Raw genomic sequence first — 46,021 nt, forward strand, 5'->3', positions numbered from 1 at the left:
GAAGCCGATACGCTGCGGCCAGGGCGGCATGTCGCTGACGCCCTGGCGGACGCTGCCGACAGCGGCTTCGCTCACGAACCGCTCCCGGCGGCCGGCGATCCGGCGGCCGGCGATCCGGCGGCCGGCGATCCGGCGGCCGGCGATCCGGCGGCCGGCGTCCCGGCGGCCGGTGTCCCGGTGGCCGGCGTCCCGGCAGACGCGGCCAGTTCACCGCCGTCGTCCGGGTCCAGCTCGCGGGTATCGACCTCGGGGACCACCGACAGCCCCGAGCGCAGCCGGCCCAGGGCATCGTCGGGGCCGGTGACGCGGATCTTCACCGGCACCCGCTGGACGATCTTGTTGAAGTTGCCGGTGGCGTTGTCCTGCGGCAGCAGGCTGAACTCGGTGCCGGTGGCCGGCGACAGGCTGTCGATCACGCCGGTGAAGGTGATGTCCGGATAAGCGTCGACGTGGATCTCCACCGGCTGGCCGACGCGCATCCGCGCGAGCTGGGTCTCCTTGTAGTTGGCGACCACGTAGGCGGATTCGATGGGCACCAGTTGCAGCAGCGTCAGCGAGGGCTGGGCGAGCGTGCCCGCCTCGGCGGTGAGATTGCCGACCACGCCGTCGCGCGGGGCGACGATACGCGTCTTCTCCAGCTGATGGCGGGCCCGGGCCAGATCGGCCTCGGCGGCGTCGCGATTGGCCCGGGCACTGTCGACGTCGGATTCGGCGACCGCCAGTTGACGCCTGGCCGAGATCACCGAGGCTTCGCGCGCGGCGAGCGTCGCCCGGGCGACACGCAGGGCCGCCTGGTCGTCCTCGCGCTGCTGACGCGAGGCGTAGTTGCGCGAGGCCAGCTTCGACGAGCGTTCCAGATGCTGCCGGGCCTGGTCGACATCGGCCTGGGCGGCCTCGACCTGGGCCCTGGCCTCGTCGATCGCCGCCTGCTGGAGTGCCACCCGGCGCGTCGCCTGGGCGATCGAGGCCATCGCCACGGCGAGCTGCGCCTGCGCCTGGCTGACTTGGTCGCGATAGCTGTCGTCGTCGAGGCGCACCAGCAAGGCACCGCGTGCGACCGACTGGTTGTCGTCGACCGCCACCTCGGCGACGCGCGCCGAGAGCTCGGCGCGGATGGCCACGCTGTCGGTGTGCACGTAGGCGTTGTCGGTCTCCTCGAGGAAGCGGCCGGTCCGCCACCAGTGCCAGCCCCACCAGGCCAGCGCCGCCAGGGCCACGACCGCGACCAGGGCGACCACGACCTTGCCCGCCTGTTTCATGTTGCCTCCTCGATTCGCTGCGCACCCGGACGCCATTGCCGGATGACGGACGCTATAGTGTAATGAATGCTACACTACATCGCCACGCCGAACGACATCGCCCACCGAGGAGCCAGCGCATGCCCCCTTGCGACCGTGACACGCGCTCATCCCCGCAGACCAACGCCCGCGGCCTGGCACGCCGGGAACGCTTGCTCGACGCCGCCCGCGACGTGTTTCTCGAACAGGGCTACGCCGGCGCCAGCGTCAACGAGATCGTCGCCCGCGCCGGCGGCTCGCTGGCCACGCTGTACAAGCAGTTCGGCAACAAGGAGGGGCTGTTCATGGCCGCTCTGGAGCGGCATATCGCCACCGCCTGGGTGGTGCTCGAGGAGGGGCGTCGCGAGGCGACGGTCCCCGAGCAGGTCCTCTATGACCTGGGGCGGCGGATGCTCGAGCTGAGCCTCGACCCGGGGGTCATGCGACTCAAGCGGGGGCTGGCCTTCGAGGCCGAGCGAGTCCCCGAACTCGGCGAGATGTTCCTGAGTCGTGGGCCCGACCGTATCCGCCGGGAACTCGCCACCTACCTCGCCGAGCAGGTCGCCCGGGGCCGGCTGGTCATCGACGACCCCCGCGAGGCGGCCGGCATGTTCATGGGCATGCTGCTCGGCGAATGGCATATCGATGCGCTGCTCGGGCGACGTATCTCGACCACCACCGAGGCGTGTAACGCGCGAGCCCGCCACTGCACGACGGTGTTCCTGAGAGGCTTGGTGCCGCGCTGAGATGCTAGGCTGACAGGGTCAACACCTGGCCATTGAGCGCCCGCCCACCACCTCCGCCGAGAAAGCGGGCGCAGTCCGCCACCGCCACACTCGAGGCCCCCTGCGGACAGAGCAGGTTGATGCGGGTCCCCGGGCCACTGGCCTCGGCCAACCGCCGCACCAGCGCCGCCAGGGCCTCGCGGACCATGCTCGCCGCCTGACTGTCGCCCTCGGGCGCCACCGCCACCAGGCGGCCCCCGCCGCGGCTGTGCATCCAGGCGCGGGCCACCTGCAGAAGACTCGACGGTCCGGCGACCTGCTCGCTCAGGCGCCGCTCCAGGGGCACGCTGCGCGCCAGCGGTCGGGGCGCGCAGACCAGCACGTCGAGCCGCGCCAGGCGTCCCAGCAGCGCATCCAGCGCGCCCTCCCCCGCGACCCGCCCGAAACGGTCCTCGCGCTCGCCGCCCAGTCCGTCGAGCACCCGCTCGAGGCTCTGTGCATCGGGCGTGAGCAGCGCCACCGTCGCGCCCTCCTCGAGGAAGGCCCGGGCGAGCGCCTCGAGCAGCTCGCCGCCACCGGCGATCAGGACCCGTTTACGCACAGCGATCCCCTCCTCTCACAGGAGGCCCGGCAGCCACAACACCAGCGCCGGAAACACCAGGCACAGGATCAGCCCGGTGAGCTGCAGCAGCACGAAGGGGATGATCGAGCGGTAGATGGTGCCGATGCCGATCTGCCCCTCGGTTATGCCCTTGAGGTAGAACAGCGCATAGCCGAACGGCGGGGTCAGGAAGCTGGTCTGCAGATTGATCGCCACCAGGATCGCGAACCAGATCAGCAGCGCCTGGCCCGACAGGCCGTAGCCGAAGTCGAGCGCCTCGATCACCGGGGCGACCAGCGGCAGCACCACGAAGCTGATCTCGATCCACTCGAGGAAGAAGCCGAGCACGAAGATCAGCCCCATGATCAGCAGCATCAGCCCGTAGGGGCCGAGCCCGGTGCCGGTGATCAGCGACTCGATCATGTAGTCGCCGCCCAGGCGCTTGAAGACCACCGAGAAGCAGGTCGCGCCGATCACCACGAACAGGATCATCGCCGAGGTCCGCGAGGTCTCGCGCACCGCCTCGCGCAGGGTCGCCCAGTCCAGGCTGCGCATGACCAGCGCCAGCAGCAGGCTGCCCGCGGCGCCGATCGCCGCCGCCTCGGTGGGCGTGGCGATGCCGGCCATGATCGAGCCGAGCACGGCGACGATCAGCGCCACCGGCCCCAGCAGGTCGCGCAGCAGCGCCAGCGGCAACGGGGTGGTGTCGGCGTCCGCCGCATCGCGGTCGGCGAGCGGCGCCCAGTCCGGCTTGAGCCGCGCGGTGATCAGCAGGTAGGCGACGTAGAGCGCGCCCAGCAGCAGCCCCGGCAACAGCGCGGCCTTGAACAGCGCGCCCACCGAGACCTGCAGGATCGAGCCCATCAGCACCAGCATGATCGACGGCGGGATCAGGATCCCCAGGGTGCCCGAGGCGGCGATCACCCCGCAGGCCATCTCGGCGCGGTAGCCCTGCTTGAGCATCACCGGCAGCGCCAGGAGGCCCAGCATCACCACCGAGGCGCCGATGATGCCGGTGCTCGCCGCCATCACCACGCCGAGCAGTGCCACCGAGACGGCCAGCCCGCCATGGGTGCGACCGAACAGCCGCTGCAGGGTCAGCAGCAACCGACGGGCGACCCCCGAACGCTCGAGCATCAGCCCCATGAACACGAACAGCGGGATGGCGATCATCAGCCAGTTCTCGATCACCCCGCCGAAGATGCGCGAGCCCACGGTACCCAGGAACGGCAGCGGGATGTCGCCGATGAAGGCGAAGGCGATGCCCAGCCCGCCGAGCAGGAAGGCCACCGGATAGCCGGTGAAGATGCCCGCGAGCAGGGTGACGATCATCGTCAGGGCCAGGGCGTATTCCGCCAGGAACTCAGCCATGGATCTCCTCCCGGGTATCGTGGGCGGGTGTCAGGTGACGCGGATCGAACAGGCCGGCGAGGTTGTGCAGCACCTGACCCAACGCGCCCAGTGCCAGGAACACCAGGCCGATCGGCAGCATCGCCTTGATCAGGTAGCGGTCGGTGAGCCCGCCGTAGTTGGAGTGCTCGCCGGAGAGATACGACATCATCACGAAGTGCTTGGAGAGCCAGGCCACCAGCAGGCAGAACGGAATCAGAAAGACCAGGTGGCCGAGGATGTCGATCACCGCCCGGCCACGCGGCGAGAGCTTCTGATAGACCAGATCGACGCGCACGTGGCTGTCGTGATGCAGTGCATAGGTGCCGCCGAGCAGGGTGAGAATCCCGAACAGGTGCCACTGCAGCTCGGTAATGCTGTTGATGGTCAGGGCCTTGCCGAACAGCACCATCGGGGTCTGCCATTCGGCGATCTCGTTGATGCCCAGGGCGTTGAGCGTCACGGTGGTGAGCACGGCCAGCGTCACCAGCAGCACCAGCCAGCTGGAGACGCGACCCACCCACAGCCCGAGCCCGACCAGCGGTCGGGCCAGGGCTTCGCACACCGCGCCGCCTCGACTGCGCCAGGGCGCAAGGTCGGCGTGCGGCATCAGGCGCCTCCTTCGGACCCGGCGTCGTTATCGCGGATCGGCTGCGGGTCGGGCAGCGCCTGCAGCTCGTACCACTCGTCGATCAGCTTGACGTGCTGCATCAGCGACTTGTAGGCCTCGGCGAAGGCCGGGTTCTGGTCCATCTCCTCCTGGCGCACCTCGACCCAGGCATCCTGCAGCGCCTTGATCACCGAGTCCGGGAAGCGCTTGACCTGCACGCCCTTCTCCTCGAGCTTGTGGATGGTGCGCACCTGCTCGGGAGGCGCCTCGGCCATCGCCCACTGCAGGGTGGCGCGACAAGCGGTCTCGAACTGTGCCTTGCGCTCGTCGCTGTACTCGTCCCAGACCTGCTGATTGACCAGCAGCGAGAACCAGCTCGCGCTCTGGTGCCAGCCCGGGAAGTAGTAATACTTGGCGACCTCGTCGAAGCCCATCGCCGCATCGACCTGCGGCACCGAGAATTCGGTGGCGTCGACACGTCCGCGCTCCAGCGCCAGGTAGATCTCGTTGCCCGGCACCAGCTGGGTCGAGGCGCCGAGCTTGTTGAGCACCTTGGCGCCCAGCCCCGAGATGCGCATCGACAGGCCCCTGAAGTCCTCCGGCGAATTGATCTCCTTGTTGTACCAGCCGCCGGTCTCCTGGGGCGAGATGAAGCACGGCAGCACCTTCACGCCGTAGGGATCGTAGGCCTTCTGCAGCAGCTCGGTGCCCTCGCCGGCCCACATCCACGACATGAAGGCTTCCGGCGAGGGCCCGAACGGCAGCGCGCCGTAGAGGTTGGTGATCGGCACGGTGCCGGCCCAGTAGCCGATCCAGTCCCAGCCGGCCTGCACGGCGCCCGACGACACCGAGTTGAAGACCTCGAAGGGCGGCACCAGATCGCCCGGCTCGTGGACGCGTAGCGACACCGCGCCGCCGGTGGCGGTCTCGAGTTCCTGGGAAAGATGTTTGGCGCCGGCGCCGAGGAAGTTCTGGGTCGAGAAGGTGCTGGCCACGTCGAGCTGCTTGGGCCCCTCGGCATGCGCGGGGACAGTGACCGCGGCGGCGACCGCCAGGCCGACCGCCGACGCCAGCAGCGAGCGAGTGGTGACGGAACTTGGCATGGTGCGTTCTCCTTGAGCGTTGTTGTTGTCCCCCATCCGGGGGTTCGAAGGAGACCAGCAAGGAAGCTGCCAGGACACCGAAAACCCCTTTATTTTCAGAACCCTGCGGACAACAAAAATGCAGTAACGGCGGAGCGGGCGGCGGGGCGAGGCCAGGGACGACCCGAAGCGTCCGGAAAATCGGACGCTCAGGCGGCGAGAAACGCTGGAGAGGGCGCGGGGCACGTGAACCAGGGCGTCCGGCATTTCGGACGCCGTCCGCCCATGCGGACGCTCAGGCGGACTGGCGGTCGCTGACCAGCCCGTGACGGGCAAGCTTTTCGTAGAACGACGATTTGGCGATCCCCAGCCGGCGCGCGGCGCGGGTGCGATTGCCGCCACACTCGCGCAGCGCCCGCTCCAGCGCCTCGCACTCGGCGCTGGCCAGCGCCGCCTTGAGCGACAGGTCGCACGGCGCCGGGGTGGCGACACTGCCCCGCAGGGCCTCGGGCAGGTCGTCGACGTCGAGTCGCGATCCGCCCAGGTAGAAGGCCGCCTCGAGCACGTTCTCCAGCTCGCGAACGTTGCCCGGCCAGGCATGCCGACACAGGCAGGCCAGCGCCGCCTCGCCGAGCACCGGACAGCGCCGGCCGCGACGTTCGGCGAGCCGGGCCAGCAGATGCCGGGCCAGCACCGGGATGTCCTCGCGACGTTCGCGCAGCGGCGGGATCGTCAGCGGCACCACGTTGATGCGATAGAACAGGTCCTCGCGGAACTCGCCGCGCGCGACCAGGCTCTCCAGCGGCCGATGGGTGGCGGCGATCACCCGCACGTCGACCGGCACCAGCCGGGTCGCGCCCACCGCCTCGACTTCGCGATCCTGCAGCACGCGCAGCAGCTTGACCTGCATCGCCGGCGGCATGTCGCCGATCTCGTCGAGGAACAGCGTGCCGCCGTGGGCGAGCTGGAACTTGCCCGGCTTGCCGCCCTTGCGCGCCCCGGTGAAGGCGCCGTCCTCGTAGCCGAACAGCTCGGCCTCGAGCAACTGCTCGGGAATCGCCGCACAGTTGAGCTTGATGAAGGGCCCGCCGGCGCGCTCGGACAGCCGGTGCAGGGCGTGGGCGTAGAGCTCCTTGCCGGTGCCCGACTCGCCGCGGATCAGCACCGAGGCATCGCCCGGCGCGATCTTGCGCACCTTGGCATTGAGTCCGCGCATCGCCTCGCTCTCGCCGACCACGTCGGTGAGCTGCCAGCGTGCGCCGGCGCGGGCGTCGAGCGCCTGCCGATAGTAGTCGACCTCGGCTTCGAGAGCCTGAACCTGGGCGTTCATCTGCCGCCACTCCCAGGTGTCGTGATAGATCACCGTGCCGATCGCGCCGACGACCCGGCCGCCGCTGCGGATCGGGTAGCGGTGGGCGATCATGTGATGGCCGCGCACCAGTTGCAGTTGGGCGAGTTCGGCCTTGCCCGATGCCAGCACCTCGGGCATGCGGGTATTCTCGATCACCTCGGCGACCGGGCGGCCCAGGGCGGCGACCGGATCGACCTCGAGGAAATCGGCGTAGGGAGCGTTGAGGTAGGTGATGCGCCCCTCGGCGTCGACCACCACCACCCATTCGGTCATCGCGTCGAGGCCACGCAGCAGCAGCGTCGCGTCCCATTGGGTCGGCTGGATGTCGGCGAGCGATTCATTGGCCATGTCAGCCCCGGCGTCGGTATCGTGGGTGTGGCTCCAGCGTCGCCACTGCCGCCGGGCGTGGCAAGACGACCTTGGGTGAAGCCGCCACGGCGATGTCGCACAATCGCACAATTCAGTGGCGGGACACGTCCGACCGGCCCATAGTGGAAGAGCCCGCCCCGCCTGTCGTTGGAGACACCCGGGCGCCGCCACCCTACGCTGGAAGCACCACCACCCGACGATCACCATTCCCTATGCATGACATGGACTACCGCGTGCTGCATCAGGCACGCGACTGGGCCGGGGACGGCCACACGATCTGGCTGTGCACGGTCATCTCGACCTATGGTTCCTCGCCCAGGCCCCCGGGCGCGCTGCTCGTCGCCCGGGGCGACGGCACCCATCTCGGCTCGCTGTCAGGCGGCTGCGTCGAGGAGGCCTTTCTCGACCAGCTCGCCGCCGGCGAGTTTTCCGCCCCTGCCACCGTGCAGCGCTATGGCGAGACCCCCGCGGCCAGCGAGCGTCTCGCCCTGCCCTGCGGCGGTGTCCTCGAGGTGCTCGTCGAGCGCCGACCGGCCACGCCGGACTGGCTCGACCACCTGGCGGCCCTGTGTGATGCGCTGGCCGGCCAACGCCGTCGGGTACGCCGGGTCTCGCTCGGCGACGGCGGCTTCGCTGACCGCCCCCTCGAGGTCGACGGTCCGGCGGTCGAGCATCGCGACGACGCGGTGACGATGCGCATCGGCCCGGTGGTGCGCCTGATCGTCGCCGGCATCTCGCCGGTCGCCGAGGCCTGCGCCCGTTTCGCCCACGAACTGGGCCACGAGGTGGTCGTCTGCGACCCGCGCGAGGCGGCCTGCCGGACGTTCGCCGTCGAGGGCGTGCGCGTGGAGCCGGTGCTGCCCGCCTCGTTCATCGCCGCGGGCGGCTGCCATGGCGCCACCGCGGTGGTGGCGCTGACCCACGACCCACGCCTCGATGACCTGACCATACTCGAGGCGGTGCGCACTGCGGCCTTCTACGTCGGTGTGATGGGCTCGCGACGGACCTCGGACGCGCGCGCCACCCGGCTGATGCGGTCGGGTGGGCTGGGGCCGGAGGAGCTCGCCCGCATTCACATGCCGATCGGCCTCGACCTGGGCAGTCGCACGCCGGCCGAGATAGGTCTGGCGGTGGTGGCCGATATCCTGCGGGTCTATCACGGACGCGACCGCCATGCCCTCTGAACCCAACGCCGCAAGCCGCGCCGTCGCCGCGCTGGTCCTGGCGGCCGGCCAGTCGCGCCGTTTCGGCAGCGACAAGCGCGTCGCCCCGCTGCCCGGTCGCGGCACGCTGCTCGCCGCCACCCTGGCGACGCTTCGCCCGTACTTTCCGGAGCTCCGCGTGGTCATCGGCCCCGACGACGACCCCGCCAGCCTGGGCGTCCCCGCTGACGTCATTACCCTGGTCAACCCCGAGGCACCACGCGGCATGGGCAACACACTGGCGGTGGGCATGCAGGCGATGCAGCGCGACAGTCGCGCGCAGGCGGTGGCCGTGATGCTGGGCGACATGCCGTGGGTGCGCGCGGCCACCTTCGAGGCACTGATCGGCGAGGCCCGTGCGGATCGTATCGTGCGACCGACCTTCCAGGGCGTGGGGGGCCACCCGGTGGTGTTCGGGCGGCATTTCTGGCCGGCACTGAGCCGGCTCGACGGCGACGACGGGGCCCGCCGACTGCTGCGCGAGCATCCGCAAGCGTGTATCGAGGTGCCCGTGGGCGACGCCGGGATTCTCAAGGACCTCGACGAGCCCGACGCCCTTGCCCCGAGTTGAGCCCGGTCCGGGTCAGGCGCCGAGCGCGGCCAGTCGCTCGCGGGTGGTCTCGGCGCCCATCGCCGCAGCCAGTTCGAGGGCGGTCATGCCGTGGCTCTCGCGGGCCCGCGGATCGGCGCCCCGCGCGAGCAGGAAGTCGACGATCTCGCCGTTGTCGAACATCGCCGCGAACATCAAGGCGGTCTTGCCGTCGGGCGTGGTGCCGTCGACGGCGGCACCGTGTTCGAGGAGTAGCCGAACCATCGGCAGATTGCCCTTGAAGGCCGCGCCGGCCAGCGGATTCTGGCCCCTGTCGTTGTAGAGCTCCGGGTCGGCGCCGTGTTCGAGCAGGACCCGCGTGGTCTCGACATGGCCGTGGTAACTGGCCAGCATCAACAGGCTGTCGCCGTTGTGATTGCGCATGTTGGGCGGCAGCCCCTGGGCCAGCCAGTGGCGGAAGTTCTCGGCCTCGCCCTCACGTGCCGCGTTGAAGATCTGCGTGGCCAGGCGGATCGTCTCCTCGTCCGGGCCGTCGTGCGGCGACTGCGATTCATTCGCCATGCGCTGTTCTCCTTCACCAGTGACATTCGCTTCCAGCATAAGCCCTCCACCACCCGACGTATGCCTATGCCCCCGATCGATGGGGTCAATCACTGGCCGGCCACGGTTCCTTGGCCTGATGACGAGTCGCCGCGTTGGCCAGCAAGGCTGCGCCCGGATCCCACTGCCCCCCATGCCAGAGAGCGGTTGCCCGACATAAAAAAACTCCCGACCCCATGGGGGGCCGGGAGCTGTTTCCCTGCGTCACCTGTTTTTCTGGGTCGTTGACACTCGACGAATCGGGACCAGCGCGTGTGTCGGTTACGATGCGTGACGGGTACTTTGCCCGTCCATGCCTTGCGTCGAGTAGTCGGCTGTGACGACACGCCCATGATGCGTCGCGGCTCGTCGCCCCGCAATGGCCGGAGAATGAGTTGTGACAATCTGTGACATTCTCCCCTCGTCGGCCTCAATCCCGTCCACTCAATGCCAGTCGCGTGCCGAGGCCGATGAGTGTCACCCCCAGGCCGCGTTCCAGCCAGGCCCCCAGACGCGGACTGCGCCGCAGCGCGCCGGACAGCCAGGCTCCGAGATGCACCAGTGGCGGCTCGACCAGCCCGGCGACGACGATGATCAGGCAGCCGTGCAGGAACAACTGCGCCGGGGCGGGTCCCGCGCCGGGCACCACGAACTGCGGCAGGAAGGCCAGGAAGAAGATCGCCACCTTGGGATTGAGCACGGCGACCAGCACGCCCTGGCGAAAGACCGCCCGATGCCCGGCCGGGCGGGTCCCGCTCTCGAACTGCCAGGCGCCGCCGGCACTGCGTAGCGCCTGGATGCCCAGCCAGATCAGGTAGGCGGCGCCGACCCACTTGACCAGCGAGAAGGCCAGCGCGGAGGTGGCGAGGATCGCCGACAGGCCCAGCGCCGCCATCAGCACGTGCACCCCGGCCCCGCACCAGATCCCTAGCATCGCCGTGTAACCACAGCGGCGGCCGCCACGCGCCGTCTGACCGAGAATGAATGCCATGTCCGGTCCCGGCGACAGGTTGAGCAGCACCGCCGCGGTGAAGAAGATCAGCCAGTGGGCCAGTGAATAATCGAACATGCTTGTCTCCCGTGGCATCGCCATGACACCGGCGATCATCGTTCCAGGCGTCGCACTCCGCCACCTGCTTAGCGTCCGTGAAGGCGCGTCAGTGCGCCTCGTCCCAGTTGGCCCCCGACTCGGCCTCGACCACCAGCGGCACCTTGAGCTCGGCGGCGGCCTGCATGCGCCGCTTGACGGTATCGATGAAGCCCTCGACCTGGGTCTCGTCGACCTCGAAGACCAGCTCGTCGTGGACCTGCATGACCATCCAGGCGTCGAATTCGGCCGCGCCGTCGCGCGGGTTGAGCCAGCCGTCGACGTCGATCATCGCGCGCTTGATGATGTCGGCCGCGGTGCCCTGCATCGGGGCGTTGATCGCGGTGCGTTCGGCGGCCTGACGACGGGCGTGGTTCTGGGCCTTGATCTCCGGCAGGTAGAGGCGGCGGCCGAACACCGTCTCCACGAAACCGTCCTCGGCGGCCTGGGCGCGAATGCTGTCCATGAAGCGCGCCACGCCGGGGTAACGGTCGAAGTAACGGTCGATGTAGGTCTGCGCCTGATTGCGCTCGATGTGCAGCTGCTTGCCCAGGCCCCAGGCGCTCATGCCGTAGATCAGCCCGAAGTTGATCGCCTTGGCGCTGCGCCGCTGCTCGTGGCTGACCTGCTCGGGGGCGATGCCGAACACCTCGGCGGCGGTGGCGGTGTGGATGTCGCGCTCCTCGGCGAAGGCCTCGAGCAGCCCCGCGTCCTCGGAAAGGTGCGCCATGATGCGCAGCTCGATCTGCGAGTAGTCGGCGGCGACGATGCGATAGCCGGGCCGGGCGATGAACGCCTGGCGGATCTTGCGCCCCTCCTCGGTGCGGATGGGGATGTTCTGCAGGTTGGGGTCGGACGACGACAACCGGCCGGTGGCGGTCACCGCCTGATGGTAGCTGGTGTGGATGCGCCCGGTGCGCTTGTTGACCAGTTGCGGCAGCTTGTCGGTGTAGGTGGACTTGAGCTTGGTCAGCCCGCGGTGGGCGATGATCACCTTGGGCAGCGGGTAGTCCAGGGCCAGTTCCTCGAGCACCGCTTCGGCGGTGGACGGCGCGCCCTTGGGCGTCTTCTTGAGCACCGGAATCTTGAGCTCGTCGAAGAGGATCTCGCCGAGCTGCTTGGGCGAGCCGAGGTTGAACTCGCGCCCGGCGATCTCGAAGGCGTCCTTCTCGAGGTCACGGATACGGCCCTCGAGTTCCTGGCTCTGGGCGTGCAGGCGTGCCGCGTCGAGCGCCACGCCGGTGCGCTCCATGCGCGACAACACCGGGATCATCGGCCGTTCGAGGGTGTCGAGGACCTCGGCCAGACGCCCTTCGGCCTCGATGCGCGGGCGCAGCTCGTTGTGCAGGCGCAGGGTGACGTCGACATCCTCGCAGGCGTAGGGCACCGCCTGCTCGAGGGCGATCTGGTTGAAGGTCAGCTGCTTGGCCCCCTTGCCGGCGACCTCCTCGAAGCCGATGGTCTTCTCGCCCAGGTACTTGAGTGCCAGCGAGTCCATGTCGTGGCGGGTCGCCGTGGAGTTGAGCACGTAGGACTCGAGCATGGTGTCGGTCAACGCCCCGACGACCCGGATGGCGTAGCGGGCGAGCACCGAGATGTCGTACTTGAGGTTCTGGCCAATCTTGCCCTTGGCCGGGTCCTCGAGCAGCGGCTTGAGTGCGGCGAGCACGGCGTCGCGGTCGAGCTGCTCGGGGGCATCGAGGTAATCGTGGGCGAGCGGGATATAGGCCGCCTCACCCGGTTCCAGCGCCAGCCCGATACCGACGATCTCGGCTTCCATGTAGTCGAGGCTGGTGGTCTCGAGATCGAAGCAGAAGGTCTCGGCCTCGGCGAGCCGCGCCAGCCAGGTATCGAATGCCTCCCGGGTCAGCAGGGTGTGGTCCTGGCGGGCGGGCTTGGCCAGGGTGACATCCTCGGCGGTCTCGTCGGCCCCGCTCGATGCCGCGCCGGGGACGTCGTCGACGCCGGTATCGCGGCCCTCTAGCAGCTCGGCGAGCCAGTTCTTGAATTCCAGCTCGCGATACAGCGCGGTGAGCGCCTCACGGTCGGGATGCGCGATGTGCAGGTCGTCGAGCCCCACCGGCAGTTCGCAGTCGGTCTTGATGGTCGCCAGCTGATACGACAGGTAGGCCTGCTCGCGGTTGGCCTCGAGCTTCTTGTCGAGGGTCTTGGCCCCCCGGAACGACAGCGTCTTGATCCGCGCGAGGTCGGCGTAGATGGCATCCAGGCCGCCGCCGATGCCCTGCAGCAGGCCCAGCGCGGTCTTCTCGCCGACGCCGGGCACCCCGGGGATGTTGTCGACCTTGTCGCCCATCAGCGCGAGGTAGTCGATGATCAGTTCCGGCGGCAGGCCGAACTTGGCCTCGACGCCTGCGACGTCGAGGGTCTCGTCCTTCATGGTGTTGACCAGCGTGATGTGGCGGTTGACCAGCTGCGCCATGTCCTTGTCGCCGGTGGAGATCACCGCATCCCGGCCGGCCTCGGTGGCGAGCCGCGCCAGGGTGCCGATCACGTCGTCGGCCTCGACCCCCTCGATGCACAGCAGCGGCACGCCGAGTGCGCGGATGCAGGCGTGCAGCGGCTCGACCTGGCTCTTCAGGTCGTCGGGCATCGGCGGACGCTGGGCCTTGTACTGCTCGAAGAGCTCGTCGCGGAAGGTCTTGCCCTTGGCGTCGAAGACCACCGCCATGGAGCTGTCGGGATACTGCCTGATCAGGCTCTTGAGCATGTTGAGCACGCCCTTGACCGCGCCGGTGGGCTGACCGCTGGAGGTGGTCAGCGGCGGCAGGGCGTGGAACGCCCGGTACAGGTAGGAAGAACCGTCGACGAGGACGATGGGCGGGGTGTCAGCCATGTCGGTACCTAAGCGGGGCAGCGTTCGATGCGCCCATGATACGCAAGCCGGCCGGGCCCGTCAGGCGCCGGCGATGCCCGTCACCCCCGGTCGAGCCGGCGCGTCTTCCATCGGTCTTGACTAAAGTCAGTGCATGACGCCGCGCATTGCGCATACACTGGCGGTAACCCGCCCGACGACTCCGGAGGCCCATCATGAAACCGCTTCGTCTGCTCGCCGCGCTTCTTCTCGCCCTGCCGCTGCTGGCCGGTACGGCCGCGCCGGTACTGGCCCAGGACACCAACGACGACTCGGTGCAGCCGGACGTCACCGTGCGCCAGGAAGAGGATCGCACGATCCGCGAATACCGCGTCAACGGTCAGCTCTACGCGATCGAGATCAAGCCCAAGCACGGCCCCTCGTACTATCTGGTCGACGACAACGGCGACGGCGACTTCCACCGCAGCGACGCCCAGCGGGTCGTCCCGCCGCAGTGGGTGCTGATCTCCTGGTGAACGCGGCGCGGCCACCCCTGACAGCCATGGGTGGCAGACTCGCGCCCCCCACTGCAAGGGGCGCGCTCGAGTCGCTACAATAGCGCGCTTGGCAATCAGGGCGAGACCACCATGGCCGTATTCACCCCGCTCGACGACGCCCAGGTCGCGAGCTTTCTCGAGCGCTTCGATGCGGGCCGCCTGGTGACGCTCGAGGGCGTCGCCAGCGGTACCGAGAACTCCACCTTCTTCGTCACCACCGATCGACGGTCGCTGGTGCTGACCCTGTTCGAGCAGGGCGAGCACGACGAGCTGCCGTTCTTCGTCGATCTGCTCGACTATCTCGCCGACCACCGCCTGCCGGTCCCGGGTCCGTTGCACGACCGCGAGGGCATTGCCCTGCAGAGCCTGGCCGGCAAGCCGGCACTGCTGTTTCCGCGGCTGCCCGGCAAGCATCCCAGCGCTCCCAACCTGGCCCAGTGCCGGGCGCTGGGCGATGCCCTGGGGCGCATGCACCATGTCGGCCAGCGCTTCGACGGCCAGCGACCCAACCCGCGCGACCTGCATTGGCTGCTGGCCAATCATCATCAGGTGATGAGCTATCTGCCGCCCGAGGATCAGGCGCTGATGGCCGACGAGGTCGACCTCTACCAGGGGGTGTTCGGCGACGCCGACAGTCTGCCCCGGGGCGCCATCCACGGCGACCTGTTCCGCGACAACACGCTGTTCGACGGCGACGCCCTGGGCGGCATCATCGACTTCTACAACGGCTGCACCGGCGATCTGCTGTTCGACCTGGCGATCGTCGTCAACGACTGGGCCAGCGACGACGACGGCCGGCTCGATCCGTCCCGCCACGACGCCCTGCTCGAGGCCTATCTCGCCCGCCGGCCGCTGACCGGGACCGAACGCGAACAGTGGCCGATGATGCTGCGCATGACCGCCCTGCGCTACTGGCTGTCGCGGCTGCTGGTGATCTACGTCGATCCGCCGGCGCACGAACTCACGCCCCACGACCCGGCGCGCTTCCGGACCATCCTCAAAACGCGCATCGCTGAAGGCAACTTGCCCCTGCCGGGCTAGGCGCTGCTATCCTCGCTCACTGAATCGCTGACAGACCGGACACGCGGCCGCATAATGCGCCGCGTTTCGTTATCGGGTCGCCCCGTCTCGCCGAGGAGAATGCCATGACCGCCACTGCCGAGCAGGCACGCCGTACCTACAACATCGACCAGTGGGGCAGCGGCTACTTCGATGTCGACGACCACGGCCACGCCATCGTCCGCCCGCTGGGCAGCGAGGCCGAGGGGCCGGCACTGCCGCTCGACGCCCTGGTCGACGAGCTGCGCGGAGCCGGCCTGCAGTTGCCGGTGCTGGTGCGCTTCACCGACATCCTCCACGACCGGGTCGAGCAGCTGTGCGCGGCCTTCGACACCGCCATGGCCGAGGAGGCGTTCAATGGCGGCTACACGGCGGTCTACCCGATCAAGGTCAACCAGCAGCGCCGCGTGGTCGAGGAGATCCTTGCCACGCACGAACGCGGCCGCGACCGCGTGGGCCTCGAGGCCGGCAGCAAGCCGGAACTGCTGGCGGTACTCGCGCTCTCCGGCGACGGCCCGTCGCTGATCGTCTGCAACGGCTACAAGGATCGCGAATACATCCGCCTGGCGCTGATGGGCGAGCGCCTCGGGCACCGGGTCTACCTGGTGGTCGAGAAGCTCTCCGAACTGCCGTTGATCCTCGAGGAGGCCGCGCGACTGGGCGTGACGCCACGAATCGGCCTGCGCGCGCGCCTGGCCACGGTGGGCCGCGGGCGCTGGCAGAACACCGGTGGCGAGAAGTCCAAGTTCGGCCTCACCACCAGCCAGATCCTCGAGGTCGTCGAGCAGTTGCGCGGCGCCGGCGCACTGGCGAGCCTGCAGCTGGTGCATTTCCATCTGGGCTCGCAGATCGCCAATATTCGCGACATCCAGCGCGGCCTGCGCGAGTGCGCGCGCTTCTACCAGAGCCTGCGCGAACTCGGCGCGCCGGTGGACACCGTCGACGTGGGCGGCGGGCTGGGCGTGGACTACGAGGGCACCCGCTCGCGCAGCTTCTGCTCGGCCAACTACTCGATGCTCGAGTACGCCCGCAACGTGGTCTACGCCTTCCGTCAGGCCTGTGACGACCAGGGGCTGCCACAGCCGCACCTGATCAGCGAGTCGGGCCGCGCGCTCACGGCGCATCACGCGGTACTGATCACCAACGTGATCGGCGAGGAGCGCGTCAGCGAGGCCCCGCCGCCCCGTCAGGTCGAGGGCGACCCGCAGCTCGACGAGTTGTGGCGGGTCCACGACCTGCTGTGCCGGCGGGTCGACCCCCGCGGCCTGATGGAGGCCTGGCACGACCTGGTCCAGGCGATCGGCGAACTGCACGAGCGCTTCGTCATGGGCCTGACCGGCATCACCGCCCGCGCCGAGGGCGAAGCGGTGTATTTCGCCGCCTGCGCCCGGCTGCGCTCGCGGCTCGACAATCGCAACCGCGCCCACCGCGAGATCATCGACGAACTCGCCGAGAAGCTCGCCGACAAGCTGTTCGTCAACTTCTCGCTGTTCCAGTCGCTGCCCGACGTGTGGGGCATCGAGCAGGTCTTCCCGGTGCTGCCCCTGACCGGGCTCGACCGGCCGACGACCCGTCGCGGGGTGATCCAGGACATCACCTGCGACTCCGACGGTCGCATCGACCGCTACGTCGACGGCCAGGGCCTGGAGACCACCCTGCCGCTGCCCGAGTGGGACGATGACGACGACCGGCTGCTGGGCCTGTTCCTGGTCGGCGCCTATCAGGAGATCCTCGGCGACCTGCACAACCTGTTCGGCGACACCGACTCGGTGGACGCCTCGCTCGACGCCGACGGGCGCTGGCGGCTGTCCAACGTGCAGCACGGCGATCGCGTCGCCGACGTGCTGCACTACGTCAATTTCGACGCCGCGGTACTGCGCGCGCGTCTCGATGCCCAGCTCGAGGCCAGTTCACTGGACGCCGAGGAGCGCGCGCGCTTCATGGACGACCTCGCGGCCGGCCTGGAAGGCTATACCTACCTGGAGTGAGTCCTGAGCCGGCGTCACGGCGCGGTGCGCGTGGTCACCTCGACCCCGCCGTGGCTAGCCCCGGCCGCCAGCGCCAGGCGCAGCTCGGCCCCCCGGGGCAGCACGCCGACCCCGGCGGGCGTGCCGGTGAGTACCACGTCGCCGGGTTCGAGCGTGAAGTGGCGGCTCATCTCGGCGAGCAGTTCGGGGATGGCGAACAGCATGTCGCGGCTGTCCCCGGTCTGGCGACGCTCGTCGTCGATGTCCAGCGTGAAGTGCAGGCTCTGCCAGTCCGGTTCGCCCTCGACGGCGGCAAAGGCCGACAGCGGGCAGGCGGCATCGAAGGCCTTGGCGATCTCCCACGGGTGGCCCTTCTCCTTGAGCCGCGACTGCACGTCGCGCCGGGTCAGGTCCAGTGCCAGCCCCAACCCCGCCACCGCCCGGGCGGCCTGGGCGGGTGTCGCCGCCGTCAGCCGCTCGCCGATCAGCAGCGCCAGCTCGGTCTCGAAGTGCACCTCACCGTGGGCGAACGGCGCCTCGAGCGGCGCATCCAGGCTCACGGCGGCCGTCGACGGCTTGATGAACAGCAGCGGCTCGCTGGGTACCGGGTTGTCGAGCTCGCGGGCGTGCTCGGCATAATTGCGCCCGACGCAGACGATCTTGCCCAGCGGTTCGGCGAAGGACTTGCCGTCGGTAAAGTGCGCAGTGAAGGCCATGGCCTGGCTCCCTGTAACGATCATGGAACCCGCAGTCTACCCCAGCCGGGTGCACGAACGGCAACGGCCCCGCTGTCGGGGCCGTTGGCCTGTCGCTGCCTCGTCGTGAGGCCGGTGGCTCGGCGTCACTCGGGACGCCAGGTCTCCTCGGGGCGATGGGCGAGGAACGCCGGGCGCTTGCGGCGTGCGCCATAGGGCTCGACACAGGCGTTGTCCCAGCGGTTGTAGACGAAGAACACGTTGCTGCGCGGGTCGGGGGACATGTTGGCGTTCGAGCCGTGCAGGGTGTTGCAGTCGAACAGCAGCAGGCCGCCGGCCGCTCCGGTGGGCGACGCGATGCCGTTGGCATCGATCAACCGCTCCAGCGCGTCAGTGCCGGGCACGCCGAACTCCTGGGTCTTCAGCGACTGCTTGTGATGATCGTCCGGCGTCTCGCCCAGGCAGGGCACGAAGACCTTGTGCGAGCCGGGGATCAGCATCAACGGGCCGTTGAAGTGATGGTTGTCGGTCAGCACGATCGAGGCGCTCACCGCGTGCATCGCTGGCATGCCGTCCTCGGCGTGCCAGGTTTCGAAGTCCGAGTGCCAGTTGAAGCCCTTGCCGTGAAAGCCCGGCTTGTAGTTGATGCGCGACTGATGCACATAGGCATTGCCGCCGAGTATCTGGCGCACGCGACCGGTGAGACGCGCGTCACGCGCCAACTGGGCGAAACGCTGCGACAGGAAGTGCACCGCGAACAGCGAGCGGATTTCCTGGCTGTCGGGCTCGGTGATGCTGAAGTCCTTGCCACGGAAGTCGTCGTTGTCGAGCAGCGCCTTGAGTTCGGCGCGCAGCTCGGCGACTTCCTCGGCAGAGAGAAAACCGGGCTCGAACAGGAAACCGTCGCGCTCGAAGCGGTCGAGCTCGTCCGGGCCCAGGGGGCCGTCTTCGGCCCGGCCCCGGACCACGCCTTCCTGGCGCGGGATCCAGAGCGTCTCGGGGCGCCGGGACAGCCGGGTGGGGTAGTGGTCACGTCGCTGGGATGCCGTGGCAGCACGGCTGCGGGATGCGGTCTGTACTGACATCCAATCACCTCCGAAGTTTGTGATCAGGTTCAGATCCAGTCCTATGACGATCGATTCGCTGGCTTGTCGATAGGGATCCTTTGATGCCTCAGCGGGTACGTATCCTAGAAGATTCCCCCTATCTTGCAACCACCCGCCCTGGTGCACGCGCATCGCCGCCGCAACGGCCCCCGGCTGGGCCCCGCCGTACGGCTCGACCTCCCGCCCGGGCTCGTTTGCCGCGTCGAACCCGATGCCGACTCGCCTGTCCAAGTCGGTAATCGACCGGGGCGAGGTCATCCCGGCCCGCTGTCGAGGGGCTTCTCACATCGCGCCCCAAGCACGCAACCTTTGGCACAACCCACGCGAAAGTAAACCTACGTTATCGCAGGGAGGCTACCGATCATGGTTTCTTTTGCGCTTTTTGCAGGACTGCTGATTAGGAGAGTGCGTGCGACACGTGAGCAGTCACATGTTGAAGCGTTTCGGGCATTTCGTCTCGCTGAGCGAGGCAGAAACCGCTCTGCTGAGCGAACTGGAGCGCGACTCCCGGCCGGTGGCGGCGGGAGACTGGCTGTGGCACGAAGGCGATCCGGCGGACACCCTGCTGGTCCTCAGCGAAGGCTGGGCCTGTTCGGCCCGTTATCTGCCCGACGGCAGTCGCCAGTTGCTGGAAGTCTTCCTGCCCGGCGACATCCTGGGTATCTTCGAACTGGTTACCGGCGAACGGCGCAACGACGTCTCCATGCTGACCGACGGCCAGGTCAGCGAGTATCCCTACACTCGCGTTTTCGAGCTCTTCGAACGCTCGGAACGGCTCAAGACCGCGCTCTTCGCCATCGCCAACCAGCATCAGGCCATGCTGGCCGAACGCCTGGTGAGCGTGGCACGCCGCAACGCTCGCGAGCGTCTGGCTCACTTTCTCTGCGAGTGCCGCGCCCGGTTGCCGGGCTCCATGAACGACACGGCCACCCAGAGTTTTCTGCTGCCGTTGTCACAGCAGGATCTGGCCGATGCCCTGGGCATGAGCACGGTGCACGTGAGCCGCACCTTCACTGCCCTGGCCTGCCTGGGGCTGGTACGCCGCCAGCACTTCCACATGGTGATTCTCGACCCGCGACGCCTCGAGTGCATGGCCGATTTCAACGGCGACTACCTCGCCTGTGACCATCAGGCGCTCGTCCGCCCCCCGGAGCTGATCGCCGGCGGGCCCTGAGATCGAGGCGTCTTGAAACCTTCCATGCTTCCCGGTCGGAGGGACAAGCCCTTCCCCCGACAGTGACGGGCGAATGAATCTCGGCCGCACCGGCTGGGATTCGCCATGCGTTGCCAACCCATTGTCGCCCCACTATGTTGTCTACAACCCTCATGAAAATCGAGGGCTCCAATAATGACAACGGCAGGGGACATTATGCGATCCGATATCGCCAAGGGACTGCCGTGGCAACGGTTCATTCCGTTGTATCCCAAGGGCAGGGTGGGCCGGCATCTGCGATGTCTCGGCGTGCTGGCCTGCCTGATGGGCCTGGGGTGCCTGATCGTCTATGCGACCGGCGGCACGGCTTACGCCTATCCGTACCTGATGCTGATTCCGGTGATCCTGAGCGCCGCCTGGTATCACGTCTACGGCGGCCTGACGGCCGCCTTCGTCGCCGCCTCCCTGTTGGCGTGCCTGCCGCTCGAGGTGGCCACCGGGACGACACAACCCATCAGCAACTATCTGGTCCGGCTGAGCCTGTATCTGGCGATCGGCGGTTTCACCGGGTGGCTCTTCAAGATGCTGGAAGAGGCCAATCGACTGCGCGAGATGGTCTTGCGCCACGATCCCCGCTCCGGCCTGCTCAACCTGGTCGCCCTGGAGGAGTCGCTGTCGTGCGACGTCCTCGCGCCCGCCGAGCAGCGGGCCTCGATGGCCCTCTTTCTGGTTCGCATCACCGACATCACCGACGTGCTCGAGGCCCTGGGGGCGGATGCCACGGACGCCCTGGTCACCGCCCTGGGCACACGCTTTCGGGTGGAGTTCCCGGCCATCGAGGGCGTCTATCGCTACGGCAACGCCGAAATGCTGCTGCTGTTCAGGGACATCCGGCGCCCCGACATTGCCCGGCTCGCCGAGGCACTGAGCGAGGCCGGTGAACGCAACATCGTCATCCAGGACCTGCCCATTCGCCCGCAGCTGGTCTTGGGCAGCGCCCTCGGCCGGCGTGACGGCAATCTGTTCGACGACCTGATACGCGAGTCACGCATGGCCATGCTCGCCGCGCTCGAGCATAAACGCAGCCACTGTCACTATTCGCCGGACTATCAGCGACGCACGCTGCAGACGGTCCAGTTGATCTCCCGCGTGCGGCGCGGCGTCGAGCGCGAGGAGTTCGAGCTGCACTATCAGCCCAAGATCCGCCTGGCCGATGGCCGGGTCTGTGGTTGTGAAGCCCTGCTGCGATGGCGCAGCGATGACGGCAGCCTGGTGGCGCCGGGCCTGTTCATGCCCAAGGTCGAGGATACCTCGCTGATCGCGCCGATCACCGAGTACGTGACCGAACGTGCCTGCCGCTTCGTCATGCAGCATGACGAGCCCGTGAGCATCAATTTCTCGGTACGCAACCTCTACGACGAGAGTCTGCTCTACCGATTGCAGGCGCTGGTCGAATCACAGGGTATCGACCCCCGACGCCTCGAGGTCGAGATCACCGAAGGGGCGCTGATTCAGGACCTGGCCTTCGCCAAGGCCGTCATTCAGAAAATCCGCGACTTCGGTGCCGGCGTCAGCATCGACGATTTCGGAACCGGCTTTTCCTCCTTCAAGTACCTGCGCCACCTGCCGATCTCGGGGCTCAAGATCGACCGTGCCTTCGTGCAGGATCTCGAGAGCGACCCTCGCGCCCGGGCGCTGATGAAATGCATGATCGAGGTCGGCCATGCCCTGAGCCTGACGGTCACCGCCGAAGGCGTCGAGACCGACGAACAGTACAAGATATTGAGCGACCTGGGCTGCGATCAGATACAGGGGTTTCTCATCTCGCCGGCCCTGCCACCCGAGGCGTACCTGGCCTGGCGCCGGACTCATGCCGCCCGCGCGCTGCCGGGCATGATTCGGTGAGATTCCCAAAGACGACGGCGCTCCCCGCACGCCTTCCCCCTGACGCCGTCACGTCTTGTCCGGGCCTTTACCGCTACACCAACTGCAAGTAGAGCAGGCGGCTGCCTGACGAGGTCCCGGTCAACAGTTGCAGTCCGTCGGCGAGTTCCACCTTGCCGCCTACCGGTATTGACTCCCCCGTTCCCACATTCACCAACGCCGGCATGCCCTCGTTGACCAGGAACCAACGTGCCTTGTGGTGCACGAAATAACCGACACGCGATTTGTGCCTCTCGGCCAGTCGCTCGTTGGGCACGATCGTTCGATCGATGTGCCAGGGAAAGAGACTCTGATTGGAGTAAACCATCAACCGATGGTTATCCGGCCGGTAGCGGTCGCCTCGCTTCGAGTAAAGATTGATCACCGGCAGTCGCCCCCGATAGGGCGTGCCACAGAAGGGGCAGCGTGGCGCCCTGGTGTTGTCGAAGACGAACCAGCCTTGCTGGCAGTCACGATTCTGGCACGGTTGAATCAGGTCGACCGTCTTGATCAGTGCCGCCTCCCACTCGTCGGCACTGGGCCGGCTGCGAGGCTCGTGCAACCCCTCGATGAAGGCCCGGTCGAACAGTGCCTTGAGATAGGGACCGGTCACGGTATAGGGCAGCCGACTCGGGTCCTTCCACGGCATTTCGGTCGGTTTGGCCTCGCTGGGATCGATGCGGTTGCTGGCATCATCAGGGTGCTCGACGAACAGCGCCTCGGCCCCCATGGTCAGACGCTCGTCCTCGCCGGGGTCCTCGGCATGCACCTTTTTGCCGCGCAGCGGGTGCCGCAGCAGCAACAGGGTGTAGACCATCACGGCCAGCGCATGCCGATCGGTCAGGATGCTGGGCAGGGCACGGTTCGGGTCGGTCTTCGGCAGATGGCTACTTGCCACGCACTCCGGGGCGATAAAGTCGGGCGTGCCCACGACCTCCGGCGGGAAGCGATCGGGAACCACGAGTCCGTCGACATCGATGATGCAAACCTGGCCCTTGGTGGGAGCCAGCAGCACGTTCTTGTAGCTCAGGTCGCTATGCGCCAGCCCCGCCGCGTGCAATCGCCGCACGGCGCGTGCCAGACGCAGGCAAAGCTGCAGGTAATTGAGCCAGCTCCCCCGCTCGCGCGCATCGAGAAACTTGAACTGGTTGTTGGGTGACGCGAACCACTTGCCTTCCTTGTCCTTGCCCTGAATCTTGAGCATGTCGCCATTCAACGAACCATGCTCGAAGAAGAAGTGGTCCTTGTAGAAAGGCGCCACGATGCCGACCCGTCCATTGTGCTCCACCGTCGCGGTGGGCCAGCAGAATAGCTGTTCCCAATAATCGCCCTGGGTGTCGTCGAAAATCCGCTGACGATAGGTGCCGGTGATCATTTCCAGGCGCTGACGCGCTGCCGCATCCAGGGCGTTGCGGTAGAACGCCACCACATAACGCTTGTCAGGACTGGCATAGACATCCTTCATGCCACCGCTGGCGATGATCTTGTCACGAAACTCGACCCGCTCGCCGTTCGAATCGGTCAGGGTGATGATCGATTCACTCATCCGTAGCGTCTCCCGAGTCGGCATTCGCCACCCGACCGTCCCGATACAGCACCGCCAGCGTCCGGTCGTCGTGATGACGCTCGATGAAGAAATCCAGGTACTCGAGCAATGGGTCCCGCTCCTCCTCACACCGCGGTGCGGCCAGGACCGGAGCCAGTTCTCCGTATAGCGACCACCAGCCTGCGGCTTCCTGCATGGCGTTATCGGAATCGAACTTGGGATCGGTCACGCCATCGGTCGCCAGAATCAGCGCGTCGAGGGTTTCGAATACGCCGACCTTGACGCGCTGATAGAGGCTCTGCCCCTCCTGGAACAACGGGGCATCGAGAAAGCGGGTCTGCCCGGCATGCTGCCCCGAGTCGGCACTGTTCATGAGCGTCGCCCGACAGCCCTCGAAGAGCGCAGCGATCGCCCCGTCGCCGATACCGAAGGTCACCACCACGTGCCCTTGCGAGGTTTGCTTGTGCAGCGCCAGCAGCAGGGTGGTCGAAAAGGCCTTCAGGGGACGACCGGAGGCCTCGGCTTCGTCGTGGATCGCCCGGTGCCCCCGATGTACGGCGGTAATGATGGTCTCCTGCAGGGGGATCACCAGCGCTTGCGGCATTCGCGAACGATCACCCTCCGCCCACCACGTCAACACGGCCCGCTCCAGCTCGGCACCGGCGTTCTCGTCGAGAGTCGAAAGCAGGGTATCGCGAGCGGTCGTCGTCGCCAGCAGGCTACCTTGTCGGGAAAATTCACAGGAACCCGCGCCATCGCCAACCAACAACAGGTTCCAGCCTGATGTCGTGCGATCGATCACGCCTTCGTCATCCCGCTGACCGCCACGATGGGCGTGAGAGCGACCGCGCAGCGATCCCACGGCCATACGCCAGCCATCGCCCGCCGCCAGCCGTTCGACCACGGCGTCGGGCTTGGCGTAGGGCGCATTCGGGTCGGACGCCCGGTTCTGCCAGAGGTCCCGTGAACTCGGGATCAGCGCCAGCTTGAGTGTCAGGCGCTCGACCGGCTCATCGCGACTATCGACTCCCACCATCGACAGCACCACCGAACCGCTCAGCGTCGGCTTGCCCTGCAGCCACCGCGTCTCGGTCAACGTCAGGCCGGTGCCGGCATCGTCCTCGAGAACCAGGCGCGACGGCAGGTGGTCGATCACCGCGTCGAGCTCGACCTCGTAAACCTGGCCGACGCGGCCGTTGGGCAGGCTCTCGGTGCGGGCCGGCACCGGCGGTGGCTCGGGCGGGGGGGCCGACGATACCGGAATGTCGCCGGGCTGCAGAGAGGCGGCGGCGTGCGGGTCATCCGAGTCGGTATCATGATGTCCAGACACTGTGGTTTCCTCGCTGATGGCGATGCCCGGCGTGAAGCCGTCCGGCTGGACTTCTGGCGCTTGGTGCTTCTCGGCGCTCTCGGCAAAGTGCCGAGCCAGCTTGTCATGCAATTGCTCTCGAAACGCGTCGATCATCTCCGCCGCGTCGGTCTCGGTCATCACGCGCTCCATCAGGCTATCCTTCAGTCGCTGCCGAGGATTCGCGTACATCAAGCTGGAGAGCACGCGGGTGTAATACGCTTGCGACCGCCTCACCCTTGCCCCCTGCCGATATCGAAACGGCTACCACCACCGTCGCCGAACTCGATGGAGGCATCACACCAGGGGCAGGTCTGCACCCCGGGCCCGTTGCAGCACATCAACCTGCCACAACGGCACATCGCAAACGACGTGGCCGCTGCACAATGCGGACACGGCGGCACGCCCTCGAGCTGATCGCTGCTAACCGTCGAGGCACTCCCCCCTTCAGCACTCCATTCGAAATACGTTTCGCTCAACGGATAGGCACCCTCGAGTCCGTAGACGCCCTGCCCTGCAGGCCCACCGAAGCCCCCTGGCACCGATATGGCGTTGTACTTGAGCAGGTACGGCTTCCGGCTGCGATGGCAACGCCCGGTAAAGACGACGACCTGATCGTCGACTGGCGCCGCATCGCCATCCTTGACCAGGCTGATCCCCACCTCCTCGGCCTTGGCCAGTGAAATACCCGGTGCGCTCTGGCCCATGTCGAGCGCCTGACTCTGAGCGGCGACCGACGCGGAGACCCATCGCGCGAAGCGGCTCAGATCATCGTCACCACCGGCCCCCAGGGCCACGACATCATCGGTGAGCTGCTTGAGTATCCGGGCATCGGCGGCGCCGCCCAGGGTCACGGCAATCAGGTGGGCACGACTGGCATACTGCTGGCGCCAACGACGAATCGCCGCCTCGGTACGATCGGTCGGACGGCCATCGGTCAGCAGGTAGACAACCGGCTCCCAGTCACCTCGTCGATCGGGCGTGGTCTTCTTGACATCGACCTCGATACGCGTCATCAGCTCATCGAGCGCCTCGCCCAGCGCCGTGCCGCCCCCCAGGGGCAAGCGCGGCGGATAGAAGCTCATCAACTCGACCAATGGCACCACCATGCCCGCCTTCCCGGCGAAGGCGATCACCGAGATGTACACAGTCTCCAGGGCGTTGGGATCCTGACGAAGCTGCTCGACGATCGACTCCATGGCAGCCTGCAACTGAACCAGTGGCTCGCCAGCCATGGACTCCGAGACATCGAGCACGAAGAAAATCGGTAAACGTCGCATCACGGCCTCGCGTTACAAGACAACCTGAACTTCGTCGGGCGGCGGCGGCAAGGTGATGTCATCGTCAGCACCATGCTGCTGGCCGCTGGCGTTAGCCGCGATGGAGGCCGAAACCCACTGGAAGTACGTGGCGAAACCGGCACTGTCCATGGTCTCGAGACTCACCGTCTTGGTCGCGAACTTCTTCAGATGCTCCTGCTTGGCCTTAGGGCCCGCGGCACAGGCGATGATCTCCGAGAACTTCATCCCCTTGATACGCTTTACCGCCGCCTCGAAGTCCATCAGGTCCGACGGTGCGCCATCGGTCATGACGAACAGCATCGGTCGAAAGTCGCCCTTCTGCTCGGCGGTCGAAGTGATGACGTCCCGCTCCACACAATCGCAAACCTTGTCGAGACCTTCCCCCATATGGGTCGCTCCGGAACGGGGCAGCTCGATGTCCTCGACCTGGGCGTCGGCCAACGGCTGCAGGGGGAGCAGCTCCTTCACCTGATGATCGAAGGTAATGACCGAAAGGTACACGGTCTCCAGCGCATAGGGATCCTGGCGCAGAGCCGTCAGCATCGCTGCCAGCCCAACGTTGACCGACTGAATGGGCTCGCCGCGCATGGAGCCCGACGAGTCGATGAGCAAATAAATGGGTAGTCGACGATCCATGGTGACTCCTGGCCTCAATCTTTGTGCAGGTCGATGACATTGATTTCTCGAGGCGGCGGCGGCAGTTCCGCAACGCCATCGCCGCCGCCGGACTCCACGGACTGGCTGGTCATCGAGACGCTTGCCGACACCCAGGCGAAGAAAGCGCGGATCGACTCGGCGTCGTTACTGTCCAACCGAACCACATCCGTGGCGAACCGCTGCAGATCCGCCACGTCGGCCTCGGCACCCGCCGCGCAGCCAACCACCTTGGCCACGCTGACGTTCTTCATGGCCTGGACACCGGCCTCCAGGTCATCATTGGCAACGCCATCGGTGAACACGAAGACCAGCGGGCGCCAGTCACCCTTGGCATCACGGGTCGCTGTCTTGACCTCCCGGCGGATTCCCTCGGCGGTCAGCGTCAACGCGGCGCCAAGGGACGTCGAACCATCCGGACGGAGCGTGGGCGGCTGGAAGGTCATCAGGTCGGACAACCCCACGGTATGCTCGGCTTTCGAGCTGAACTCGATGACCGAGAGATGCACCGTCTCCAGGGCGAAAGGGTCTTGTCGCAACATGTCGACAAGCGCCTGCAGCCCTTGGTTGACGGCATCGATCGGCTCACCGGCCATGGAATAGGACTTGTCGAGGACAAGGTACACGGGCAGTCGTCTCATGGATTCCTCATGACGGTTAGTGTCGGTAGTGCGCGATGGTGGGTCGACGTCGCCGATTCCCCGAGACCGCTCGGGACGCGACCCACCAGGCATGATAGGAGCATGGCAGGCCCATCAGACGTTCCCGCCGCCGCGGCCTACTTCCGACCCGCCTTCCAGCGGAAGCCGAAGCCGTACTGCTTGTCCGCGACCTGGTGGCCCGCGAAGTAATTCACTTCCTTGGAGATGTGCAACGCACCGTCTCGATTTTCCAGCATTGCGATCACGCAGAAGTTCTGCTGGCTGCCACTGGCATCCATGCGGATCTCGATTTCCGGTTGGTCGGGCGTCTTGATCACGACACGGCCATCGGTCTGGGCCCAGTTGGGCACACCCTCGTAGATGAAGGCGAAGATCATCACACGCTTGACGTCGCTCCAGTGCTTGCCATTGATATAGAGGTTTTCGCCGGCATTCACCGCCCCCGTTCGATCGTCGCCATCCAGGAAGATGTAGGGAGCACTGTCGAGGCTACCGAAATGCCGGCCGAGGGCCTGCACGATGCCCTTGGTGCCATCGCGAAACTCGTACATGCACCCCAGGTCCAGATCGATGCCCCCCGACTTGCCGCCACCCAGTAGCGAGCCCAGCAAGCCTTTCTTGGCGCCGCCACCGCCGCCCGGGTTCCAGTTCAGGTTGACGTGGATCTTGCCGAAAGAGCTCGACGTCTTTTCCAGCGATATCGTGTCGCCCTTCTTGTCCAGGGTTATCTTACTGAGATTGATCGACTTCTTGGCCTCGGGACCGGGCTTGGCCGCTGACGGCGTCTCACGAGGCGTGGCCTGGCCGGCGCCACCCTCGACCTCGACGCCAAAGTGTTCGGCGAGCGGCGCCATGCCGCCGGCAAACCCCTGGTCGACCACTTTCACCTTCCATTCATCATTGCGACGATACAATTCACAGACGATCAGGGATTTCTCGGGACGTCCGGCGCCTTGGCCGTCGAACGTGAAGTCGTCGCCTGCGCCGAAGAGCCGAAAGCTGTAGCCGCCGGCCAGTGCGGACAGGCCTTGCTCGACGGTCAGGACGAAGGCGATGCGCTCCAGGTGCGGCGGCACCTTGCTCAAGTCGACGCTAAACGTTGACCCGTCTTCCTGCGACACCGCACCGGAGGCATGACGTGGCTGATTGAAGAAGACGAAATCGACATCGGACGACACCTTGCCAGTCTTGGCGAGCAGGATCGCCGAGGCATCCAGGTCGATGGACGATGCATGGTCGACATTGAACTGCAACGTCAGCTGCGACGTCGAAAGCTTGGCATTCTGGCCAGCGACGAGAGGGTTACTCATTGCTTACTACATCCTCGGTTAAGGCAATTGCCGACGGTCATACCGCGATTTCGGCGCAGCCACTGACGGCAGGGCGGCTGGCCATACCAGCATTCGCAGAGATCGCCAGCGTCGACAATGGCAAAAGTCTCATGACGTGGCTAGAGAAACGTCGAGCCGACCTCGCAACCACTCCCATTGTCGGCGATCACTTACAAAAGCAATGGCAAATGTCTTACACGCTTGACCGGCGCTGCAAGAAGGGGGTAAAGAGCACTGGAAAGCAAGGAACTTCATGGTTAAATTGATGTCCTTTCCTGCAACCTCATTGACACTCCGGGTATCTTGGAGGCAGCAAGCCGTAACGCACCTTTCGGCCTGCGACTTATAACCTTCTGTCGCTCAAGGCTTTTCCATTCGACCCACGGACATCCGAGAAAGGCAAGAGTTTTTTTACACGCCTGTCAAAACCCCTCCAAATGGGGCAGCGGAAACGACAGGATATCCATTGAAACGACAATGATTTTTAGTAACCTACGCTGAAATAACCGCTCATCATACGCTATCACTAGAGGTAAGCATGCTCAATTCCATCGTTGCGAAAGCCCGTGAATCCTTCTCGTCCCTCAAGGCAGACGCCCAGAAATTCAAGAACGACAGCTTCCTGAATGCAGCCATGGCAGCCAGTGCCATGATCACCGTTGCCGATGGCACCATCAGCCGCGAGGAAAAGCAGAAGGCGATCGCCTTCGTGCGCGCCCACGATGCGCTCAGTGTCTTCGACCCCAGCGAAGTTGCCAAGCGTTTCAAGAATTATCTGGATGCCTTGGACGCCGACAATCCCGACACGGATGTCGATATCGCCGAAATCACCGCCATGAGCGACATCGGCAAGGTCAGGAAAAATCCGGACCAGGCACGCATGGTGGTACGCCTGGCAATCGCCATCGGCGGCGCGGACGGCGACTTCGATGCTCAGGAGCAGGCTCAAGCCTCCAAGATCGCCAAGGAGCTGGGTCTCGATCCGGCAGAATTCGGCCTGTAAAGAGACGCTCACTACATGGACTTTGGCTTTCCCGTCGAGGCGGTCGTCATTCTGGCGATCGCCGTCGTGGCATCGGTGTGGCTCGACCTGTTCTCGCATCGCAATGCCGAAGAAGTCACCTTCAAGAACGCCGCCGCCTGGTCGGTCTTCTGGATCGCCCTGGCATTGGCCTTCTATGGCTATCTGAACCTTCGCTATTCGCCGGAAGCCGCGAGCCTTTTCCTGTCGGGTTATGTGCTCGAAAAAGCACTTTCGATCGATAACATGATGGTATTCGTGGCAATCTTCGCGAGCTTCAACATCAAGGGGATCCTCCAGCACCGGATCCTTTACTACGGCATTGCTGGCGCCTTGGTCTTCCGCGCCATCTTCGTCGCCGCGGGCACTGCAGTGTTCGGCCTTTCCCACTGGATCGAAGTCTTGTTCGCCGCCATCGTCCTGTGGACCGGTGTCAAGATGTTCATCGGCAGCGCCGATGACGAGGCGTCCGAGGATTACTCCGATCACTGGTCCGTTCGGTTGACTCGCCGTATCGTGCCGGTGATCCCACGACTGGTCGGCAAGCATTTCCTGGTGCGCAAGGACAAGGCTTATGAGGTCGCCGAACGGGAAGGCTTCGAGCTGCCAAAGCGGGCGGCCTTCTATGCCACCCCAATGCTGCTGTGTCTGATGTGCATCGAGATCTCCGACATCATCTTCAGCTTTGACAGCGTACCGGCCATCATTGCCGTCACGCAGGAGCCCTTCCTCGTCTACGCCTCGGTGATCTTCGCGATCCTCGGGCTGCGTAACCTCTACTTCATGCTGGCCGCCGCCGCCAAGTATCTCGTCTACCTGGAGAAGGCTGTCGCGCTGGTACTGGTGTTTATCGCCGCGAAGCTGGCAAGCTCGGCGCTGGGCATCTACCACATCGACCATCAGGTCAGTCTGTTCGTGGTGCTGGCATTGATCCTCGGAGGCGTCCTGATAAGCCTGGTGTTTCCGGCCAAGGAAGAGAGCGTTAGCAACAACAACTAGGTATCCGATGCCCCCTTCGGGGGGCATTGGCAAGTACCCGACGGGTATTTGCCAGTGCCTCTTTGCCAGGTGCTATCCCGTTTATCGCACTAAAGGAGCGTTACATGATCGATCTGAGCAAGGGCAGCCGCATCAACCTGTCCAAGGAAGCCCCCGGCGCCACGAAATTCACCCTCGGCATGGGCTGGGACACTCGCATCACGGATGGCGCCGACTTCGACCTGGACGCCTCTGCACTCCTGCTGGACGCCAATGATCAGCCCGTCGGCGGCACCAGTTCCCTGGTGTTCTACGGCCAGCTTGCGTCACCGTGCGGCGGCGTCGCTTCTTCCGGCGACAACCGCACCGGCGAAGGCGACGGCGATGATGAGACCATCACGGTCGACCTGACCCAGCTCAATGCCGACATCGCGAAGATCGTGCTTGTCGTTACCATCCACGAAGCGGATGCCCGCGGCCAGAACTTCGGCATGGTCAATAACGCTTTCGTACGCATCCTCAAGGATGGTAACGACGAGCCGGTCGCACGCTACGACCTATCCGAAGACTACTCCACCGAAACCGCGGTCATCTTCGGTGAACTGTACAAGAAGGATGGTGACTGGCGCTTCGCTGCCAAGGGCGATGGCTTCGCCGGTGGCTTGGCCGCCTTCCTCAAAGGCTACGGCCTCCAGTAATTTTTCATCCGGCCAGGGACGATCCTGGCCGACTTCAATCAATGACGACTCGGGAAACGTGACGAATGGCTATTTCTCTTTCCAAAGGCGGCAACATCTCGCTGAGCAAGGAAGCCCCGGGGATCAAGAAGATCCGCATCGGGCTGGGATGGGATGCCCGTGTCACCACGGGGCAGGACTTCGACCTCGATGCCAGCATTTTTCTGACCAATAGCGAAGGCAAGTGTCGCCAAGATCAGGACTTCATCTTCTACAACAACCTGAAATCCACCGACGGTTCGGTGGAGCACATGGGTGACAACCGCACCGGCGCAGGCGACGGCGATGACGAAGTCATCAAGGTCGACCTCGAGAAGGTCCCGTCAGACGTCGACAAGATCGCCGTTACCGTCACCATCCATGACGCTCAATCGCGTGGACAAAACTTCGGCCAGGTCGAGAATGCCTTTGCCCGCGTCATCAACGACGAGAGCGATCAAGAGATCGTGCGTTATGACTTGTCCGAAGACTACTCGGTGGAAGACGCAATGATCTTCTGCGAAGTCTATCGCAACAACGGTGAGTGGAAGTTCCGTGCCATCGGCCAGGGCTTCAGTGGCGGTCTCGCCGACTTGGCATCCAAGTACGGTTTGAATGCTTCCTGAATCGACACTCGGGTGGGGGCTTTTCTTGCCCCTACCCTTTGAGCTGGAGAAGACGGCATGTCGATGAAAGCCAAGCTTCGAGCCGATCTGATCGGTGCGGGCGAAGGGGCCTTCTGGTTAGTGATAACCTGGCTCGTGACTTGGGGAATGATGGTGCATAACGACTGGCTTTATCTGCTGGCGTTCGGCTTGTCGGTTCTGGCCGGCGGCGTATGCTTCCTGCATCGACGTTCGGCGATCACCATGGGGCGTTATCGTGTCAGGGTCGGTCGCACGGAGATGTGGTGGCACCTGCTGGTAATTCCGGTGCTGTTGGCACTGGTGATCTGGACCATTCTGGAAAGCCTGTTCGGCGGGATCGACGATGCCCGCTACAAGCTGGTACTTCTGGCCAGCTTGAGCACCGCCGGCTGGGTGGTTTACTGCCTGACCAACATCTTGAAGCGGGTTTTCCAGAGTTTCCGGAACAACCGGAAAAGACCGGCATGAGTACGCAGAACATGATCCACGGTATTCAGGCGGGTCGTCTGACACTAGAACTCACCGACAATGGTCACCGACTCGACGAACTCCTCGCGTTCGCCTCGCGTCTCAACCCTCGCCGGGGGTACCTGTTCGTGTCGCGCGTCCTGGGCAAACACATTCCGGTTCGCCCGACAAAGATGGATGCCATTCATGCCGAACTCGCAGAATCCATTCGTCTACTCGGTGACACAGCCTATGTGGTGGGCATGGCCGAGACCGCCGTGGGCCTTGGCGCCGGCATCGCTCGTCACCTGGGAGACTTGCATACGCATAGCGTCTTCCACCACACCACGCGATTTCTGGTACCCGACCCCTGGATACGTATCCGGGAGGCACATTCGCATGCCGATACCATGCACATGGCACGGCTTTCCAGCGAGGCCGCACTAGCCATCGAGGGCACCCGGGATCTGGTACTGGTCGACGACGAGATATCGACCGGTTTGACCCTGGCGCAACTTGCCAGCACATTGCTCGCCCAGCCCGAGCTGGCCCACGTCAAACGGCTGCACATCGTCTCGCTGGTGAGCTGGTTGACCGACGCTGCCCGGTCCCGGCTGTTGGCGGCATTGCCGAGACACGTCGATGTCGACTTCGTGCAGTTGATGGCCGGCACGTTCGACTTCTCGCCGGATCCCACCTACCAGGCGAGCTTGCCGGGCGATGTCGACACCGACTTCTGCGATGTCTTGCTGACCTCCAGCGAGTCGCCTGATACTCCCCGCCCCCTTGAACGAGAAGGCCTTTACGGCAAGATTCTCACCGCGACGCCCCTGGCCCCCTCACGGGAAATAGAACTGCACCGGAGACTCGACCCTAGCCGACCCCATGTGGTCTATGGCATGGGCGAGTTTCTCGATGCCCCTTTCCGGCTGGCCCTGGATCTCGAGAAGCAAGGCATGGATGTCCTTTTCCAAAGCTCGACACGTTCACCGATCGCACTCGGCGACGCCGTGACATCCCGCCTTGAGCACCCTGCTCCCGGTAATAATGGCAAGACCCACTTCTTGTACAACGCCCCATTACGCCATACCCCCCTGGCCTTCGACGGCATCGGCCGTCCGGCATTGAGCCAGGCACTCGAAGCAGCTCACCGGCGTCTCGCCGGGCAAGCCGATGGAGTCATGGCATGAGCGGGGGCCGACTTATTCTGCTGACCGATCTGGACGACACACTGTTTACCAGTGAGCGGTCCCTGCCCGATACGGCGACCGGGGTAAACCTGGCGGCCGTCGATGGCCAGGGGCGACCACTATCCTTCCAGACCCATCAACAGCACACGCTGTGGCGATTGCTCGCGGAATCGGCAGACCTCATCGTTCCGGTGACCGGTCGAACCAGCTATGCACTGGAACGTGTTGCACTGCCATTCCGGGGGGGCTATGCCGTGGTCAGCCATGGTGCACTGGTCACCCAAAACGGGCGGGTACACCCAGCATGGCGGGCACGCCTGGCGCCTCGACTCGACGAGGCGCGAAGCGTCCTTGCTCGGGCTCATGCCGCACTGCAAGCAACTCTGCCAAGTGCCTATCCGGCACTGGACGTTTCACTGCGCCTGCTCGAGGATCTCGAGGTGCCTGTGTATCTATCAATCAAGGCATCCGGAACGCTGCCCGATGAGGCACATGACCTGTGCGCACGCATCGCCCGGGAGCATGGGCTGAATCTCCACGCCAATCGGCGCAATGCCGCTCTGCGCCCACCCTATACCTGCAAGGCCGAGGCCTGCCGCTTCCTGCTCGACGAGGTCGTTCAGCGCCAGCCCGAGGATACCGTGATAACCCTCGGTGACAGCCTATCGGATCTGCGTTTCATGACCCGGGGAGACATGGCCTTGATACCCACGCAGAGTCAAATCTGGAACCAGCTGAAGGATATCGCACAATGACTGCGGCCGCGCTCGCCCCTCTGCATGGCTCCTATCTGCCGGATGACTGCCAGTTCCTGCTGACCCCGATCGAGGCGGACTACCTTACCATCGAGGAAAAAGAGCGCCGAATCCAGTCGGGCCAGGCTCACTACAGCGAGATGATTCATCGCGAGTCAGCGCCCAGCCCTCGCTACCTGGCACTGTTCGAGACGCTCTGCGAGCGCTATGCGCCTCGCCTCGCCAATGAAGTTCGTCAGCTCGCAAGCCAGATCGTCGCTGACCTGGGACACAGCGACACGCCACTCGTCCTGGTGAGTCTGGTGCGGGCAGGAACACCGGCCGGCGCCCTTCTGCGCCGCGCGCTGATCAACCATGAACATCAGGCCTGCCATCATTACAGTGTCTCGATAATCCGCGACCGCGGCATCGATAGCATCGCGATGGATTATCTGCTGGACGATGTCGGCGTCGACCCCCGACGTGTCGTCTTCGTCGATGCCTGGACAGCCAAGGGTGTCATCACTCGCGAGCTTCGTCAGGACATAGCCCGCTACAACGACACGCGCCGAGCCAGGAACAAGGACACCATCGTTCCGCGGCTGGCGGTGATCTCGGACATTGGCGGCACTGCCGACTACGCGGCAACCTGCGAGGATTACGCGATCCCCTCCGGCATACTCAATGCCACCGTGTCGGGTCTCGTTTCGCGCTCGGTGCTCAATCATCGAGTGCCGGCCGGTGCCTTCCACGGCTGCGTGGTGTACCACGAACTCGCCGAACACGACCGTAGCCAAGCCTTCATCGAGCATGTCGCTGCGCATCTGGTCACACCGAGCCCAGCGGTCGCCCCTCCGTCGGACGCCGACCGGACCCGCCAGCAGGCCCTGATGCAGGCAATGCTCGACCGGATCCAGCGCGACTACGCGGTCCATGATATCAACCACATCAAGCCGGGCATCGCCGAAGCCACGCGGGTGATGCTGCGCCGTGTACCGGCCTTGTTGATGGTGCGCGACCCGGCGCATCCCGATGTCGAGCATCTTCTGCTGCTTGCCGAGGAAAAGGGCGTGGCAATCGAGGTACGCCCCGACATGCCTTTTCATGCCTGCTCACTGATCCAGGCCCTGGTTCATCAGGAGGCGCCATGATGACCTGCCCTCGCTATGGCGATATGGGCGCCTCCCTCTATGTACCGGCGACCCACAAGTCGCTCGAGAGCATTCTTGCCGATGGCTGTCATGGCGCACGGTCACTGATCCTGTGCACCGAGGATGCCGTGGCAGCCGATGCGGTGGCCTGGGCCGTTCGCCGCTTGATCCGAACGCTGCAGGCCGCTCCCGCCCAGGTAACATTTCTACGTTTCGTGCGGCCACGCAATCCGTTCGTGCTTCGCCAGTTGATAGAAGTGCCCGAGGCCCTGGCACGCCTCGATGGCGTGGTGATCCCCAAATTCGACGATACCTCGGCCCCAGAGTGGCACGACGTGCTCGAGCGTTGCCCCCAGTTGCCCGTCATGCCAACCCTCGAAACCCCCTCGCTATTTCGCGAGGACACCGCCTTGGCGACACTCGAGGCCGTCCAGAGCCTACGCAACCCGGTGATCGCGCTGCGTATCGGCGCCAACGATCTACTGGGCGCCATCGGTCTCAAGCGCCAACCAGGTCAAACGGTCTACGAAACGCCGCTGCGCTCGACACTGGAACGCCTGATCACGCTGTTCCGACCGGCGGGTTATGAACTAGCCGCGCCGGTCTGCGACCTGATCGGCGAGACGGAGACGCTCTCCCGTGAAGTCGCCCAGGACATCGCCTGGGGCTTCTATTCCAAGACCTGCGTACATCCCTCCCAGCTGGCAGTGATCGAAGAGCATTTTGCCCAGGCCTTGAGACGTCAGAAACAACAGGCCCACGCCTTGCTCAACAGCCACGATGCCGTTTTTCAGGATGCCGGCCAGATGCTGGAGCAAGCCTGCCACAGTCACTGGGCAAGGCGTATCGCCACCCTGCAGTCCACTTCATAGCCCAATAACGCGAGAGAACCGAGATGATCAACCTTACCAAGCCCGACGAAACGGCAACGATCGACCTGAGCAAGGGAAGTTCCGACATCGTGGTCCGCGCCCAATGGGTCGACAATGGCGATGGCGACGATGGCAACGACGACCTCGACCTGCGCTGCTCGATCCTGCATCCGGGTGACAAGATGTACTTGGTGGACGGCGAATATCGCGGCTCGCTTCAGGAACCGCCGTTCGCCCATCACCACGGCGACGTCCAGAGTGCCAGCGTCGACATGCCCGGCGAAGAGGTGATCACCGTGGCGCGTGATATCGCCAAGCGGGCCGGCGGCCCCGTGGCTTTGTGCTTCAGCGTCTACTCGGCGCTGAACAATGGCGCGGTCTCGGTCGCCTCCCTACGCCCGCAAATGAAGATGAGCTGTGGCAACGATGAGGTCGTTTGCAGCTTCGATTTCAACCAGGGACCCGGCGCCAACAATCCCAACATCTACACCTATGTCATCGGCTACGCGATTGTCACCGAGGACGAAGTCATCCTTGCGCCATCCGGCAAGACCTCGAAGCCAGGTCAAGAAGAAACACCGTGGATCTTCTGGAAGAATGACTCTATCGATATCGATATTGTCGGTCCAGCCGTCTTCAAGGGTGCCCAGACCAAACACTCCGAAAAGTACAACAAGCAAGCCAATATTTCGTACCGTTTCGTGAATGTTCCCGCAACACCGAAAAAGAAAGGCCTGCTAGGCGGCCTATTCGGCTAACGAGAGCAAGCCGGGCCGAGGCCGCTCGGCGTTTTCCGTCGTAATAGCAGTACACTCATTCATAGGAAGGAAATCGTATGGCTATCAGTCTGTCCAAGGGGCAACGTATCAGCCTGGAAAAACAGGATGGCGGCACGCTCGACTATATCGAGATCGGTGTTAACTGGGGGGCCATCGAGAAGAAAGGTTTCTTCGGCGGCAAGAAGCACGTCGCGGTCGACCTGGATGCCTCAGTAGGCCTGTTCGATGCGCAGGGTAATCTGGTCGATACGGTCTTTTTCCAGAAGCTCACTTCGTCATGCGGCTCGATCAAGCACAGCGGCGACGACCGAGTCGGTGATACGGGTGGCGACGATGGCCAAGACAACGAAGTCATTCAGATCGACCTCAAGAGCGTCCCGGCCAACGTCGACAAGCTGGCGCTGGTTCTGAACTCATTCTCGATGCAGAACTTCGGCGAGATTCCCTTCGCAGGCATCCGTATCCACGACGGAAAAGCTGGCAAGGGCAACATCTTCGCGACCTTCGACGTCGCGAATGACCCCTCCTTCTCGGGCCGTGTAAGCATGATCATGGGCAGCGTATACCGTCACGAAAACACTTGGAAGTTTCGATCCATCGGCGCCGCCATCCCCGAGAAGCGGCTGCAGGATTCTCTAGCCGCCTTCGCTCGTGATTACGCAAACTGAATCCTTCACTCAAGGAGTGGCGGGTCCACCAAGCGCTCAGTCGCACCGCCCGATATCGAGGATGCCGGTGTTGCCCGGCTATCGACTCGCCGGCGGACCTCGTGACTGACTGAGCGAGGCAGTGCCGCTAAACCAAGGCTGGCGGCACCGCCGCCGGGCCGTGGCGACATGCTATGCCCCGCGACACAACCTGGGCATACCGGAAACTTAAGAACGCGTTTTCAAACCCTGATGATGATGGGCATCGGGGGCAAGGCGAAGCGAGGGTCCTTTGCCATGGATGGCAAAGGTAGCGCCCAGGGATGGGTTTACAGCGCCCTCGCAACGGTCCGACGCCTCGGGCCTTGCCACCGAGGAAGCCCATCCCGTCCATCGGTTATGAAAGCAACTCTAAAGCCCTCCCGAACGCGGCCGGGTCAAAACCGGGCATCGGCTGGAAAACTGTCCATCAGGCTTCCTGATGGGCAGTTTTCGCTATATCGCCGGCGAACTTCGCGAGTAGGCACCGCAGCCTGGCCATCATAACGGCCCTTCAGTCGCGATCAGAACGCTTCCCATGCCTCCGTGGTACTGTTTCCGAGCTTCCGGCGCTCGGGCACGGCAGGAACAGGGGCTCGAGCCGGCTCGGACGCCGGAGAGGGGGGCGCGACCACGTACTGATCGCTGGTGCGGAATTTTGCGATCATCCCGGCCAGCGTTTCGGCCTGTCCCTTCAGGGACGCCGCGGCCTGACTCGTTTCATCCACCAGCGAGGCGTTCTGCTGCGTCGCCGAGTCCAGTTGGGTCAGGGCGATGTTGATCTGCTCGATGCCACTGTTCTGTTCACGGGTGGCAATCGAGATCTCCTTCATCAGATTGGACACCTGCCTGATCGCGGCCACCGAGGACTCGATCGTCTCGCCGCTGCGCTTGGCCTGCTCGACGCCGCCCGCAATGTCCCGGACCGTGGTCTCGACCATCTCGCGAATGCTCTTCGCCGATTCCGCACTACGACTCGCCAGTGAACGGACCTCCTGGGCGACCACGGCAAAACCCCGTCCCTGCTCACCGGCGCGAGCCGCTTCGACCGAGGCGTTCAAGGCGAGAATATTGGTCTGGAAGGCAATCGAGTCGATGATCTCCACGACGGCGTTGACCTGCCTGGAACTCTCGGCGATCGCCTCCATCAGTTGCGTGGTGCGTTTTACCTCGACGCCCCCCACCTCGGCGGCATCCGCCGCGTCACCGGACAGCCGGTCCGCCTCCTGAGCGGAATCCGTGTTCTGGCGAACCGTCGACGCCATCTCCTCCATGCTCGAAGCGGTCTCCTGGAGCGCGGCCGCCTGAGCCTCCGTCCGCGAGGCCAGGTCCTGGCTGCCCAGGGCGATCTCGTTGGAACCGGTGAACACGCTCTCGCTACTGCGACGAAGTTCCCGAACCAGCCCGCTCAGGTTGTCCTGCATGTCGTCCAGCGCCGCGAACAGCACCGAGATCTCATCGCGTCCATCGCGGTCGATGTGCGACGTCAGATCCCCATCGGCAACGCGCTGCGCGACGCCGACGGCACGATGCAGGGGTCGGGAGATACTCAGGGTAATCACGTAGGCCAACACCACCGCCAGCATGAGCGCGATCGCGGCGAACATCACCAGCGACCAGAGCGAGATCCGGTACTGCTGATCGATCTGCCCCCTGGCGAGAGCCACCCGCTCCGATACCGCCACGTCGATCTTCTCCGCCAGGTCCTCGAGGCGATAGATGGCATCCTTGTACTGGCTGAAGGCCCGATTGGCCTGCGCCGTCTCCCGGATTTCGCCGCTGACGATCCGTTCATGCACGGAGCGGAAACCCGCTGCATAAGCTTCCAGCGCCTTTTCGGCATCACCGTAGAGGGTCTGTATCGCTTCCTGACGAGCCAAGCGCCCCCCTTCCTCGAGCGCGGCCGCCAGGGCCTGCCGCGACGCCTCCCACTTGCCGAAATAGGCATCGGACTTCTCGGCATCCGCAATGTTGATGAAGGTATCCTTCTCGAATCGGCGCTCTTCGAGTGCCAGCGTCTGGATCGTCGCCGCGTTGTTGCCCAACGCGATGTCCTCGTTGAGCGTTTTATCCGTTATGGCCTTTATCGAGTAGAGCCCGAGGGATCCGGTGGCGAAGGTCCCGAGCAGCAATGCCAGAACGGCGCCAAAGGCAATTCCCAACCGAGTGCCTATCTTGAAACGTGAAAGCATGTGCCACTCCTCAGTGGTTGTCGTTTCGCGGTTGTGAGGAGTATCGGTATCGGGCGGGGCTTCTGAAACAGGAAAACGGCTTTTCAACGCGGCTTTTGCAATGTTTCACAAAGTCGACTTAGCCAGACATCCGTCGAGCGAATCCGACATAGCCATAGGCACTGCACTTCTGGAACCGTGAGCGGGAAAGGAACAACAGGGTGGGAAAGGAACGGACGGGGGCGCTCGAGGTGAGCCGCGATCTTCCGCAAGATTCGCAGCGCATTGAAAGAAGGGCGGCGGAATTGCCGCCAACCCTCTGTTTTCACTGGTGCCGACGAGTGGACTCGAACCACCGACCTACGCATTACGAGTGCGTTGCTCTACCAGCTGAGCTACGTCGGCGCGGGTTGAATGTTACTGGCTCGTCAATGAAACGACAAGCACCGGTGATCAGGCTTCGTCGTCGCCTTCACGGCGCAATTCCTCGGCGAGGTTGCGCAGGTACCCAGGCGTCACCGACGACATGCCCGCCTCGCTCATGGCATTCGCCAACCGGAGATAGGCATCCGCATCGCTGAGGGCGAGCTTGGCCTCTTCCAGGTCGAGCTCCGTCATCACACTACACTCTCCTTGGCTGCCCTGACGTGACCACGATGCGTCGCTGCGCCATCGAGGGGCGTCAAAGATGCCACACTTTTGCCTCTACTCAAATGCCGAACCAACGATTGCCGACGTCGCACCGCATATTCCGTAGCACGCTTCCTGGCACGATGAGACGCGCAAAAGAAAGCCCCGCAGGGGGTACGGGGCCAAACGTTGAGGGTCGCTCGCGGGCATCCTTGGCGATCATGACTCCTGTCGTGAACGTGCCTTGCCTGCCCCGCCGGCCATCCATGGCCTGAGCGTCCTTGCTTGCCTGGACAATCGTCCTGATTGCCGCTTACCCAAAGCCTAGACAACAAAACCTTTCTGTACAAGTTTTGAGTAACTTTTTTCTTCCCACGCCACTCAGTGCTTGATCAGCGTCCCGTCATCGTCGTACAGCGGGTAGCTGCCTTCCGCGTCGTGATCTTCCGGACCGACCAGCGACGGAGTGAATACGCAAAGCACCGTCATGCCCTTCTCGCTGCTGAGAATGTGCTTCTGGTGCTTGTCGAGGGCGTACATGACACCGGGCTTGAGGTCCCATTTGCCGCCTTCGGTCAGGTCCTCGATCTGGCCCTCGCCCTCGATGCAGATCACCGATTCCTTGTGGTTCTTGTACCACATGTGCAGGGCCTCGCCGGGCTTGATGTAGGTCTCGTGCAACGAGTGACCCATGCCATCGGCGCGCAACGTGTAGCGGCGACTGATGAACTTGTCCTCGTCGACGGCGGTCTGCTCGGCATCCTTATGGTCACGAACGATCATCGAATGCTCCTCCTTGCTTTCGATCGATAAATGAAAGGCGTCTTTGGCTGCTCGCCGGCAGGAGGACACCCGGCTCCTGCCATGCTAGGGCACGGTGGCATCTCACCGATGCGCCCCGCTGCAACCGCGCGGCAATCAACCGTACTGGGCCGGATCGGGCACCGCCGGATGGCGCGCCGGGTGTGCTTCCATGTAGGCGTGACAGGCGCGCAATACGCGAACGTCGTCGAACTTGCCGCCCGCCAGCTGGAACCCCACCGGCAGCCCGGAGGCGGTGAACCCGCAGGGGATCGACGCCGCCGGTTGCTGACTGAGGTTGAAGGGATAGGAGAACGGTGCCCACTCCTCCCAGTCGCGCATGTTGCTGCCTGGCGGTACCTCATGATTGATCTCGAAGGGTTCGAGCGGCACCGATGGTGTCATCAGCAGATGATAGTCCTGATTGAAGTGCTCGAGCTGCTCGGCCAGACGGGCGCGATCGGCCTGCGCGCGGAACAACTCGACAGCGCTCCATGACTCGGCATGCCGAGCATTGGCGACCAGGCCGGGATCGAGCTGCTGACGCTGCTTCTCGCTGCACTGCGACCACAGCTCCAGCGAGGCGGTGAACCATAGCTTGCGGAAGATATCGATCGGCGATTCGAAGCCGGGCTCGATCTCGACGATCTCGGCACCGAGTTCCTCGAGACGCTGGGCCGCTTCACGGACGCGCTCGGCAATCTGCGGATCGACATCGGCATAGCCCAGCGTCGGCGAGTAGGCAATGCGCAGCCCGCGCAGGTCCTGATCGAGATCGGCTCCCCAATCTTCCGGCTGGCCACGTGTCGCGTAGGGGTCACGGTAGTCGTAACGGCCGATCACGTTGAGCATGCGCACGGAATCCCGCACAGTGCGTGTCAGCGGGCCGATATGCGACAGCGAGGGTTCCTGGGCCGGTGGCCACTGCGGCGTCCAGCCGAAGGTCGGCTTGAACCCGAAAACCCCGGTAAAGGCGGCAGGAATGCGAATCGAGCCGCCCGAGTCGCCACCCTGGTGCAAGACGCCCATGTTGAGCGAGGCCGCCGCGGCGGCGCCGCCCGAGGAGCCGCCAGGGGTCAGACGGGTATCCCACGGATTGCAGGTAGCCCCGTAGACGCGATTGTCGGTGACCGCCTTCCAGCCGAATTCGGGGGTGTTGGTCTTGCCCAGCAGTACGGCACCGGCCTCGCGCAGCCGGGCCGCCGGGGGGGCATCCGACTCGCAGAGCGTATCCGGCACCGTGAGCGAGCCCTCTCGGGCCGGCATGCCGGCGACATTGGTCAGGTCCTTCAGCGAAGCCGGCACGCCATCGATATCACTCAATGGCTGGCCCTGGCCCCAGCGACGAGCCGAGGCACGGGCTGCCTTTTCGGCGCCCTCCCGGTCCACGTGGACATAGGCATTGACCTTGTCGTTGAAGCGGTCGATGCGATCCAGCGCGGCGCGGGTCACCTCCAGCGGGGAGGCCTTCCCCGTGCGAAAGAGTTCGACCAGACTGCCGGCGTCCATCGTGCCTAGATCCGTGTCACTCACGTCATCCTCCCTGAATTGCGTGGTTGATACCTGAATAAACGTAGCGGAACGGGCTGCGGAGAACCAACCCTGGGGGCCTGGGCCACATCCGCCTTGCCTTGTCGACTACGACACTGCCAATGAGTTCGCCGATTGCGGCGCGTGATCTTTCGTGTCGGACCTCCCTTTTGGACGGCGGCTCTAGTAAATTCAGAGCCTCGCTCGCAAAACCAGGCGGATATCGCTGTGCAACAGCCAAGCTTCCTTCACCCCCGATACTGACGACACAAGGATGTGGACATGCAGGAACCGGTAAGCTGTGTCACCAAGAACCTCGGTCATCACGTCAATCTGCGCGACTCCGACATCGCCTTGCTCAAGGACCTGGAGAAGGACCCGCGTCAGGTCGAGAAAGGCACGGTGCTCTGGGAAGCCCAGGACACGCCCACCCAGCTCTATACCCTGCGCTCCGGCTGGGCCTATGCCTTCCACTGCTCCGAGAACGGCGCCCAGCAGGTCATCGACATCTTCCTCCCCGGCGACGTCATGGGTCTGCGCGACGCCACCTCGGTGACCCACTACACGACCGCGACGATGCTCACCGACGGCGTTATCTGCCCGTTTCCCACCGTGCGTCTCGAGGACCTGTTCACCAAGTCGCCGCGACTGGCGCTCGGTCTGCACGCCTCGGCCGCACGTCAGCAGGGAGTGATCACGGAGCGCCTGGTGAACGTGCTCAGTAACGATGCCTGCTCGCGCCTTGGCCACTTTGCGCTGGAAATCTATTACCGTCTCACTCGCATCGGGGAGGCCACCGGCAACGCGTTCATGATGCCGCTGACACAGCGCCAACTGGCCATGCTGCTGGGCATGAGTGAAGTCCATGTCAGCCGCACCATGAGTGAGCTGGCCGATCGCGGACTGATCACCCGCCAGCGCCAGAGCTTCTTGATCAACGACCTGGAGACACTCTCCAAGATTTCCGATTTTCGACCCGAGAAATTCACGGATCGCATCAACCCGTGCCTGTCCCACCTGTTCCAGTAGCGGTGACGACGAAGGGCGGCAAGCAGCGACGCCACCCTTCGCCCCTGCCCCCTATGAACGATGTCACCCAACATTACTAACAGATCGGAGCGGGTCGTTTATTCAACACAGGTTAATTCACGACGAATCGGAGCAATATCCGGGCCTCGACAAGGCCAGCTGATAGCCGAATCTCCCTAGGTGACATCGACAACCAGGCGGCTTGTGGCGATAAAGGCAAACACCGCCCAGGCGTCTCGGCAGGCGCAAAGCCAAGAATATTTCGGGAGGCTGCGGGCAAGGATCAGTAACATTTTCCTGCTTGCCGAACCCGGTAAACCTTGCCACGGTGTCAATATCACAGAGGATGTGATGAGAACCCACGGATCGCCATACGGGATCCGTCTTTACGCCGTGCCGTTCGGGTTCGAACACATCACCACTCCCGGCCGGCAGCGCACAAGGAGTCGTGCCATGCCTGCACAGGAACGCTACATGGCCAGGAACATCGGCCATCACCTCAGTCTTTCGAAACGCGATCACGCCCTGCTCGCCGAGCTCGAGGCCAGTCCTCGACCGGTTGCCAAGGGCACGGTGCTCTGGGAATCGCGAACCACCCCGGATCAGCTCTACACCCTTTGCGAAGGCTGGGCCTACACCAGCCAGTGCTCGGCGGACGGATCGCGCCAGATTCTCGATCTCTTTCTACCCGGCGACATCATGGGGCTGCGCGATCTCACCTACCATGATCACTCGACGACGGCGGTGATGTTGACCGACGGCGTGGTCAGTCCCTTCCCGATCGACCGGCTTCCCAGATTGATGCGCCGCTCCGCCAGGCTGGCCTGGGCCTTGCAGGCCTCCGCCGCACGGCAGGAGGGCTTGATCACCCAGCGCATGGTCAACGTCCTGAGTCACGATGCCGCGTCGCGTATTGCCCACTTCGTCCTCGAGGTACACCACCGCTTGCAGCGCATCGAAGAAACCTCGGGCGACAGTTTCGACCTGCCGCTGTTGCAGCGGCAGTTCAGCATGCTGCTGGGCATGAGTTCCGTCCACGTCAGCCGCACACTGGTGGAAATGGCCAATCGAGGACTGATACAGCGATCGAGACGCAATATCCGCCTGCTCGATTTTGAGGCTCTCAATCGCATGGCGGACTTCGACCCGAACACCCTCAACGACAACCTCAACCCGCATATCCCGCTGACTGCTGGATAGGTCGTCATTGTCAATGTGTCACGACGGACAACGCTAGAAGTACACCAGAAAGGCGTCGCAGAAACGAGGCGACCGGCCCTCGAGGCCGGTCAGCAGGCACATGCTCGGGTGCGAAGGTTGGTGCTGCACGTGCAGGGCAGAGAATGTCAGGCTCGTGTAACGAAACGATGACAAGCAGGTCGTCAACGTGATCTAACAACTCCCGTAAGCGATCCAACAACCCCATCTGTACCGGCCTGACTCAGGCCGGTAGGGTGTCCTTCCACTGCCAGGGAAGCAGTACGTCGGGGTCGTCCTCGTCGCCGAGGGTCGGCAGCGTCTCGAACACGAACTGCAGGTACTCGTAGGGCGAGAGACCGTTGACCTTGGCCGTCTCGATCAGGCTGTAGATTGCCGCGCTGGCCTGGGCCCCGCTCGGTGTGTGGCTGAACAGCCAGTTCTTGCGGCCCACCACGAAGGGGCGGATGGCGTTCTCCGCCGGGTTGTTGTCCAGCGGGATCACC

The 46,021-nt window shown here is 64.7% G+C and carries 44 protein-coding genes and 1 tRNA gene (1 of these 45 running past the window's edge); 21 read left to right on the plus strand and 24 right to left on the minus strand.

The annotated features are described in order from the left end of the window. Together D0901_RS11455 and D0901_RS11460 are read right to left on the minus strand one after the other, a co-directional pair. Nucleotides 1–75: the 5' end (the start) of a DHA2 family efflux MFS transporter permease subunit gene (locus tag D0901_RS11455; RefSeq protein ID WP_203234856.1), read on the minus strand. It extends 1,479 nt beyond the left edge of the window; 75 of the gene's 1,554 nt are visible here — the first part of the coding sequence; the start codon lies at nt 73–75; its stop codon lies off the left edge, out of view. After that, nucleotides 72–1,259, minus strand: coding sequence for an HlyD family secretion protein (locus tag D0901_RS11460; protein ID WP_233440408.1), 1,188 nt, complete (start codon nt 1,257–1,259; stop codon nt 72–74). The genes D0901_RS11455 and D0901_RS11460 overlap by 4 nt, the downstream gene beginning before the upstream one ends. Nucleotides 1,260–1,378: 119 nt before the next feature. Here D0901_RS11460 and D0901_RS11465 point away from each other — a divergent pair, with 119 nt between their 5' ends. Continuing rightward, a complete protein-coding gene (locus D0901_RS11465; protein ID WP_129140439.1) occupies nt 1,379–2,023 on the plus strand; it encodes a TetR/AcrR family transcriptional regulator in 645 nt (214 codons plus the stop codon). Between the two features lie 4 nt (nt 2,024–2,027). Here the strand turns inward: D0901_RS11465 and D0901_RS11470 are convergent, their stop codons facing one another. From D0901_RS11470 to D0901_RS11490, 5 genes are all read right to left on the minus strand, one after another. Next, nucleotides 2,028–2,603 (minus strand): Rossmann-fold NAD(P)-binding domain-containing protein, encoded by a 576-nt coding sequence (locus D0901_RS11470; RefSeq protein ID WP_129140440.1) that lies wholly within the window; start codon nt 2,601–2,603, stop codon nt 2,028–2,030. 15 nt (nt 2,604–2,618) lie between these two features. Further along, entirely contained in the window at nt 2,619–3,974 is a 1,356-nt protein-coding gene (locus tag D0901_RS11475) for a TRAP transporter large permease (RefSeq protein WP_129140441.1), read from the minus strand. Further along, nucleotides 3,967–4,602, minus strand: coding sequence for a TRAP transporter small permease subunit (locus D0901_RS11480; protein ID WP_129140442.1), 636 nt, complete (start codon nt 4,600–4,602; stop codon nt 3,967–3,969). The genes D0901_RS11475 and D0901_RS11480 overlap by 8 nt, the downstream gene beginning before the upstream one ends. After that, nucleotides 4,602–5,705 carry a TRAP transporter substrate-binding protein gene (locus D0901_RS11485; protein WP_129140443.1) on the minus strand — a complete coding sequence of 368 codons (1,104 nt, stop codon included), beginning with the start codon at nt 5,703–5,705 and terminating at the stop codon, nt 4,602–4,604. Before D0901_RS11485 ends, D0901_RS11480 begins: the two co-directional genes overlap by 1 nt. Nucleotides 5,706–5,979: 274 nt before the next feature. Next, complete coding sequence (locus D0901_RS11490) at nt 5,980–7,383, minus strand: sigma-54 interaction domain-containing protein (protein ID WP_129140444.1); 1,404 nt, start codon at nt 7,381–7,383, stop codon at nt 5,980–5,982. A 233-nt stretch (nt 7,384–7,616) separates the two neighbouring features. On the opposite strand from D0901_RS11490, the gene D0901_RS11495 reads away from it, so the two are divergent. Both D0901_RS11495 and D0901_RS11500 read left to right on the plus strand, forming a co-directional pair. Beyond that, nucleotides 7,617–8,588, plus strand: coding sequence for an XdhC family protein (locus D0901_RS11495; protein WP_129140445.1), 972 nt, complete (start codon nt 7,617–7,619; stop codon nt 8,586–8,588). After that, nucleotides 8,578–9,177 (plus strand): nucleotidyltransferase family protein, encoded by a 600-nt coding sequence (locus tag D0901_RS11500; RefSeq protein WP_129140446.1) that lies wholly within the window; start codon nt 8,578–8,580, stop codon nt 9,175–9,177. The genes D0901_RS11495 and D0901_RS11500 overlap by 11 nt, the downstream gene beginning before the upstream one ends. Nucleotides 9,178–9,189: 12 nt before the next feature. Here D0901_RS11500 and D0901_RS11505 read toward each other — a convergent pair whose 3' ends face one another. The 3 genes from D0901_RS11505 to polA all read right to left on the minus strand — a co-directional run bounded on the left by D0901_RS11505 (nt 9,190) and on the right by polA (nt 13,676). After that, nucleotides 9,190–9,717 carry an ankyrin repeat domain-containing protein gene (locus D0901_RS11505; RefSeq protein ID WP_129140447.1) on the minus strand — a complete coding sequence of 176 codons (528 nt, stop codon included), beginning with the start codon at nt 9,715–9,717 and terminating at the stop codon, nt 9,190–9,192. 448 nt (nt 9,718–10,165) lie between these two features. Continuing rightward, a complete protein-coding gene (locus tag D0901_RS11510) occupies nt 10,166–10,804 on the minus strand; it encodes a LysE family translocator (protein WP_129140448.1) in 639 nt (212 codons plus the stop codon). Nucleotides 10,805–10,892: 88 nt separating this feature from the next. Continuing rightward, nucleotides 10,893–13,676, minus strand: a complete 2,784-nt coding sequence (gene polA / locus D0901_RS11515) for a DNA polymerase I (protein WP_129140449.1) — start codon at nt 13,674–13,676, stop codon at nt 10,893–10,895. Between the two features lie 194 nt (nt 13,677–13,870). Here polA and D0901_RS11520 point away from each other — a divergent pair, with 194 nt between their 5' ends. From D0901_RS11520 to speA, 3 genes are all read left to right on the plus strand, one after another. Then, a complete protein-coding gene (locus D0901_RS11520) occupies nt 13,871–14,170 on the plus strand; it encodes a DUF2782 domain-containing protein (RefSeq protein ID WP_129140450.1) in 300 nt (99 codons plus the stop codon). A gap of 111 nt (nt 14,171–14,281) precedes the next feature. Beyond that, nucleotides 14,282–15,232 carry a homoserine kinase gene (locus D0901_RS11525; RefSeq protein WP_129140451.1) on the plus strand — a complete coding sequence of 317 codons (951 nt, stop codon included), beginning with the start codon at nt 14,282–14,284 and terminating at the stop codon, nt 15,230–15,232. Between the two features lie 104 nt (nt 15,233–15,336). Beyond that, on the plus strand, nt 15,337–17,238 hold the full coding sequence (gene speA, locus D0901_RS11530; RefSeq protein ID WP_129140452.1) for a biosynthetic arginine decarboxylase: 1,902 nt from the start codon (nt 15,337–15,339) through the stop codon (nt 17,236–17,238). 14 nt (nt 17,239–17,252) lie between these two features. Here speA and D0901_RS11535 read toward each other — a convergent pair whose 3' ends face one another. Beyond that, nucleotides 17,253–17,933 (minus strand): fumarylacetoacetate hydrolase family protein, encoded by a 681-nt coding sequence (locus tag D0901_RS11535; protein WP_129140453.1) that lies wholly within the window; start codon nt 17,931–17,933, stop codon nt 17,253–17,255. A 125-nt stretch (nt 17,934–18,058) separates the two neighbouring features. Further along, nucleotides 18,059–18,997, minus strand: coding sequence for an ectoine hydroxylase (gene thpD, locus D0901_RS11540; protein ID WP_129140454.1), 939 nt, complete (start codon nt 18,995–18,997; stop codon nt 18,059–18,061). Between the two features lie 451 nt (nt 18,998–19,448). Between thpD and D0901_RS11545 the strand changes: the two genes are divergently transcribed. Beyond that, nucleotides 19,449–20,192, plus strand: a complete 744-nt coding sequence (locus tag D0901_RS11545; RefSeq protein ID WP_129140455.1) for a Crp/Fnr family transcriptional regulator — start codon at nt 19,449–19,451, stop codon at nt 20,190–20,192. 195 nt (nt 20,193–20,387) lie between these two features. Next, on the plus strand, nt 20,388–22,076 hold the full coding sequence (locus D0901_RS11550) for a putative bifunctional diguanylate cyclase/phosphodiesterase (RefSeq protein ID WP_162500860.1): 1,689 nt from the start codon (nt 20,388–20,390) through the stop codon (nt 22,074–22,076). 73 nt (nt 22,077–22,149) lie between these two features. Here D0901_RS11550 and D0901_RS11555 read toward each other — a convergent pair whose 3' ends face one another. From D0901_RS11555 to D0901_RS11580, 6 genes are all read right to left on the minus strand, one after another. Further along, a complete protein-coding gene (locus D0901_RS11555) occupies nt 22,150–23,640 on the minus strand; it encodes a helix-hairpin-helix domain-containing protein (protein WP_129140457.1) in 1,491 nt (496 codons plus the stop codon). Continuing rightward, on the minus strand, nt 23,633–25,129 hold the full coding sequence (locus D0901_RS11560) for a PP2C family serine/threonine-protein phosphatase (protein WP_162500861.1): 1,497 nt from the start codon (nt 25,127–25,129) through the stop codon (nt 23,633–23,635). The genes D0901_RS11555 and D0901_RS11560 overlap by 8 nt, the downstream gene beginning before the upstream one ends. A 92-nt stretch (nt 25,130–25,221) precedes the next feature. Then, a complete protein-coding gene (locus D0901_RS11565; protein WP_129140459.1) occupies nt 25,222–26,268 on the minus strand; it encodes a TerY-C metal binding domain-containing protein in 1,047 nt (348 codons plus the stop codon). 12 nt (nt 26,269–26,280) lie between these two features. Next, complete coding sequence (locus D0901_RS11570) at nt 26,281–26,925, minus strand: vWA domain-containing protein (RefSeq protein ID WP_129140460.1); 645 nt, start codon at nt 26,923–26,925, stop codon at nt 26,281–26,283. Between the two features lie 14 nt (nt 26,926–26,939). Then, complete coding sequence (locus tag D0901_RS11575; RefSeq protein WP_129140461.1) at nt 26,940–27,584, minus strand: vWA domain-containing protein; 645 nt, start codon at nt 27,582–27,584, stop codon at nt 26,940–26,942. A 137-nt stretch (nt 27,585–27,721) separates the two neighbouring features. Next, on the minus strand, nt 27,722–28,915 hold the full coding sequence (locus tag D0901_RS11580) for a TerD family protein (protein ID WP_129140462.1): 1,194 nt from the start codon (nt 28,913–28,915) through the stop codon (nt 27,722–27,724). 559 nt (nt 28,916–29,474) lie between these two features. Between D0901_RS11580 and D0901_RS11585 the strand changes: the two genes are divergently transcribed. The 11 genes from D0901_RS11585 to D0901_RS11630 all read left to right on the plus strand — a co-directional run bounded on the left by D0901_RS11585 (nt 29,475) and on the right by D0901_RS11630 (nt 38,139). Further along, nucleotides 29,475–29,939: a tellurite resistance TerB family protein gene (locus D0901_RS11585; RefSeq protein WP_129140463.1), complete on the plus strand. Its 465-nt coding sequence runs from the start codon at nt 29,475–29,477 to the stop codon at nt 29,937–29,939. 15 nt (nt 29,940–29,954) lie between these two features. Continuing rightward, nucleotides 29,955–30,956, plus strand: a complete 1,002-nt coding sequence (locus tag D0901_RS11590; protein ID WP_129140464.1) for a TerC/Alx family metal homeostasis membrane protein — start codon at nt 29,955–29,957, stop codon at nt 30,954–30,956. A gap of 104 nt (nt 30,957–31,060) precedes the next feature. Then, nucleotides 31,061–31,633: a TerD family protein gene (locus tag D0901_RS11595; RefSeq protein ID WP_129140465.1), complete on the plus strand. Its 573-nt coding sequence runs from the start codon at nt 31,061–31,063 to the stop codon at nt 31,631–31,633. Nucleotides 31,634–31,698: 65 nt separating this feature from the next. Next, a complete protein-coding gene (locus D0901_RS11600) occupies nt 31,699–32,277 on the plus strand; it encodes a TerD family protein (protein WP_129140466.1) in 579 nt (192 codons plus the stop codon). A gap of 57 nt (nt 32,278–32,334) precedes the next feature. Continuing rightward, the gene (locus D0901_RS20905) at nt 32,335–32,766 is read left to right on the plus strand and encodes a hypothetical protein (RefSeq protein ID WP_162500862.1); all 432 of its coding nucleotides are present in this window, start codon (nt 32,335–32,337) and stop codon (nt 32,764–32,766) included. Continuing rightward, a complete protein-coding gene (locus tag D0901_RS11605) occupies nt 32,763–33,935 on the plus strand; it encodes a phosphoribosyltransferase domain-containing protein (protein ID WP_162500863.1) in 1,173 nt (390 codons plus the stop codon). The genes D0901_RS20905 and D0901_RS11605 overlap by 4 nt, the downstream gene beginning before the upstream one ends. Beyond that, nucleotides 33,932–34,690 carry an HAD family hydrolase gene (locus D0901_RS11610; RefSeq protein WP_129140468.1) on the plus strand — a complete coding sequence of 253 codons (759 nt, stop codon included), beginning with the start codon at nt 33,932–33,934 and terminating at the stop codon, nt 34,688–34,690. The genes D0901_RS11605 and D0901_RS11610 overlap by 4 nt, the downstream gene beginning before the upstream one ends. After that, on the plus strand, nt 34,687–35,820 hold the full coding sequence (locus tag D0901_RS11615) for a cysteine protease StiP family protein (protein ID WP_129140469.1): 1,134 nt from the start codon (nt 34,687–34,689) through the stop codon (nt 35,818–35,820). Before D0901_RS11610 ends, D0901_RS11615 begins: the two co-directional genes overlap by 4 nt. Beyond that, nucleotides 35,817–36,692 carry an aldolase/citrate lyase family protein gene (locus D0901_RS11620; protein WP_129140470.1) on the plus strand — a complete coding sequence of 292 codons (876 nt, stop codon included), beginning with the start codon at nt 35,817–35,819 and terminating at the stop codon, nt 36,690–36,692. Before D0901_RS11615 ends, D0901_RS11620 begins: the two co-directional genes overlap by 4 nt. A gap of 23 nt (nt 36,693–36,715) precedes the next feature. Then, nucleotides 36,716–37,450 carry a hypothetical protein gene (locus D0901_RS11625; protein ID WP_129140471.1) on the plus strand — a complete coding sequence of 245 codons (735 nt, stop codon included), beginning with the start codon at nt 36,716–36,718 and terminating at the stop codon, nt 37,448–37,450. A gap of 77 nt (nt 37,451–37,527) precedes the next feature. Further along, nucleotides 37,528–38,139, plus strand: a complete 612-nt coding sequence (locus D0901_RS11630; RefSeq protein WP_129140472.1) for a TerD family protein — start codon at nt 37,528–37,530, stop codon at nt 38,137–38,139. Between the two features lie 542 nt (nt 38,140–38,681). Here D0901_RS11630 and D0901_RS21270 read toward each other — a convergent pair. The 5 genes from D0901_RS21270 to D0901_RS11650 form a co-directional block, all read right to left on the minus strand. Continuing rightward, nucleotides 38,682–40,349, minus strand: a complete 1,668-nt coding sequence (locus tag D0901_RS21270) for a methyl-accepting chemotaxis protein (protein WP_233440409.1) — start codon at nt 40,347–40,349, stop codon at nt 38,682–38,684. Between the two features lie 308 nt (nt 40,350–40,657). Continuing rightward, nucleotides 40,658–40,733: transfer RNA gene (locus D0901_RS11640), tRNA-Thr, on the minus strand. Between the two features lie 48 nt (nt 40,734–40,781). Continuing rightward, complete coding sequence (locus D0901_RS20910) at nt 40,782–40,946, minus strand: hypothetical protein (RefSeq protein ID WP_162500864.1); 165 nt, start codon at nt 40,944–40,946, stop codon at nt 40,782–40,784. A 393-nt stretch (nt 40,947–41,339) separates the two neighbouring features. After that, entirely contained in the window at nt 41,340–41,741 is a 402-nt protein-coding gene (locus tag D0901_RS11645) for an ectoine synthase (protein ID WP_129140473.1), read from the minus strand. Nucleotides 41,742–41,876: 135 nt separating this feature from the next. Beyond that, entirely contained in the window at nt 41,877–43,292 is a 1,416-nt protein-coding gene (locus tag D0901_RS11650) for an amidase (protein ID WP_203234858.1), read from the minus strand. Between the two features lie 279 nt (nt 43,293–43,571). Here D0901_RS11650 and D0901_RS11655 point away from each other — a divergent pair, with 279 nt between their 5' ends. Both D0901_RS11655 and D0901_RS11660 read left to right on the plus strand, forming a co-directional pair. Continuing rightward, on the plus strand, nt 43,572–44,318 hold the full coding sequence (locus D0901_RS11655; protein WP_129140474.1) for a Crp/Fnr family transcriptional regulator: 747 nt from the start codon (nt 43,572–43,574) through the stop codon (nt 44,316–44,318). Nucleotides 44,319–44,771: 453 nt separating this feature from the next. Beyond that, nucleotides 44,772–45,518 (plus strand): Crp/Fnr family transcriptional regulator, encoded by a 747-nt coding sequence (locus D0901_RS11660; RefSeq protein WP_162500865.1) that lies wholly within the window; start codon nt 44,772–44,774, stop codon nt 45,516–45,518. Nucleotides 45,519–45,759: 241 nt separating this feature from the next. Here D0901_RS11660 and D0901_RS11665 read toward each other — a convergent pair. Continuing rightward, the coding region (locus D0901_RS11665) for a transposase domain-containing protein (RefSeq protein WP_162500866.1) at nt 45,760–46,021 on the minus strand (262 nt) is incomplete at its 5' end.

It is taken from the genome of Modicisalibacter coralii, assembly GCF_004117855.1.
Lineage (GTDB): Bacteria > Pseudomonadota > Gammaproteobacteria > Pseudomonadales > Halomonadaceae > Modicisalibacter > Modicisalibacter coralii.

Excerpts from the sequence above, each read along its gene's own strand:
- D0901_RS11460 (WP_233440408.1), bottom strand. The coding sequence starts at position 1,259 with ATGAAACAGGCGGGCAAGGTCGTGGTCGCCCTGGTCGCGGTCGTGGCC.
- D0901_RS11465 (WP_129140439.1), top strand. The coding sequence starts at position 1,379 with ATGCCCCCTTGCGACCGTGACACGCGCTCATCCCCGCAGACCAACGCC.
- D0901_RS11475 (WP_129140441.1), bottom strand. The coding sequence starts at position 3,974 with ATGGCTGAGTTCCTGGCGGAATACGCCCTGGCCCTGACGATGATCGTC.
- D0901_RS11480 (WP_129140442.1), bottom strand. The coding sequence starts at position 4,602 with ATGCCGCACGCCGACCTTGCGCCCTGGCGCAGTCGAGGCGGCGCGGTG.
- D0901_RS11485 (WP_129140443.1), bottom strand. The coding sequence starts at position 5,705 with ATGCCAAGTTCCGTCACCACTCGCTCGCTGCTGGCGTCGGCGGTCGGC.
- D0901_RS11490 (WP_129140444.1), bottom strand. The coding sequence starts at position 7,383 with ATGGCCAATGAATCGCTCGCCGACATCCAGCCGACCCAATGGGACGCG.
- D0901_RS11495 (WP_129140445.1), top strand. The coding sequence starts at position 7,617 with ATGCATGACATGGACTACCGCGTGCTGCATCAGGCACGCGACTGGGCC.
- D0901_RS11500 (WP_129140446.1), top strand. The coding sequence starts at position 8,578 with ATGCCCTCTGAACCCAACGCCGCAAGCCGCGCCGTCGCCGCGCTGGTC.
- D0901_RS11505 (WP_129140447.1), bottom strand. The coding sequence starts at position 9,717 with ATGGCGAATGAATCGCAGTCGCCGCACGACGGCCCGGACGAGGAGACG.
- D0901_RS11510 (WP_129140448.1), bottom strand. The coding sequence starts at position 10,804 with ATGTTCGATTATTCACTGGCCCACTGGCTGATCTTCTTCACCGCGGCG.
- polA (WP_129140449.1), bottom strand. The coding sequence starts at position 13,676 with ATGGCTGACACCCCGCCCATCGTCCTCGTCGACGGTTCTTCCTACCTG.
- D0901_RS11520 (WP_129140450.1), top strand. The coding sequence starts at position 13,871 with ATGAAACCGCTTCGTCTGCTCGCCGCGCTTCTTCTCGCCCTGCCGCTG.
- D0901_RS11525 (WP_129140451.1), top strand. The coding sequence starts at position 14,282 with ATGGCCGTATTCACCCCGCTCGACGACGCCCAGGTCGCGAGCTTTCTC.
- speA (WP_129140452.1), top strand. The coding sequence starts at position 15,337 with ATGACCGCCACTGCCGAGCAGGCACGCCGTACCTACAACATCGACCAG.
- D0901_RS11535 (WP_129140453.1), bottom strand. The coding sequence starts at position 17,933 with ATGGCCTTCACTGCGCACTTTACCGACGGCAAGTCCTTCGCCGAACCG.
- thpD (WP_129140454.1), bottom strand. The coding sequence starts at position 18,997 with ATGTCAGTACAGACCGCATCCCGCAGCCGTGCTGCCACGGCATCCCAG.
- D0901_RS11545 (WP_129140455.1), top strand. The coding sequence starts at position 19,449 with ATGTTGAAGCGTTTCGGGCATTTCGTCTCGCTGAGCGAGGCAGAAACC.
- D0901_RS11550 (WP_162500860.1), top strand. The coding sequence starts at position 20,388 with ATGCGATCCGATATCGCCAAGGGACTGCCGTGGCAACGGTTCATTCCG.
- D0901_RS11555 (WP_129140457.1), bottom strand. The coding sequence starts at position 23,640 with ATGAGTGAATCGATCATCACCCTGACCGATTCGAACGGCGAGCGGGTC.
- D0901_RS11560 (WP_162500861.1), bottom strand. The coding sequence starts at position 25,129 with ATGACCGAGACCGACGCGGCGGAGATGATCGACGCGTTTCGAGAGCAA.
- D0901_RS11565 (WP_129140459.1), bottom strand. The coding sequence starts at position 26,268 with ATGCGACGTTTACCGATTTTCTTCGTGCTCGATGTCTCGGAGTCCATG.
- D0901_RS11570 (WP_129140460.1), bottom strand. The coding sequence starts at position 26,925 with ATGGATCGTCGACTACCCATTTATTTGCTCATCGACTCGTCGGGCTCC.
- D0901_RS11575 (WP_129140461.1), bottom strand. The coding sequence starts at position 27,584 with ATGAGACGACTGCCCGTGTACCTTGTCCTCGACAAGTCCTATTCCATG.
- D0901_RS11580 (WP_129140462.1), bottom strand. The coding sequence starts at position 28,915 with ATGAGTAACCCTCTCGTCGCTGGCCAGAATGCCAAGCTTTCGACGTCG.
- D0901_RS11585 (WP_129140463.1), top strand. The coding sequence starts at position 29,475 with ATGCTCAATTCCATCGTTGCGAAAGCCCGTGAATCCTTCTCGTCCCTC.
- D0901_RS11590 (WP_129140464.1), top strand. The coding sequence starts at position 29,955 with ATGGACTTTGGCTTTCCCGTCGAGGCGGTCGTCATTCTGGCGATCGCC.
- D0901_RS11595 (WP_129140465.1), top strand. The coding sequence starts at position 31,061 with ATGATCGATCTGAGCAAGGGCAGCCGCATCAACCTGTCCAAGGAAGCC.
- D0901_RS11600 (WP_129140466.1), top strand. The coding sequence starts at position 31,699 with ATGGCTATTTCTCTTTCCAAAGGCGGCAACATCTCGCTGAGCAAGGAA.
- D0901_RS20905 (WP_162500862.1), top strand. The coding sequence starts at position 32,335 with ATGTCGATGAAAGCCAAGCTTCGAGCCGATCTGATCGGTGCGGGCGAA.
- D0901_RS11605 (WP_162500863.1), top strand. The coding sequence starts at position 32,763 with ATGAGTACGCAGAACATGATCCACGGTATTCAGGCGGGTCGTCTGACA.
- D0901_RS11610 (WP_129140468.1), top strand. The coding sequence starts at position 33,932 with ATGAGCGGGGGCCGACTTATTCTGCTGACCGATCTGGACGACACACTG.
- D0901_RS11615 (WP_129140469.1), top strand. The coding sequence starts at position 34,687 with ATGACTGCGGCCGCGCTCGCCCCTCTGCATGGCTCCTATCTGCCGGAT.
- D0901_RS11620 (WP_129140470.1), top strand. The coding sequence starts at position 35,817 with ATGATGACCTGCCCTCGCTATGGCGATATGGGCGCCTCCCTCTATGTA.
- D0901_RS11625 (WP_129140471.1), top strand. The coding sequence starts at position 36,716 with ATGATCAACCTTACCAAGCCCGACGAAACGGCAACGATCGACCTGAGC.
- D0901_RS11630 (WP_129140472.1), top strand. The coding sequence starts at position 37,528 with ATGGCTATCAGTCTGTCCAAGGGGCAACGTATCAGCCTGGAAAAACAG.
- D0901_RS21270 (WP_233440409.1), bottom strand. The coding sequence starts at position 40,349 with ATGCTTTCACGTTTCAAGATAGGCACTCGGTTGGGAATTGCCTTTGGC.
- D0901_RS20910 (WP_162500864.1), bottom strand. The coding sequence starts at position 40,946 with ATGACGGAGCTCGACCTGGAAGAGGCCAAGCTCGCCCTCAGCGATGCG.
- D0901_RS11645 (WP_129140473.1), bottom strand. The coding sequence starts at position 41,741 with ATGATCGTTCGTGACCATAAGGATGCCGAGCAGACCGCCGTCGACGAG.
- D0901_RS11655 (WP_129140474.1), top strand. The coding sequence starts at position 43,572 with ATGCAGGAACCGGTAAGCTGTGTCACCAAGAACCTCGGTCATCACGTC.
- D0901_RS11660 (WP_162500865.1), top strand. The coding sequence starts at position 44,772 with ATGCCTGCACAGGAACGCTACATGGCCAGGAACATCGGCCATCACCTC.